Annotated in this window: 47 protein-coding genes and 1 pseudogene (2 of these 48 only partly in view); 27 read left to right on the plus strand and 21 right to left on the minus strand. The window is 57.9% G+C overall.

Annotated elements, in window-relative coordinates:
* Together trxA and FCS96_RS03195 are read left to right on the plus strand one after the other, a co-directional pair.
* On the plus strand, nt 1–501 hold the 3' portion of the coding sequence (gene trxA / locus FCS96_RS03190; protein ID WP_138438778.1) for a thioredoxin. It extends 363 nt beyond the left edge of the window; the window shows 501 of its 864 coding nt (coding positions 364–864); its start codon lies beyond the left edge, outside the window; it ends in the stop codon at nt 499–501.
* Between the two features lie 139 nt (nt 502–640).
* Nucleotides 641–2,119, plus strand: a complete 1,479-nt coding sequence (locus FCS96_RS03195) for a hypothetical protein (protein ID WP_138438779.1) — start codon at nt 641–643, stop codon at nt 2,117–2,119.
* Between the two features lie 41 nt (nt 2,120–2,160).
* Here FCS96_RS03195 and FCS96_RS03200 read toward each other — a convergent pair whose 3' ends face one another.
* Complete coding sequence (locus FCS96_RS03200; protein WP_138438780.1) at nt 2,161–3,528, minus strand: KamA family radical SAM protein; 1,368 nt, start codon at nt 3,526–3,528, stop codon at nt 2,161–2,163.
* Between the two features lie 661 nt (nt 3,529–4,189).
* On the opposite strand from FCS96_RS03200, the gene aceE reads away from it, so the two are divergent.
* Entirely contained in the window at nt 4,190–6,859 is a 2,670-nt protein-coding gene (gene aceE, locus FCS96_RS03205; RefSeq protein ID WP_138438781.1) for a pyruvate dehydrogenase (acetyl-transferring), homodimeric type, read from the plus strand.
* Between the two features lie 10 nt (nt 6,860–6,869).
* On the plus strand, nt 6,870–8,540 hold the full coding sequence (gene aceF, locus FCS96_RS03210) for a dihydrolipoyllysine-residue acetyltransferase (protein ID WP_138438782.1): 1,671 nt from the start codon (nt 6,870–6,872) through the stop codon (nt 8,538–8,540).
* A 472-nt stretch (nt 8,541–9,012) separates the two neighbouring features.
* Here aceF and FCS96_RS03215 read toward each other — a convergent pair whose 3' ends face one another.
* Entirely contained in the window at nt 9,013–10,167 is a 1,155-nt protein-coding gene (locus tag FCS96_RS03215) for a DcaP family trimeric outer membrane transporter (RefSeq protein WP_171040655.1), read from the minus strand.
* Between the two features lie 164 nt (nt 10,168–10,331).
* Between FCS96_RS03215 and FCS96_RS03220 the strand changes: the two are divergent.
* The 6 genes and pseudogenes from FCS96_RS03220 (at nt 10,332) to astB (ending at nt 18,222) form a co-directional block, all read left to right on the plus strand.
* Nucleotides 10,332–11,784 (plus strand): annotated as a pseudogene (locus FCS96_RS03220) (exonuclease domain-containing protein).
* Nucleotides 11,785–11,883: 99 nt separating this feature from the next.
* Nucleotides 11,884–13,098, plus strand: coding sequence for an aspartate aminotransferase family protein (locus FCS96_RS03225; protein ID WP_138438783.1), 1,215 nt, complete (start codon nt 11,884–11,886; stop codon nt 13,096–13,098).
* A gap of 9 nt (nt 13,099–13,107) precedes the next feature.
* Nucleotides 13,108–14,124: an arginine N-succinyltransferase gene (locus tag FCS96_RS03230; protein ID WP_138438784.1), complete on the plus strand. Its 1,017-nt coding sequence runs from the start codon at nt 13,108–13,110 to the stop codon at nt 14,122–14,124.
* A gap of 43 nt (nt 14,125–14,167) precedes the next feature.
* Nucleotides 14,168–15,280, plus strand: coding sequence for an arginine N-succinyltransferase (gene astA / locus FCS96_RS03235; RefSeq protein WP_138438785.1), 1,113 nt, complete (start codon nt 14,168–14,170; stop codon nt 15,278–15,280).
* A gap of 85 nt (nt 15,281–15,365) precedes the next feature.
* Nucleotides 15,366–16,844 (plus strand): succinylglutamate-semialdehyde dehydrogenase, encoded by a 1,479-nt coding sequence (gene astD, locus FCS96_RS03240; protein ID WP_138438786.1) that lies wholly within the window; start codon nt 15,366–15,368, stop codon nt 16,842–16,844.
* Between the two features lie 37 nt (nt 16,845–16,881).
* Nucleotides 16,882–18,222 (plus strand): N-succinylarginine dihydrolase, encoded by a 1,341-nt coding sequence (gene astB, locus FCS96_RS03245; protein ID WP_138438787.1) that lies wholly within the window; start codon nt 16,882–16,884, stop codon nt 18,220–18,222.
* Here astB and FCS96_RS03250 read toward each other — a convergent pair.
* A complete protein-coding gene (locus tag FCS96_RS03250; RefSeq protein WP_138438788.1) occupies nt 18,219–18,866 on the minus strand; it encodes a TetR/AcrR family transcriptional regulator in 648 nt (215 codons plus the stop codon). The genes astB and FCS96_RS03250 overlap by 4 nt on opposite strands.
* Nucleotides 18,867–19,032: 166 nt before the next feature.
* Here FCS96_RS03250 and FCS96_RS03255 point away from each other — a divergent pair, with 166 nt between their 5' ends.
* Both FCS96_RS03255 and FCS96_RS03260 read left to right on the plus strand, forming a co-directional pair.
* The gene (locus tag FCS96_RS03255; RefSeq protein ID WP_228264010.1) at nt 19,033–20,112 is read left to right on the plus strand and encodes an efflux RND transporter periplasmic adaptor subunit; all 1,080 of its coding nucleotides are present in this window, start codon (nt 19,033–19,035) and stop codon (nt 20,110–20,112) included.
* Complete coding sequence (locus FCS96_RS03260; RefSeq protein ID WP_138438790.1) at nt 20,112–23,138, plus strand: efflux RND transporter permease subunit; 3,027 nt, start codon at nt 20,112–20,114, stop codon at nt 23,136–23,138. The genes FCS96_RS03255 and FCS96_RS03260 overlap by 1 nt, the downstream gene beginning before the upstream one ends.
* A 24-nt stretch (nt 23,139–23,162) precedes the next feature.
* On the opposite strand, the gene astE is transcribed toward FCS96_RS03260, so the two are convergent.
* From astE to FCS96_RS03290, 6 genes are all read right to left on the minus strand, one after another.
* Entirely contained in the window at nt 23,163–24,212 is a 1,050-nt protein-coding gene (astE, locus tag FCS96_RS03265) for a succinylglutamate desuccinylase (RefSeq protein ID WP_138438791.1), read from the minus strand.
* Nucleotides 24,213–24,368: 156 nt separating this feature from the next.
* A complete protein-coding gene (locus tag FCS96_RS03270) occupies nt 24,369–25,091 on the minus strand; it encodes an ABC transporter permease (protein WP_138438792.1) in 723 nt (240 codons plus the stop codon).
* A gap of 3 nt (nt 25,092–25,094) precedes the next feature.
* Nucleotides 25,095–25,799: an ABC transporter permease gene (locus FCS96_RS03275; RefSeq protein WP_138438793.1), complete on the minus strand. Its 705-nt coding sequence runs from the start codon at nt 25,797–25,799 to the stop codon at nt 25,095–25,097.
* Nucleotides 25,800–25,846: 47 nt separating this feature from the next.
* Nucleotides 25,847–26,602: a transporter substrate-binding domain-containing protein gene (locus FCS96_RS03280; RefSeq protein WP_138438794.1), complete on the minus strand. Its 756-nt coding sequence runs from the start codon at nt 26,600–26,602 to the stop codon at nt 25,847–25,849.
* An 85-nt stretch (nt 26,603–26,687) separates the two neighbouring features.
* Complete coding sequence (locus tag FCS96_RS03285) at nt 26,688–27,458, minus strand: ABC transporter ATP-binding protein (protein WP_138438795.1); 771 nt, start codon at nt 27,456–27,458, stop codon at nt 26,688–26,690.
* A gap of 157 nt (nt 27,459–27,615) precedes the next feature.
* A complete protein-coding gene (locus FCS96_RS03290; RefSeq protein WP_138438796.1) occupies nt 27,616–28,374 on the minus strand; it encodes an FCD domain-containing protein in 759 nt (252 codons plus the stop codon).
* 384 nt (nt 28,375–28,758) lie between these two features.
* On the opposite strand from FCS96_RS03290, the gene dctP reads away from it, so the two are divergent.
* From dctP to FCS96_RS03335, 9 genes are all read left to right on the plus strand, one after another.
* Nucleotides 28,759–29,784 carry a TRAP transporter substrate-binding protein DctP gene (gene dctP, locus FCS96_RS03295; RefSeq protein WP_228264036.1) on the plus strand — a complete coding sequence of 342 codons (1,026 nt, stop codon included), beginning with the start codon at nt 28,759–28,761 and terminating at the stop codon, nt 29,782–29,784.
* Between the two features lie 100 nt (nt 29,785–29,884).
* Nucleotides 29,885–30,589 (plus strand): TRAP transporter small permease subunit, encoded by a 705-nt coding sequence (locus FCS96_RS03300; protein WP_138438798.1) that lies wholly within the window; start codon nt 29,885–29,887, stop codon nt 30,587–30,589.
* Nucleotides 30,586–32,121 (plus strand): TRAP transporter large permease, encoded by a 1,536-nt coding sequence (locus FCS96_RS03305; protein WP_138438799.1) that lies wholly within the window; start codon nt 30,586–30,588, stop codon nt 32,119–32,121. The genes FCS96_RS03300 and FCS96_RS03305 overlap by 4 nt, the downstream gene beginning before the upstream one ends.
* A 22-nt stretch (nt 32,122–32,143) precedes the next feature.
* Nucleotides 32,144–32,569, plus strand: coding sequence for a GlcG/HbpS family heme-binding protein (locus FCS96_RS03310; RefSeq protein ID WP_138438800.1), 426 nt, complete (start codon nt 32,144–32,146; stop codon nt 32,567–32,569).
* Between the two features lie 90 nt (nt 32,570–32,659).
* Complete coding sequence (locus FCS96_RS03315; RefSeq protein ID WP_138438801.1) at nt 32,660–34,132, plus strand: FAD-linked oxidase C-terminal domain-containing protein; 1,473 nt, start codon at nt 32,660–32,662, stop codon at nt 34,130–34,132.
* The gene (gene glcE, locus FCS96_RS03320; protein ID WP_138438802.1) at nt 34,125–35,192 is read left to right on the plus strand and encodes a glycolate oxidase subunit GlcE; all 1,068 of its coding nucleotides are present in this window, start codon (nt 34,125–34,127) and stop codon (nt 35,190–35,192) included. The genes FCS96_RS03315 and glcE overlap by 8 nt, the downstream gene beginning before the upstream one ends.
* A gap of 13 nt (nt 35,193–35,205) precedes the next feature.
* On the plus strand, nt 35,206–36,414 hold the full coding sequence (glcF, locus tag FCS96_RS03325) for a glycolate oxidase subunit GlcF (protein ID WP_138438803.1): 1,209 nt from the start codon (nt 35,206–35,208) through the stop codon (nt 36,412–36,414).
* 130 nt (nt 36,415–36,544) lie between these two features.
* The gene (locus FCS96_RS03330) at nt 36,545–36,979 is read left to right on the plus strand and encodes a DUF4124 domain-containing protein (protein WP_138438804.1); all 435 of its coding nucleotides are present in this window, start codon (nt 36,545–36,547) and stop codon (nt 36,977–36,979) included.
* A 48-nt stretch (nt 36,980–37,027) separates the two neighbouring features.
* Nucleotides 37,028–37,831, plus strand: a complete 804-nt coding sequence (locus FCS96_RS03335) for an enoyl-CoA hydratase-related protein (RefSeq protein WP_138438805.1) — start codon at nt 37,028–37,030, stop codon at nt 37,829–37,831.
* A 36-nt stretch (nt 37,832–37,867) separates the two neighbouring features.
* Here the strand turns inward: FCS96_RS03335 and FCS96_RS03340 are convergent, their stop codons facing one another.
* A complete protein-coding gene (locus FCS96_RS03340; RefSeq protein ID WP_138438806.1) occupies nt 37,868–39,451 on the minus strand; it encodes a hypothetical protein in 1,584 nt (527 codons plus the stop codon).
* A gap of 495 nt (nt 39,452–39,946) precedes the next feature.
* On the opposite strand from FCS96_RS03340, the gene FCS96_RS03350 reads away from it, so the two are divergent.
* The 4 genes from FCS96_RS03350 (at nt 39,947) to moaA (ending at nt 42,625) form a co-directional block, all read left to right on the plus strand.
* Nucleotides 39,947–40,696: a ParA family protein gene (locus FCS96_RS03350; protein ID WP_138438807.1), complete on the plus strand. Its 750-nt coding sequence runs from the start codon at nt 39,947–39,949 to the stop codon at nt 40,694–40,696.
* A gap of 203 nt (nt 40,697–40,899) precedes the next feature.
* Nucleotides 40,900–41,148 carry a hypothetical protein gene (locus FCS96_RS03355; protein WP_138438808.1) on the plus strand — a complete coding sequence of 83 codons (249 nt, stop codon included), beginning with the start codon at nt 40,900–40,902 and terminating at the stop codon, nt 41,146–41,148.
* Nucleotides 41,149–41,355: 207 nt separating this feature from the next.
* On the plus strand, nt 41,356–41,613 hold the full coding sequence (locus FCS96_RS03360) for a MoaD/ThiS family protein (protein ID WP_138438809.1): 258 nt from the start codon (nt 41,356–41,358) through the stop codon (nt 41,611–41,613).
* Nucleotides 41,614–41,623: 10 nt separating this feature from the next.
* On the plus strand, nt 41,624–42,625 hold the full coding sequence (moaA, locus tag FCS96_RS03365) for a GTP 3',8-cyclase MoaA (protein WP_138438810.1): 1,002 nt from the start codon (nt 41,624–41,626) through the stop codon (nt 42,623–42,625).
* Between the two features lie 23 nt (nt 42,626–42,648).
* Here moaA and FCS96_RS03370 read toward each other — a convergent pair whose 3' ends face one another.
* The 11 genes from FCS96_RS03370 to FCS96_RS03420 form a co-directional block, all read right to left on the minus strand.
* Nucleotides 42,649–43,050: a ribonucleotide reductase subunit alpha gene (locus tag FCS96_RS03370; protein WP_138438811.1), complete on the minus strand. Its 402-nt coding sequence runs from the start codon at nt 43,048–43,050 to the stop codon at nt 42,649–42,651.
* A 56-nt stretch (nt 43,051–43,106) separates the two neighbouring features.
* Nucleotides 43,107–43,472: a putative zinc-binding protein gene (locus FCS96_RS03375; protein WP_138438812.1), complete on the minus strand. Its 366-nt coding sequence runs from the start codon at nt 43,470–43,472 to the stop codon at nt 43,107–43,109.
* A 42-nt stretch (nt 43,473–43,514) separates the two neighbouring features.
* Nucleotides 43,515–44,264: a Crp/Fnr family transcriptional regulator gene (locus FCS96_RS03380; protein WP_138438813.1), complete on the minus strand. Its 750-nt coding sequence runs from the start codon at nt 44,262–44,264 to the stop codon at nt 43,515–43,517.
* Nucleotides 44,230–45,498 carry a molybdopterin molybdotransferase MoeA gene (locus tag FCS96_RS03385; RefSeq protein WP_138438814.1) on the minus strand — a complete coding sequence of 423 codons (1,269 nt, stop codon included), beginning with the start codon at nt 45,496–45,498 and terminating at the stop codon, nt 44,230–44,232. Before FCS96_RS03385 ends, FCS96_RS03380 begins: the two co-directional genes overlap by 35 nt.
* Nucleotides 45,498–46,061: a molybdenum cofactor biosynthesis protein B gene (gene moaB, locus FCS96_RS03390; RefSeq protein ID WP_138438815.1), complete on the minus strand. Its 564-nt coding sequence runs from the start codon at nt 46,059–46,061 to the stop codon at nt 45,498–45,500. Before moaB ends, FCS96_RS03385 begins: the two co-directional genes overlap by 1 nt.
* A gap of 120 nt (nt 46,062–46,181) precedes the next feature.
* A complete protein-coding gene (locus FCS96_RS03395) occupies nt 46,182–46,988 on the minus strand; it encodes a peptidylprolyl isomerase (RefSeq protein ID WP_138438816.1) in 807 nt (268 codons plus the stop codon).
* A gap of 65 nt (nt 46,989–47,053) precedes the next feature.
* Nucleotides 47,054–47,731 carry a respiratory nitrate reductase subunit gamma gene (gene narI / locus FCS96_RS03400; RefSeq protein ID WP_138438817.1) on the minus strand — a complete coding sequence of 226 codons (678 nt, stop codon included), beginning with the start codon at nt 47,729–47,731 and terminating at the stop codon, nt 47,054–47,056.
* A gap of 20 nt (nt 47,732–47,751) precedes the next feature.
* Complete coding sequence (narJ, locus tag FCS96_RS03405; protein WP_138438818.1) at nt 47,752–48,492, minus strand: nitrate reductase molybdenum cofactor assembly chaperone; 741 nt, start codon at nt 48,490–48,492, stop codon at nt 47,752–47,754.
* Between the two features lie 10 nt (nt 48,493–48,502).
* A complete protein-coding gene (narH, locus tag FCS96_RS03410; protein WP_138438819.1) occupies nt 48,503–50,080 on the minus strand; it encodes a nitrate reductase subunit beta in 1,578 nt (525 codons plus the stop codon).
* Nucleotides 50,077–53,820: a nitrate reductase subunit alpha gene (locus tag FCS96_RS03415; RefSeq protein WP_138438820.1), complete on the minus strand. Its 3,744-nt coding sequence runs from the start codon at nt 53,818–53,820 to the stop codon at nt 50,077–50,079. The genes narH and FCS96_RS03415 overlap by 4 nt, the downstream gene beginning before the upstream one ends.
* Before the next feature lie 121 nt (nt 53,821–53,941).
* A complete protein-coding gene (locus FCS96_RS03420) occupies nt 53,942–55,228 on the minus strand; it encodes an MFS transporter (protein WP_138438821.1) in 1,287 nt (428 codons plus the stop codon).
* 165 nt (nt 55,229–55,393) lie between these two features.
* Between FCS96_RS03420 and FCS96_RS03425 the strand changes: the two genes are divergently transcribed.
* Both FCS96_RS03425 and narL read left to right on the plus strand, forming a co-directional pair.
* Nucleotides 55,394–57,253, plus strand: a complete 1,860-nt coding sequence (locus FCS96_RS03425) for a histidine kinase (protein ID WP_138438822.1) — start codon at nt 55,394–55,396, stop codon at nt 57,251–57,253.
* A 66-nt stretch (nt 57,254–57,319) separates the two neighbouring features.
* Nucleotides 57,320–57,671, plus strand: the 5' portion of a protein-coding gene (gene narL, locus FCS96_RS03430; protein ID WP_138438823.1) for a two-component system response regulator NarL. It continues 308 nt past the right edge of the window; only the first 352 of its 660 coding nucleotides appear in the window; it begins with the start codon at nt 57,320–57,322; its stop codon lies beyond the right edge, outside the window.

Below are 57,671 nucleotides of genomic sequence, written 5' to 3' on the forward strand. Positions count from 1 at the left end.
AAGGCTCATCGGCTGTGGGAAGGCGGTGACGTGGACGGGGCAACCGCGATCCTGACCGAACTGAATCAGAAGGACCCGGACAACCTGAAGGTGTTGATCGATCTGGCTCAGTTGAAAGCGGAAGCTGGCGATCTGGAAACCGCCGAGCAGGTGCTGGAAAGCCTGCCTCCGGAAGAGAAAATGCAGCATCAGGCCAAGCAGCTGGCGGCCCGGGTGAAGTTCCTGAAACAGTCGGCTGAGCTGCCGCCGATCAAGGATCTGGAAATGGCGCTGGAGCAGGAACCGAAAGATCCCAATGCCCTGCACCAGTTGGCCCTGCACCACGTGCTGCTGGAAAATAATGCCGAGGCCATGGATTTGCTGATCCGGCTGATGCAGGTCGACAGCAAGTACAAAGACGAAGCCGCCAAGACCACCCTGATCGAGCTCTTCGACAAGCTGGGTAATAACAACCCTGACGTACGCACCTACCGGCGCAAGCTCTACACTCTGATGCACTGATTCCTATGCGCGGAGCCGCCGTGCTCCGCGCTCCGAAACCCGCAATCCGGCCGCTGGCTGGTGTAGGTGCCAGTGTCGGGGAACCTATTCGGTGTTTTCGCCTCCCACTGTGAAGGCAAACTGACGGTGGGGTGAGAGTGTGGCACGGCTGATTGGGTTCTCGGCTCTTGTCATTTTGTTGCTGGCAACCCTCGCCGGGTGTGCCGCCCGTCCAGCCTTTCACACGCCAGTAGTTGCACTGCCAATAACTTGCGAACAGCAATTCGAGCGCTGGCATTTCCAGGTCGCCACCGACGGGCGTTTTGATGCCCAGGACTGGTCGCCGCCCGGTTATCCCTATCTGCGCATTGATCGCTTGCTGGCAAGTTTCGAGTTGGCTGATTTGTCGCTGGCCCAGCGCCGGGACTGGTTGGCGCACGCCCATGATAAAGCGCAGCAAGGCTGGCACTACGAGATGCAGGGCGGCCCGGCTCAGGCGGCTCAATGGTTGGCCAAGCTCAGGAAATGCGCCGGTCTCGCTGTCGCGGCATTAGCTGACAACGATGCTCTCTGGCACCGACTTGCCTCTGTTGCGCAGGTGCCGGACAGCTACAGTACTGGTGCTCAAATATCCGGGCTCTACCCATTGATGGTGCCGATTGTTGACTGGCGAGCCGGCGTGACCATGGGGGCCCTGGCTCAGCGGTTTGACCACTACACCCCCCGGGGCAGGTGGCAGAGTTATCATCTGGCAGTGTCGGAGCCGAAAATTGCCAATACCCCTGGCGGCTGGACTCGGGACAGTCTCGGCATCCCGATCGTTGACGCTCACGAGCTTGAGAATTTGTTCCGCCACCACGCGCCGGTCTGGCGCCTCGACACCCTCGACCGCAATGACCGTCCGGGCCGGCCAGGGCGTGGCAAGGGTGGCCGATTGCGGTTTCAACTGGAGCCCGTGGTGTTTACCCATCTGGAGTTCAGTTACGTTCAGGGCACTATTCAGCCTCAACTGGTTTACCTGGTCTGGTTTGCCGCCCGGTCAGCGGAATCCTGGCCCGATATCTACGCTGGTGCGCTAGATGGCCTGGTTTGGCGGGTCACTCTCGACGACCAGGCGCGTGCGTTGGTGTACGACAGCATCCACCCCTGCGGCTGCTATCACCAATGGCTGCTGGTGAAAGACGGTCTGAGTCCACGGCCTACCGTGAACCTCAGGGCTGAGGATCTGTGGGTGCTTGATGAGTTGTCGGAAAACTCGGGGTCTCCGGTGCTGTCGCTCTCAGCGGGTGATCACCAGTTGGTTGGGGTTCAGTTTGTAGGGAGCGTGGCGGAACCGACCGACCGGACTGCCGGTCGCCCCTATCGCCGCTATCGCCTGGAACCCCTTGACCGGTTGCGGGGGCGCTCCTGGTCCGGTGGGCGCCTGTATGGCTTCGATGGTCTGATTGACGGTACGGAGCGGCTGGAGCGTTATTTGCTCTGGCCCACCGGCGTCGTCTCAGCCGGAGCAATGCGCCAGTGGGGGCATCACGCGGTATCTTTCGTCGGGCGCCGCCATTTTGATGATCCCGATCTGCTGGATCAGTATTTCTGGTTGCCCCCATCGTGGAAAGCCCGTCGCTCCTCGCGGGGGCAATAACCAGCAACCCCGGGCGGGGCCGCTGGCGGGCAGTTGGCTAGTTAGCCGTTGCCCTTCTTCATCTGCTCGAATTCATCTTCAAAGAAGAACTTCTCTTCTCCGAATGCCGGCTCCAGCTCATGCAACCAGGTTGCCGTGTCGCTGTACTTGGCAAAGAACGGGCGCTGAACCCAGTCCGGGTTGCGGCCCTGCAGGAAGCGCAGAACAAACACCTTCTCACCCTTGATCTCGGTGATGCCCTGGATTTCCACTTTGCCGGGGCCGGCGCTCATTGACGGGCCGCGCGCGGTGCGGGCCAGACCGCTGACCTTCTTCATGGCTTCCCGGTAGATATGGAAGGCCTCGGCCAGCGGCACTTCAAAGTAGTTCTTGGCGCCGGTGTCCCGCTCCACAAACATGTAGTAGGGGATGATGCCGAGCTGCACTTCCTTCTTCCAGAGCTTGGCCCAGGCGTCGGCGTCGTCGTTCACGTGTTTGATCAACGGGCCCTGGGCACGAATCTCGGCACCGGTGGCGCGAATGCGGCGGATGGCCTCTTCGGCGATGTCGGTGGTGATTTCCTGCCAGTGGTTGTAGTGCGCCATGATGGCAACGTGCTTGCCGGCATCTACCAGTTGCGCGAACAGGTCGATCAGTTCCTCGGCGTCCTTGTCGGTAACGAAACGGTACGGCCAGAAGGTCAGGGCCTTGGTGCCGATCCGAATGGTCTGGATGTGGTCGAACTCCGGCTGCAACAGCGGCTCCAGGTACTGCACCAGGTTCTTGGTCTTCATCACCATGGGGTCGCCGCCGGTCACCAGCAGGTCGGTCACCTCGGTGTGCTCCTGCAGGTAGCCGTGCAGCTTCTCGGCTTCGGTGCTGGCCATCTTCAGGTCTTTGTCACCGACAAACTGGGCCCAGCGGAAACAGAAGGTGCAGTAAGAGTGGCAAGTCTGACCCTGGGCTGGGAAGAACAGCACGGTTTCCCGATACTTGTGTTGTACGCCGTCCAGTACTTCGCCATCCAGTTCGGGCATGTTCATTTCCATCTGCCCGGCCGGGTGCGGATTCAGTTCGTCACGAATCTCTTTCGCGACCGCCTGGATCTCCTTTTTATCGGCACCGTCCCGGTGCATCTGCGCCATGCGCTCATAATGCTCGTCTTTCAGCATGCTTTTCTGAGGGAAGACCAGCTGATAGATCGGGTCGTTGGGTACTTTGTCCCAGTTGATCAGTTCGTTGATCACGTACTCGTTTACCCGGAAGGGCAGCACGCTGGCGACCACCTTCATTTCGAACAGGGTGGCCTCGGGCAGGGTGTCTTGAATGATGTCGATCTTGTCGAGCTGCTTGTCGGTGTAGACCTTGAAGCGCCGCTCCTCGAATTCGGTAGTCGGAATCCGGTTGGGAAAGCTGACGATGGAGTTCATAGATCGCCCTCTGTGTTGTAAGCCATAAGACAGGAGGGCGGAATCGCCGCCACTCCGCTGGTTAAAAAACGGGCAGGCGAGTATACATAACTTGCTGTTTATTTTCAGGTCTAATTAAAAAAGCCAGTCCTGAACGCACGTTAGAGATTTGGTAACGCCGAATTGGCGGGAAAATTCGGCTAATGTCATGGAAATGTCGTAAATAGCCTGGCGTGAAAAATTTAGCGTAAGAATGAATTGTGATGGATTGCCGCCCCTACGACCTTGGTCTGAATGAGGTTGTTTGATGGTCCAAAAGCGGTCATTCTTCCGTAACTAACCGCAAGTTATTCCTTTAAATGGGAGATAAGCCGTCATTTGGTTGAGCTTGCTAATGATAATGTAGTAATATTACTACTTTTCGGGCGTTGTGTTCCCTCTGTGTCCAGCTCGATCGGCGGCCCTGAGCCAAAAGCCGTTATCTTTCAGGGTGATCAGACAGGCAAAGTGGTGAGGCTGTTCTATGCTTGAGGAAGGTTTCAGGCACGGTCCGTCGGCGCCGCTGCCACGCTTAAACACCCATAACAATACTCTGCAATCCATCGCAGCTTATCTACACCGCACGCGCGTGACTGCTGATCGTGGCCAGCGCGGCACTCTTTGATGCCAAGGGGAGGGTTTGATGTACCAGGACGATGATCCCATTGAAACCAGTGAATGGCTGGACGCGCTTGAATCTCTGATCGAGCAGGAAGGCGTTGACCGGGCCAAGTATATTCTTGAGAGGCTGTCCGAGCGGGCAAGCCGAGACGGCACCGAGCTGCCGTATTCCATTACTACACCGTTCCGCAACAGCATCCCGGTTACGCAGGAAGCGCGTATGCCGGGTGATTTGTTTATGGAGCGTCGCATTCGCTCGCTTATCCGCTGGAACGCCATGGCAATGGTGCTTCGGGCGAATCAGCGTCCTGGTGAGCTGGGTGGGCACGTCTCTTCCTTCTCGTCTGCAGCAACCCTTTATGACGTTGGCTTCAACTACTTCTTCCACGGCGGTGACGAGAAGCGCGAATCCGACCTTGTCTACTTCCAGGGCCATTCATCGCCCGGCATCTATGCCCGCTCCTACCTTGAGGGCCGGTTTGAGGAAGCGCAGTTGGACAAGTACCGGGAAGAGGTTGATGGCGATGGCCTGTCGTCCTATCCCCACCCCTGGTTGATGCCGGATTACTGGCAGTTCCCGACTGTGTCGATGGGTCTGGGGCCGATTCAGGCCATTTACCAGGCACACGTCATGAAGTACCTGCACAGCCGCGAACTGATCGACATGGGCGATCGGAAGGTCTGGTGCTTTGTTGGTGACGGTGAGTGTGACGAGCCGGAAACCCTGGGCTCCATTTCCATGGCCGGCCGGGAAAACCTCAGTAACCTGATCTTCGTTGTTAACTGCAACCTGCAGCGCCTGGATGGCCCGGTACGGGGCAATGGCAAAATCATCCAGGAACTGGAAGGCATCTTCCGGGGTGCTGGTTGGAACGTCCTCAAAGTGGTCTGGGGTCGCATGTGGGATCCGCTGTTCGAGAAAGACAAGGATGGCCTGATGCAGCGCGTGATGGACGAAGCTGTCGATGGCGATCTGCAGAACTTCAAGAGCAACGGCCCGGCCTATACCCGCAAGAACTTCTTCGGCAAGTACCCGGAACTGTCCAAGCTGGTTGAGCATTTGTCTGACGAAGACATTAACAAGCTGAATCGTGGCGGCCACGACCCGTACAAGATCTACGCGGCCTACCACAAGGCCATGCATGATCACGGCAACCGTCCGACCGTTATCCTGGCGCACACCATCAAGGGTTACGGTTTCGGCACTGCCGGCGAAGCCCAGAACACCGCCCACTCGCTGAAGAAGCTGGATGTGGAACAGCTGAAGGCGTTCCGGGACCGGTTTGGCGTACCGCTGAAGGATGAGGAGCTGAAAGACGTTCCCTACTACCGTCCGGCGCCGGACAGCCCGGAAATGCTGTACATGAAAAAGCGTCGTCAGGAGCTTGGTGGTTTCTATCCGAAGCGTCGGAAAGACTGCCAGCGTCTGGAAACGCCGCCGCTGGATACCTTCAAGGCACTGCTGGAAGGCTCCAATGGTCGCGAGATCTCCACCACCATGGCGTTCGTTCGCCTGCTGACTGCGCTCACCAAAGACAAGCGCATCGGTAAGCGGGTAGTACCGATCGTGCCAGACGAGGCGCGGACCTTCGGCATGGAAGGCATGTTCCGCCAGCTGGGTATCTACACGTCCGAAGGCCAGAAGTACGTGCCGGAAGACCGTGAGCAGATCATGTACTACAAGGAAGACAAGAAAGGTCAGATCCTTGAGGAAGGCATCAACGAAGATGGCTCCATGGCAGCCTGGATCGCGGCGGCCACGTCGTACAGCACCAACAACTTCCCGCTGGTGCCGTTCTACATCTTCTACTCCATGTTTGGTTTCCAGCGTGTAGGCGATCTGGCCTGGGCTGCTGGCGATATCCAGGCGCGGGGCTTCCTGGTCGGTGGTACTGCCGGCCGTACCACGCTGAACGGTGAAGGCCTGCAGCACCAGGATGGCCACAGCCATATTCTGGCGCAGACCATCCCGAGCTGTAAGTCGTACGACCCGGCCTACGGTTACGAAATGGCCGTTATCGTGCAGTACGGTATCAAGGAGATGTTCGAGGACAACCAGAACGTCTACTACTACCTGACCATCGAGAACGAAAACTACGAGCAGCCGGCCATGCCGAAAGGCAAGAAGGTTGAAGACGGCATTATGAAGGGTATGTACCTTCTCGATTCCGTAGAGACCAAAGGCCGCAAGAAGTCGCCGCGGGTTCAGCTGCTGGGCGCTGGCGCAATCCTCAACGAGGTGCGTGCTGCTGCCGAATTGCTGAAAGAAGACTTCGAGATTGCCAGTGATGTCTGGAGTGTCACCAGCTTCAACGAGCTGGCCCGTGACGGTCAGCATGTCGACCGCTGGAACCGTCTGCACCCGGACGACTCCCCGAAGAAGGCGTACATTACCGAGTGCCTGGAGAAGCAGCAGGGGCCGGTGGTGTCTTCTACTGACTACATGAAGTTGTTCTCCGAGCAGGTTCGCGCCTTCATTCCGCAGACTTTCGTTACCCTGGGTACCGATGGTTACGGTCGCAGTGACACCCGCGAGAAGCTGCGCAGTCACTTCGAGGTTGACCGTTATCACGTGGCCGTGACCGCTCTGTCGGCACTGGCGCAGGACGGTGAAGTTAAGAAGGATGTGGTTCTCGAAGCCATGCGGAAGTACGGAATCGATCGCAACAAAACGAACCCGGTGCTGAGCTAAGGAGACCGCCATGAGTGAACAGGAAATCAAGGTTCCCGATCTCGGCGGTGCGGACGAGGTCGAGGTTATTGAAATCATCGTCAGCAAGGGGGATTCGGTTGAAGAAGAGGATCCGATTCTGACGGTTGAGTCTGACAAGGCATCGGTTGAGCTGCCTTCGCCAGGCACCGGCAAGATCACCAATATCAGTGTGAAGGTCGGTGACAAGGTTAAGGAAGGCGACGTCGTCGGCACCATGGAAATGGGTGATGCCGGTGGCGAAGACGACGCCAAAGAGCAAGCTGACGACAAGTCAGAGCAGGCATCCGAAGCCGCTTCTGAGGCTAAATCCGGTGACAGCTCTGCCGATAAGGCAGAGCCAAGCAAGCCGGCCGCGAAAAAAGGCGGTGGCTCGCGGAAGGAAACCGTTAAGGTTCCCGCACTGGATGGCTTCGACAATGTCCCGGTGATCGAGATCAACGTCGCCGAAGGCGATTCCATCGAGGCGGACGACGCCCTGGTGACGGTCGAGTCGGACAAGGCCACCATGGAGATTCCAGCGCCCTACGCGGGCAAGGTTGGCAAGATCCTGGTGTCTGAGGGCGACAAGCTGTCCGAAGGCGATGATCTGCTCGAGATGACCGTCGAGGAAGAAGGCGGCGAGTCAGACGATAAGGCCGAAGCTGAGCCCGCCACGGAAGCTAAGAAGCATGAGGGCAAGGCGCAACAGCCAAAGCAGGAGAAGGCTGCTCCTGAGCCTCAGGGCGCGACCTACGAGCCGCCAGCACCGGGCACCAAGGTCCATGCTGGCCCGGCTGTACGTAAGCTGGCCCGTGAATTGGGCGCCGATCTGACCCGCGTTAAGGGTTCAGGTCCCAAGAACCGGATCGTGAAAGACGATGTCCAGGCTTACGTGAAGAGTCAGTTGCAGCAGGCTCAGCAGGGCGCCTCCGTGGGTACCGGTTCCGGTATTCCCGGGGTCAAGCTGCCGGACTTCAGCCAGTTTGGTGAGATCGAAAAAGAAGCGATGTCACGCATGATGTCGGCCACGGCCACCAACATGCAGCGCAGCTGGCTGAACGTGCCTCACGTGACCCAGTTCGAAGACGCGGACATCACCGACATGGAAGCCTTCCGCAAGGCCCAGAAGGCCGCAGGCGAGAAGAAAGGTGTGAAGATGACACCGCTGCCCTTCATGTTGAAAGCCTGTGCCACGGCGTTGGCGGAGCTGCCTCAGTTCAATGTTTCACTGGACATGGATAAGAAGGAAGTTATCCGCAAGCAGTACATCCACATCGGCATCGCCGTGGATACGCCGCACGGGTTGATGGTTCCGGTGATTCGCAACGTGGATCAGAAGGGCTTGTGGGAACTGGCGGCGGAAAGTGCTGAGCTGGCCCAGAAGGCCCGGGACAAGCAGCTGAAGCCTGCCGAGATGCAGGGTGCCTGCTTTACCATCACCAGTCTGGGTGGTATCGGCGGCACTGCGTTCACGCCAATCGTGAACACACCGGAGGTGGCTATCCTGGGTATTTCCAAGGCGGCGATGAAGCCGGTTTGGGATGGCAAGGAGTTCCAGCCCCGGTTGATGCTGCCGCTGTCGCTGTCCTACGATCACCGAGCAGTGAACGGGGCAGACGCAGCGCGGTTCACCACGCTGTTGAGTCAGTTGTTGGGAGACATTCGGTCCCTGCTGCTGTAATCAGGCGCAGGTTCCGAAGTTTCTTCGGTCGAAAAAAAGCCGGAAGGGCATTATGCCTTTCCGGCTTTTTCGTTTTGGGCTCTCTTCCTTTGAGATCCTTTCCTTGGGCGTCTGTTAGTTGGCGAAGAACATCCAGTCGAAGTAATCGTGTAGGTCCTGCATGGTGGCGGCTTCGTACGGTTGGGTCAGTTCAAACAGCAGGTTCTGGTCTTTGGCTTTTTTCATGGTGTCACCTCGTGGGTTGCTATGCTGAACCGGGCGGAGTGCCTCTGTTGCACTTCGTTCAGAGTAAACAAAGCATCGAGTGTGCCAAGCGCGTAGTGTTGGCTAAGTGTTTGAATTAGCTGGTCAGGGAGAGTAATGCTTTAGGTGCTTGGCTAGGGCGTGCTGCAAGTTGGTGCCAGATGCACCGGGACGGAACGAAAAAACCCCGGCAGGGCCGGGGCTTTTCCGAGTTAACTTCTAGGGAAGATTAGAAGTTGTACTGCGAGGCAAACAGGAGGCGGCTTGCGTCGCCGTCTGTGCCATCGACGTTTTCACGGCTCAGGAACTGGTATTCAACGCCCATCATGACGTTTTTAACCGGGCTCCACTTGTAGTTGGCCATGATTGCCGAGTTGGTTTCGCTTTGGTCTGCAACTGCTGCTGCGCCCAAGTCATTCTCAGCGTCATCCCAGTCAACTTCGACCATGCCGTAGCCGATGTTGATGCTGCGGCCACCGCCCAGGTTAATGCCAGTGCCGATAGTGGCGCCGTAGCCAGAGATGGTTTCGACATCACCGTTAGGAGCTACGTAGGCGCTGGCGGCGCCAAAGTTTTCCCCGGACCGGTACAGGTAGCTGTTAGCACCGTCAGTGTAGGACACGTTACCTTGAATGGTGATCATGTCGGTCACTGACATCTTGGCAGACAGGAAGGTGGCGAAACCGAACGCGGAATCGTCGTTGGTTCCATCGTCATAGCCTACCTGGTGCGCCAGAACGGCTGCTGAATACCCCAGTCCACCAGAAGAGTCTTCCAGGCGCGCCGTCAGTGCCGGCATGGCATCCTTTTCTTCAATGTCAGTGACGAACGAGTCGTCGTCGACAAATGAACTACTTGGTTGCTCAAGAGAGAAAGACAGTGGTCCATTAGTGTACCGAAGCTGGGTAGACCGGGACTGCAGGCCTGCGTTACCCGGAAGGGAGTCGAAGTCCAGAGTTGAGGTGTTGCCGACGAAGCTGGTGAAGTTCGACCAGGTCTGACCAGCCAGGATGCCCATGTAAGAGCCATAAGCGTGACGCAGGCGCAGAACGCCGCCGCCGCTGCCGCGGAAGTCACCTTCTACGTTGACCATTACACCTTCAGGGCTAGTTGCTTTGATGCCAATACGGCTCTGGAAGGCGTCTGCACCGAAGTGACCTTCGGCTGCATTATCGTTGCCAGCAAGGCCGGCGTAGGAGCCGGAGCGGGTGCTCAGCGCCTGGTTGCTGTCAATATCGTAACTGGCGTTCAGGCGGCCATAACCGTAAACGGCCATGTCGTAATCGCCAGCAGTGAAGCTAACCGCGCCAGCCTGGCCTGCTACCCCTAGCACTGCCGCTGCTGCTGTCGCACGAATAGCCATTCTTAGTTTGTTGCTTTGCATTGTTGTTGTCTCCACACATTTATTGTTGTTGGACCCAGAATCAAGGTAGTTACCAAATTGTGACATTTCAACTTAATTCGCGCTTTATTTAGACGAAGGTCTATGGCCGCTTTTCGCTGCTAGGACAGGGATCTGCGCTCATCGAGATGGCGTATGATAATTGTATGACCAGTCAAACAACCTACCTTCAGGAAACAACTTTCGCCTTCCTTGATATCGAAACCACGGGGGGGCAATTCTGCCCGCGATCGGATTACCGAGATTGGTATACGTTTCTGGCGTGCCGGCGAAGTTGTGGGGGAATGGCAAACCCTGCTGAATCCGGAAACCCGGATATCTGCCTTCATTGAGAATTTTACCGGTATTTCCAATGAGATGGTGGCGGATGCGCCGCTGTTCGCAGACATGGCGGACGAGCTGGAAAAGCAACTGAAGGGCACGGTATTTGTGGCTCACAACGCCCGGTTTGACTATGGCTTTATCAAGTCAGAATTCCGCCGGCTTGGGCGCCTGTTTTCCGCCAAAGTTCTGTGCACGGTGAAGTTGTCGCGCCGGCTGTATCCGGAGTTTCGCCGCCACAACATGGACGCACTGATTGAGCGACACGGCTTGGCCCGGGTTCAGCGTCACCGGGCCATGGGCGATGTCGAGGCAATGCTGTCATTTTTCCTGCACGCACGCACTGATCGAGGCGATAAGGCGATGGAGGATGCCATCGCCACCTTGCTGCAGCGCCCCAGTATTCCCTCCCATTTGCCGCCGGACACGCTCCAGGATTTGCCGTCGAGCCCGGGTGTTTACCGGTTTTACGGCGAGAATGATGCGCTGTTGTATGTCGGCAAGAGCACCAATATTGCCCAGCGGGTCGCCTCGCATTTCTCTGGAGATCACAACTCCAGCCGCGGTGTGCGGATGTCGGAGAGCCTGCGCCGGGTGGACTGGACCCAAACCGCGGGGGAGCTTGGGGCATTGCTTCTGGAACTGAAACAGATCAAGACCTTGAAGCCACTCTTTAATCGTCGCTCCCGGGCCGCCAAGCACCTGGTGAGTATCGAGCTGAGTGAGACTGATGCGGGCTACCTGCAGGCGCGCCTGGTGCGGGAGATTGCACCACATCGGCTGGGCAACTACTTCGGTCTGTTTCGGAGCAAGCGTGATGCCGAGCGCGCCCTGAGTGGTATCGCCGCAAAAAATGAGCTTTGCAACCGGTTGCTGGGCCTGGAGCCGGAACACGAAGGCGCCTGCTTTCAGCGCACCCTTGGGCGTTGCAAGGGCGCGTGCGAGGGCTTGGAGGATGTCACCCGCTATAACCTGCGCACCCAGATCGCGTTCCACGCCTTGCGTCTGCAAACCTGGCCCTGGAAAGGTCCGGTGGGGGTAGTGGAGCATGACCGATTCACCGGGAGGACTGACATCCTGGTGGTGTACAACTGGATGCACGTAACCACCGTGCATGACGAAGCCGATCTGCACGGGCTGTCCCTGTGCGGCCAGGTGGTCACTTTCGATCTGGATTCCTACAAGCTGTTGATCAAGGCGCTGCTGGGTAGGGATGGGCAAAACCGCAAAATCCTCGAGCTTCCTGCGGTTGGTGCGCCGGATGTGCTTATGCCCTGAGTGGCGTATCATGAGATTAGGTCCGCACACGTACTTACTTGCCCGGTGCGGTGACTTTACTATTGTTATGCGTTCATCCGCGTTTCCCGAGAGAGATATATGAACAAAGAACCCGTCACTCGCGAACTTTTTGATCAAGTCATGGTACCCAACTACGCACCCGGTTCGATCATTCCGGTCCGAGGTGAAGGTTCCCGCATTTGGGATCAGGAAGGGCGGGAGTTTGTCGATCTCCAGGGCGGCATTGCAGTGACCTGCCTGGGGCATTCTCACCCTGGCCTTTTGAGTGCGCTGCATGATCAGGCGGAAAAAATCTGGCACCTGTCCAATGTGATGACCAATGAGCCAGCACTCCGGTTGGCCAAGAGCCTGTGCGATCTGACCTTTGCCGAGCGGGTGTTCTTCGCCAACTCCGGCGGCGAAGCCAACGAGGCCGCATTCAAGCTTGTGCGTCGTTATGCCTGGGAGCACCACGGTCCAGAGAAAAACGAGATTATTTCCTTCAAGAATGCCTTCCACGGCCGAACCCTGTTCACCGTCAGTGTCGGCGGGCAGCCCAAGTACCTGGAAGGCTTCGAGCCCGCGCCGGGTGGTATCCACCACGCCGAGTTCAACGATCTGGAATCGGTGAAGAAGCTGATTTCGAAAGAAAAGACCTGCGCCATCGTGGTCGAGCCGATTCAGGGCGAGGGCGGTGTAATGCCGGGTGATCCTGAATTTCTGAAAGGACTGCGCGAGCTGTGCGACGAGCATGATGCCCTGCTGGTATTTGATGAAGTTCAGTCCGGTGCAGGCCGAACCGGCCACATGTACGCTTACCAGATGTACGGGGTGACTCCGGATATCCTGACCAGCGCCAAGGGCCTGGGTGGCGGTTTCCCGGTTGCGGCCATGCTGACCACCGCCGAAGTGGCCAAGAGTCTGGGTGTTGGTACCCACGGCAGCACCTACGGCGGCAATGCGCTGGCTTGTGCGGTGGCACAGAAGGTTGTCGATACCATCAGCCAGCCTGACATTCTGAAGGGCGTGAAGGCGCGCTCCGACCGTTTGCGTAAGGGCATGATGGACATCGGCGAGCGCTACGGGGTGTTCAGCGAAGTGCGTGGCGCCGGGCTATTGCTCGGTTGCGTCCTGACCGAGAAATGGCAGGGTAAGGCCAAGGATTTCCTGAACGCTGGTCTGGATGAGGGTGTGATGGTGCTGGTTGCCGGCGCCAACGTTGTGCGGCTTGCGCCGTCGCTGATTATTCCGGAATCCGACCTCGATGACGCGCTCGAACGGTTTGAAAAAGCGGTCAAGAAGCTGACGGCGTAAGGAGTCGATATGTGGCTTGTACGTCCGGCCCAACCGGATGATTTGGAGCAGATCCTTGAAATAGCGGGCACCCAGAGTGCCCGCCTTTCCTCAACTCTGCCCAAACATTCCGAAGCCCTTGCGAGCAAGATTGAACATTCCCTGGCATCGTTCGCTGGCACTGTGCCAGCCAGCGAAGCGCCAAGGTTTCTGTTTGTTCTGGAAGATACCAATACCGGCCAAGTGGCCGGCACTGCCGGCATTGATGCCCGCGCCGGTAATGGTCAGCCGTTCTATAACTATCGCCGCGATGCGCTGGTACATGCATCCCACGAATTGGGCGTGTCGCGCCGGGTGGAGGTGCTGTACCCGTCCCATTCCCTTACCGACCAGACCTTACTGTGCTCGTTTTCTATTAGACCCGAGCTACGCGAAACCGAGGCGTTTGAGCTGCTGTCCCGTGCCAGAATGCTGTTTATTGCCGAGCACCGGCAGTGGTTCTCGTCGCGGCTGGTTGTCGAAATCCAGGGCGTGCAGGACGAAGACGGCAGCGTGCCATTCTGGGACAGCCTGGCTCGGCACTTTTTTAACATGGATTTTGAAACCGCCGACCAGTATTCCTCAATGCTCAGTAAAACCTTCATCGCTGAGCTGATGCCGCCCAACCCAGTCTACGTCACGCTGCTGACGGAACGGGCCCAGGCGGCATTGGGGCAATGCCATCCTCTGACCAAACCGAATCTGGAACTGTTGCTGCGCGAGGGTTTTCACGCCGGCTGCTATCTGGATATCTTTGATGCCGGCCCGGTGCTGGAAGCTCGTACCGATACCGTTCATACCCTGGTGACCAGTCACCGCAAGAGTCTCCATGGCCGGCAGGACGAGGCCGGTGATCTGTGCCTGATCTCCGCAGGGGAAGGCCAGGCCTTCCGATGCACGCTGGCCCGGGCGGAAGAGACCCTGGACGACGAATTGAAGTTGTCAGTGTCAGCCTGGAAAGTGCTGGGTAAGAGCGCGGGCGATGCGGTAAGGATGGCGCCGTTATGAGTAGAATTATTTCTGTCGTACTAATCCCGAGGGAGGGCGTGACATGTTGGTGATTCGCCCGCTTCAGGAAAACGATCTCGACGATCTCTATGCCATGGCACAAAACGCCGGCAAGGGGCTCACCACTCTGCCAGCGGACCGGGAGCTGTTGCAGAAGAAAATTGCTCATGCCCGTGAGACCTTCAACCAGCGTTGTGCCCCGGAAGCCGGCTTGTACCTGTTTGCCCTGGAAGACACCGAACTGCGCAAAACCGTTGGTATCAGTGGCATTCAGGCCCGGGTTGGGTTGGATGAGGTGTTTTACAATTATCGCCTCAGCATAACTGTGAACGCCTCCAAGGAGCTTGGCGTGCATGTGCGCACGCCCACGCTCCACCTGTCCAATGACATGACCGACACGAGCGAGATCTGCTCATTGCTGTTATCGGATGACTACAAGGGCGGTGGAAGTGGCTTGCTGCTTTCACGCTGCCGGTTCATGTATCTGGACGAGTTCCGTAAGCACTTCTCGGAGAAAGTCTTTGCCGAAATGCGGGGCGTGTCTGACCGGGACGGCCGCAGTCCGCTCTGGGATGCGCTGGGCAGCAAGTTTTTCGACATGGAATTCAGCGAGGCGGATATGCTGTCTGGCCTCGGCAATAAGGCCTTTATTGCAGAACTAATGCCCAAGTACCCGATTTACCTGCCGATGCTGCCGGATCCCGCCCGGGCCGTTATTGGCCGGGTGCACGAGAACACCGCGCCGGCGCTCAAGATGCTTCAGGCCGAGGGGTTCAACTTCAACGGACTAGTGGATATTTTTGACGGCGGCCCGGTGGTGGAAGCCTTCGTGCACAACATCCGAACGGTTCGGGAATCGGTCAATCGCTACGCGATGGTGACACAGACCCCGATTGACCTCGATGTGCCGGCCGGCGAACGGGTGATGGTCTCCAACCGGTCGTTCCGGGATTTCCGGGTGACCACCATCCCGACCAGTTGCATAGGACCGGATACGGTCAAGATGCCGCCCGAGGTGGCCGAAGCGCTGAACCTGGAGTCAGGTGATCCGGTTCGTCTCGCCCCGTTAAAGGATAACGGCCCCCAGTTTCTGCATAGCCACCGGAGTCATGACAAAGCGGATGATCGCGTTCGCGAGTCGCGAAGCCGTTTCTGAATAATTTGAGAACCTGAACCCATTGAACAGTGGCGCTTTGCCGCCATCAAACCTATATAAGTCCAGTACCGGGAGGTGCTCTGATATGGCAAACCTGACAGGTGAACTATTCATTGATGGCCTGTGGCTCCAGGGTCACGGCGAGTACTTTGAGTCAATTCAGCCAGTTACCGGAGAAGCCGTCTGGGAAGGCAATGCCGCTAACCTGGAAGACGTCGACGCCGCGATCCGTGAGGCTCGCAGCGCGTTTGTGACATGGCGCCGCAAGAGCTTCGCGGAACGTCTGGCGGTGGTTGAAGCCTTCCGCGATCAGCTTGAGGAAAACAAGGAAGCGCTGGCGCACCAGATAGGATTGGAAACCGGTAAGCCACTATGGGAATCCCGCACTGAAGTCGCGGCCATGATTGGCAAAGTCGCTATTTCCGTGCAGGGCTACAACGATCGCACCGGGCATTCCGAGTCCGAGGTGGCGGGCGGTCACGCTGTGCTTCGGCATCGCCCCCACGGCGTTGTGGCGGTGTTTGGTCCTTACAACTTCCCAGGCCACCTGCCTAATGGCCACATTGTCCCGGCGTTGCTGGCGGGTAACACCGTGGTGTTCAAGCCCAGCGAGCTGACTCCCGGTGTCGCCGAGATGACCGTCAAGTTTTGGGAGAAAGCCGGCATTCCAGATGGCGTGATCAACCTGGTTCAGGGCGCGTCGGCGACCGGTAAATCTCTGGCCGGACATCCGATGATCGATGGCCTGTTCTTTACCGGCAGCTCCACCGTGGGCCACCTGCTGCACGAGCAGTTTGGCGGGCAACCGGAGAAAATCCTGGCGCTGGAAATGGGCGGCAACAACCCGCTGATCGTGCAGGATGTAGCTGATGTTGACGGTGCCGTGCACCATGCCCTGCAATCGGCGTTTCTGTCAGCCGGGCAGCGTTGCACCTGTGCCCGTCGCCTGCTGGTACCCAGGGGCAAGAAAGGCGATGAGTTCCTGGATCGTCTGGTGGAGTTGTCGGGCCGCATTCAGGTTGGCGAATTCGATGCTGATCCACAGCCGTTCATGGGCTCGGTGATTTCCGCGGAAGCCGCTGACAAGCTGCTGGGCGCCCAGGCCAGCATGCTTGAGAAAGGCGCCAAGTCTCTGCTGGAAATGAAGCAGGTCAAGCCGGGCACCGGCTTGTTGTCGCCGGGCATCGTTGATGTCACCGGGCTGGATGTAGTCGACGAGGAGTTCTTCGGGCCACTGTTGACCGTGTACCGATACAAGAGCTTCGATGACGCGTTGGAATTGGCCAACAATACTCGTTATGGCTTGTCTGCCGGTATCCTCACGGACGATCGCAAACTCTACGATCGGCTGGTTGAAGAAGTGCGGGCCGGCATCGTGAACTGGAACCGTCCGTTGACCGGTGCCAGCAGTGCCGCGCCGTTCGGCGGTGTGGGTGCCAGTGGTAACCATCGCGCCAGTGCCTATTACGCGGCGGATTACTGCGCTTGGCCGATGGCCTCGTTGGAAGCGCGCCGCAGTGAGGTGCCGGAAAGTCTGGCTCCCGGCCTGAATTTCGACAAGTAACCCTTAATTGCGACCAACAAAAACGGAACGAACAGCGATGGTGAAGCACGCGGTAGAAGCGAATTTCGACGGTCTGGTCGGACCCACCCACAATTACGCCGGGCTGTCCTGGGGTAACGTGGCTTCGAAGTCGAATGTGCGCGCGGAATCCAATCCCCAGGAAGCAGCGCTGCAGGGACTGGCGAAAATGAAGCGGCTGGCGGACCGCGGCTACGTCCAGGGCATCCTGCCGCCGCACGAACGGCCCCATATCCCAACGCTTAGGGCGCTAGGCTTTGAAGGCTCGGACCGCCAGATTCTGGAGCAGGCCGCAAAAACCAGCCCGTCGATTCTGGCGGCGGTGTCTTCTGCGTCCACCATGTGGACCGCCAATGCCGCGACGGTATCGCCCAGCGCGGATACTGCGGATCACCGTGTGCATTTCACCCCGGCCAACCTGAGCGCCAAGTTCCATCGCTCCATTGAGCATCGGGTGACCGGACGGGCGCTGAAGGCGATCTTCGCTGACGAGGGCTATTTTGCCCATCATCCGGCCCTGCCGTCGGTGAGCCAGTTCGGTGACGAAGGCGCTGCCAACCATACCCGGTTGTGTGGCGGCTACGGCGAACCGGGTGTCGAGCTGTTCGTTTATGGGCAGGTGGCGTTCAATGATCAGGCACCGGCTCCGAAAAAATACCCGGCCCGGCAAACCCTCGAGGCCTCCCAGGCCATTGCCCGCCTGCATGGGCTTAACGATCAGCACACGGTGTTTGCCCAGCAGAACCCGAGTGCCATCGACGCGGGCGTGTTCCACAACGATGTCATCGCGGTGGGTAATGGCAACACCCTGTTCTATCACGACATGGCGTTTCTGGAAGAGGAGCGGGTGCTGGCGGATATCCGTTCGCGCCTGACCGGCGCCGAGCTCGAAACGGTGCGCGTCAGCAGTGCCGAAGTACCGATTGAGGATGCTGTGGCATCGTACCTGTTCAACAGCCAGTTGCTGAACACCCCCGATGGCATGATGCTGGCGGTGCCTGGTGAGTGTCGGGAAGTGGCTTCTGTCAGTCGCTACCTGGATTCCCTGGTGCAGTCCGGCGGACCCATCACCTCGGTCGAGGTGTTTGACGTCAAGCAGTCGATGAGAAACGGCGGCGGCCCCGCCTGTTTGCGCTTGCGGGTGGTGCTCAGTGATGAGGAGCTCAAGGCCATGCACCGGGGCGTGCTGCTGACCGATGATTTGTACGAGCGTCTGACGGTCTGGGTCAAAGCGCACTACCGGGATCGCCTGTCACAGGCGGACCTGGCCGATCCGATGCTGCTTCAGGAGGTTCGCAAGGCCCTTGATGAGCTGACCGGAATCTTGGGGCTCGGCTCGATTTACGACTTCCAGCTCTAGGATGCGATCGACGACGTCAGCATTTCCATGGTGTGCCGGATAAGCGCATCGGGCGATACGTTATCCCCCGGTTTGCCGGATCCAGTGCCCAGTTCCGACTGACAGAGCAAGATGACGCCATGGAGGGCGCCACGAAGATACAGTGCGGTCTGCACTGGATCTGCAATCCGGTCGCGGCTCATGGTGCCGTCTTCCAATCCAAGGCGGATGGCACCAATCATCAGCTCCATCAGATCAGACTTCGAACACAACATCTCTTCCGTCTGACTCTCATCCGCCTCAGCCATGGCGGTAGAGGCCGTGGTTAACGCCGAGAAGTAGTCCGGCTCATCCTGGTAAAAGCGATAGTAGGCCTCACCCATGGCTGCAATCTGCGCCAACCCGGTATCGGCCCGATCCCGGGCCTCCTGAAATCGGGTTGCCAGGCTTTGTCCGGCCCGCAGCATGATGCCCCGCTGAATGGCGGCCTTATCTTTGAAATACACATACAGCAGCGCCCGACTCAAGCTCGCGGTGCGTGCGATGTCATCCATGGACGTGCGCTCGTAGCCTTTTTCCGAAAAGGCCAGTTCGGCCGCATCCAGAATGGCATCGTAGCGAGCCTGTCGCTCTCGTTCGCGGCGTGTTTTCAGCGGTTCACTCATCGGACTTTCCATATTGCTACAACGGCATTGGCATCATACCTCAAAGTGAATAAGGCCTGATTATTGACAAAATGTCAAAGAGTGACATTATGTCGTAATTATAGTCTCGGGATTCCGATGGAGCGGGCGCCCGTCACCGACCAGAGCAAGGATGAAAGGACAAACCATGAAGCCACTTCTTCCATCATTCGCCGTTGTTATCGCCATTGCCGTCGTGGTGTCGCTGTCCGGCTGTAGAGCTGGTGATGTCTCGGCCGAAACGTCAGAACCCACGGTATCGGTGCGGGTTGCCGATGTGACCGGTGGCCAGACTGAAGGCCTGGCCCTGCGCTTCTCCGGTATCGTGCGGGCGACCCAGCGGGCAACCTTGACCTTTCAGGTCAGCGGTACTCTGAAAGAACGTGCCGTGGAACTGGGACAGACGGTCAGTTCCGGTGACGTGCTGGCACGGGTCTATAACCCGGCCCTGGCGCCTGCGCGGGATTCTGCCCGGGCCAAGCTGGATGAACTGAAAACCCAGTTCGAGCAGGCCAAGCGGGAATGGGATCGCTCTAGCCACTTGCACGAACGGGGTGTGGTGTCGGAGCAAAGCCTTGAACAGCTTGCCGCTCGCCGGGATTCGCTCCGGGCCAGTGTGGCGACTGCCCAGGCGGCGTTGGCCGAGGCCACCCAGTTGTTGGACGAAAGCACCCTGCGGGCCCCCTTTTCAGGCCGGGTTGAAGCCGTGCTGGTGGAACCGGATGAGTTTGTCGCCGCCGGCCAGCCGGTGATGCGGCTGTCGTCGCCCCAGGGCCGGGAAGTTGAAGTTCGGGTACCGGCTTACCTGCTGGAGCATGTGACCCTGCAACAAGAACTGCCGATCTGGTCGGTGCAGGACCGGACCCGTCCGCCCCAGACTGGGTCGGTGGTGGAAATCGCCCAGGCCGGTGCGGTTCGGGGTGAACTGCATCCGATTCTGGTGAGCCTGCCGGTGGATTCCCTGGAGCCCGGTGCGCCGGTGGAAGTCGGCATCACGCCGGTGCGGGTGTCGGCGACCACCGTGCCCCTGCTGTCGGTTGTGCGCACCGGTGAGGGCACGGGCGTGTTCCGGGTGCGGGACGGTCAGGCCAGACGTGTTCCGGTCACTGTCGAACGTATCGTGGGTGAGCGTGTGGTGGTTCGTGCCGAGCAGCTTTCCCCCGGTGACCAGGTGGTATACGCGGGCATGACCCGGCTCACCGATGGTGACGCCGTGGAGGTGCGGTGATGACTCGCCGACTGCTGAATTGCCGCCGGCTACTGGGCATGGTGGTCACCATGCTGTGCCTGCTGGGTATTGCCGCCTATAGCACCATGCCGCGCCAGGAAGACCCCTCGTTTCCCTACCGGGCCGGAATGGTCTCGGTGAACTATCCCGGTGCCAGCGCTGATGCGGTGGAGCGGCTGGTGCTCCAGCCTCTCGTTGATGAACTGCGCCAAGTGGAGGAGGTGGATTACAGCGAAGGCACGGCCCGAACCGGGGTAGCCCTGGTCAAGCTGCGCCTGAACGATGCCATTTACGATACTGATCCCGCCTGGGATCGGGTCCGGCTCGCCATGGAGCGGGCCAGGAATGACTTCCCGGACGATGTCGGCCAGATGGAGCTGGACGACCGGCTGATCGATATTCCCGCCATAGTGTTGGCGGTGTCCGGCGGCCCCTCCGTAACTGAGTTGACCGACGTAGCCGAGCGTCTTAAGCGCAACCTGGCTGACATCTCAGGGGTATCGCGCATTGATCTGGAAGGCGACGCCGATGAGCAGATTACCCTGGCACTGGATGACGCCGCCCTGTTTCGTCTGGGCATTTCGCCGGCCCGGGTAATGGACACCCTGGCTCGACGCAACCAGACCATTCCCGGCGGTTTTGTGGTGTCAGACGGCCGACGGCTTTCGATCCTGCCGAACAGTGAATTTGCCGACATTGAGGCCATACGGGCTACGCCCCTCGAACTCCCGGACGGCTCCCAGGTGCCCCTGGCGGCTGCGGCCGATGTCTGGCGTGGGCCGGTGGAGCCTCGGCAACCTGAGACCTGGTACGACGGCGAACGGGTGGTGCTGGTCTCGATCATCATGGAGGAGGGGACCACCGATGCCATCCGGTTCGGTCAGCGGGTGCGGGAACGGGTAGAGGCCATCCGCGGGGAGTTCCAGCCCTACGAGATCCGGGAGATGTTCTTCCAGCCCGACAAGGTTGAGCAGCGCCTGGATAACCTGGCCTGGAGTCTGGTGCTGTCGGTGCTGATCATTGTCGCCGTGGTGTTCACTGGCATGGGCATCCGCATGGGGCTGTTGGTGGCCTCCATCCTGCCGATGGTGGCGCTGATCAGTATTGGTCTGTACGACTTGGGCGGTGGGGTACTGCACCAGATTGCGGTGATCGGCATAGTCATCTCCCTGGGTATTCTCATCGATAACGCCATCGTTATTGTTGAGAACATCCAGGGCCACCTGGACCACGGCATGCGACGACTGGATGCCCTGCGCACTGCCGTTGGCGAGCTGGCGGGGCCACTCGGCGCCTCTACCGGAACTACGCTGGCGGCCTTTGCCCCCCTGTTGTTATCCAAGGGTGGTGCCGCCGACTTTACCCGGGGCGTGCCGGTAATGATCATGCTGACTCTCTCCGTCAGCTACCTGCTTGCTATCTCGGCGGTGCCTTTGCTGGCTGCCCGATTTCTCAAACCCCGTCACAACGTTAGTAGTGATCGACTGGTGGGTCTGGCCCGGTTCCTCGGTGGCCTGGTGTCCCGTTATCCCGGTCGCTTGATCGCTGCCGGTGCCCTGCTGGTTTCAATCAGTGTGGCAATGACGCCGTTCATGGCCCAGCAATTCTTCCCGAATGCCGACCGCCCTCGGGTGATTGTTGAACTGTACATGCCGGAAGGTACCGATCAGGAGCGCACGGCGGAGGCAGCATCGGACCTGGAGCGGATGATCCGAACCCAGCCCAAGGCGGTGGAGGTTCACCGGTTTGTTGGCTTCACCGGTCCCAGCTTCTACTACAACCTGCAGCGTGCCCCACAGGCACCTAACAGAGCCCGGCTGGTTATCCGAACGCCAACCCTGGCTGACACCACCGAAATGATTCGCTGGGTCCGTGCCCATGTGAACGATGAAATGCCAGAGCTGGATGTCAGCGTCGGCATTCTGGGCCAAGGGCCACCCCGGGCTGCCCCGGTTGCTGTCCGTGTCTATCACGCCAGCGATGTCACCCGGACCGAGGCGGTGGAACAGATCTTTGCCATCCTGCGCCAGGTTGAGGGCACAGTGGATGTCCGACACGACCTCGATATCGGCGTACCGAGCATTGCCATCAATGTTGATGACGCCACCGCGGCCCGTTATGGACTGACCCGGGCTGACGTTGCCCAGAGTCTCTACGGCCAGAGTTTTGGTGTAATCGCTGAGCGTTATCGGCAGGAAGAAGATCCGATTCCGTTGGTGCTGAGATCTCGAGAGGGCACCGCGTTGTCGCTGTCACGACTGCTGTCGGTGAATATCTACAATGATCGCGGTGATGCGGTTCCGCTGTCGGCAGTAGCCACTGTCGAGACTACCTGGGAACCGGCGGTACGCTATCTGCGGGACGGCGTCCGGATGAACACGGTGACTGCCAACCTGCAGACCGGTTACGGCTTCAATGTTGCCCTTGAGCGCCTGAATGAGGCGTTGGAACAAAACCCGCTGCCGGAGGGCACTCGCATAGCCCTGGGTGGCGATGCTGAAGGCTCCGGTGACGCCAACAGCGCACTGCTCACGGCCGCGCCCATCGGTGTGCTGTTACTGCTGTTCTTCCTGCTGTTGCAGTTCAATTCCTTCCGTCGGGTTGGCATCATCCTGTTGACGGTGCCGCTGGCGACGGTGGGTATCTTCCCGGGGCTGGTGCTGTCGAACTCACCGTTTGGCTTCCAGTCGTTGCTGGGGGTGATTGCGCTGGTGGGGATTGTAGTGAACAACGCCATCGTGCTGCTGGATGTCATGGATCGGCAACTGGCGGCAGGTGAGGGCATCCGGGATGCGGTGCGCAAAGCCGTCGAACAGCGTACCCGGCCGATTTTGTTGACTACGGCCACCACTGTGGCCGGGTTGCTGCCGCTGGCGTTTTCCAGTTCAACCCTGTGGCCACCCATGGCCTGGGCCATTATCTCGGGGCTGCTGGCTTCCACGGTATTGACCCTGCTGGTGATACCCGCGGTGTGCACGCAACTGATCAAGGCCCCGGTCCCTGAGCCTGAAAACGCGCCAGCCTGAGCCTGCGCTGAATCCGGTTTCTGGTCAGGCCCCGGTAGTGTGCCGGGGCCTGATCAACAGGCCCGCCCGCTGGCCCACAGGCACGTCCCTGTTGGGAAATACAATCGACTCGGCCTGATCGCCAACCCGGTAAGTGGTCGACTCGTCTTCCCAGATCACGGTGCCCGGCGCGTACTCGGTAAAGTTCGCCACGTCATCCGGCACATGAAACACAAAGTTCGGGCCGGTATTCAGAATCTCCTGCACCACTTCAAACACCGTTAGCCGCTCGAACGTCGGCTTTGCCGGTTGCGGCGCAGGCTCGCCCCGAAACCGACGTCGCAGCGCATCACGAATGCCGGTAAACCGGCTCAGATCGTTCTGCCCGAACGGCCGCACCTTGCCCAGCTCCACAGTAAAACTCTCCGCACCCAGCTGCGACGACGAGAACGACGAAAACGTGGTGCCCGATTTGTGCTGAAGCAACAGCGTCTCGACCTCGGCCTCCAACAGGAACTCACACTGCTGTGGGGGCACCTCGCGACCTTCCACAAATGGGTACAGGGCAAACTTTTCCCGCTGGGACGGCCGGATCGCCGTGTGCAGGTCGTAGTGAGAGAGCTGGCCGGAATGGCTAGCCTGAAAGTCCCGGCACAGGGACTCAATTTGCCGTGCTCTCGTGGCTTCCGGCAGGCCCTGATACTCGGGCTTTTGGTGGGCACCATGGAACAGCCGATTCATGTTCGCATCGAGAAACCGATCACCCGCCACCATGGCAGGCGGGTTGCCCAGGATCAGCAACATCGGACAGGCCAGTTGCCAGTCGCCGTGCAGCAGTTCGTTGACCAGACCATTCAAAACCTCAATGGGCGCGGTCTCGTTGCCGTGCACGCCGGCGGAGACAATTAGAGCTTCGTTGTTGGGGTTTGATCGGCCGGGGGCTGGCGTCAGCTCCAGAACTCCCAGAGCCTTACGGACAATGACTGTGCCATCCGGCAGTTCGGTACAGGCTTCGGCCACATCGGCAGTGGCGTTGCTGAGGGTGTGACTGAGCCAATCAGCTGAATCAGAAAAAAGATCCGAATACACAGTCATTAGAATCCCCGAAATAAATCTGGGGGCGGGCAGGGTGTTGCCTCCCGGGAGTGTGTGAAGCCATGGACGGCTTCACTCAAACGCCCCATGGATGGGCTCGAGCGGCTCCCGGGAGGCAACACCCTGCCTGCCCGGGCACCAAAGTCTGAGGAGATGTCAGTTGCTAACCGGACGCTGATGTCGCAACAGATGGTTTTCCAGCTTGCGGAACGCAAACACCAGAATAAAAGTCAGTACCATGTAGATCAGCGCCACAAAGATGAACGCATCGAATGGCGCGTAGAACCGGGAATAGATATTCCGGGCCGCGCCGGTCAGATCAACAATGGTCACCACACTGGCAATCGCGCTTGAGTGCAGCATGAAGATGACCTCGTTGGAGTAGGCCTGAACCGCACGCCGGGCAGCACTCGGCAGGATAATCCGACGCATGCGCATGAACCAGTTCATGCCATAGGCCTTGGCTGCCTCAATCTCACCATGGGGCGTAGACATAATCGCACCGCGGATGATTTCGGTGGTGTAGGCCGCTGTGTTCAAGGTGAACGCCAGCAGCGCGGGATAGAACGGCTCCCGGAAAATCTCCCACCAGAAAGTTTCCTGGATACCCGGAATTTGCGCGATGCCGTAATAGATGATGTACAACTGGATTAGCAGCGGCGTGCCACGAAACAGGTAGGTGTAAAGCCACACCGGCGTTGACACCAGTGGGTTCCGGCTGGTGCGCAGGATCGCCAGCGGGACGGCGCAAACCAGGCCAATCACCAGCGACAGGAAGACCAACTGAACCGTGCTAACCAGACCATTCCAGTATTCCACCATGGTCATGGCGGTAAAGATTTCGTTCTGGTTCAGCCATTGGGCGATAAAATCAGGCATCTCTTATCCCCCCTGAACCACGCCAACATTGGCGCGCTTGTTGAGCCATTTGATGAACAGCTCAGACCCGGCCGTCAGCGTCAGGTACACGAACGCCACCGGAATGAAAAAGTGAAACGGCATGCGTTCGGCCTTGGCGGCTTCCTCGGCCACCCGAACCATATCGGTCAGGCCGATGATAGACACCAGCGCGGTGGTTTTCAGCAATACCTGCCAGTTGTTGCCAAGGCCAGGCAGGGCGTGGCGAAGCATCTGCGGGAAAATAATGCGCCGGAAGGTGTGCCAGCGGGTAAAGCCGTAGGCGCGTGCGGCCTCAATCTGACCGGTTTCGACGGCTAGGAAGGCGCCGCGAAAAGTTTCGGTCATGTAGGCACCAAAAATCAGTCCGATGGTGACAACGCCTGAAATAAACGGATCGAACTGAAAGAAAACGTCGATTTCGTAAGCCTCCCAGAGCAGATCTGAGAGATTGTTCACAGCCACCTGACCGCCGTAGTAAAACAGCAGCATCATGACCAGATCAGGCACACCGCGAATCAGCGTGGTGTAGGCCGTAGCCGTGCCTTTGGCTAAACGGTTGCTGGACAGCTTGGAGGAGGCACCAATCAGTCCGAGAGTGACAGCCAGGGCCAGTGAGAGGAAGGCCAGTTCAATGGTGACAACTGCCCCGTCCAGTAGTGCCGGGCCATAGCCTTTCAGATCGAGCATGGAAACGTCCGGTAGTCAGGGGTGGCCGGTGCGGCCACCCCCGCGGTTTACATCTTGATGTCGTAGTTGAAGTACTTCTTCATGATGGTGTCGTAGGTGCCATCATTCTTCAGTTTCTTCAGGGTGGCGTTGACCTTGCCGGCCAGGTCCTTGTCACGCTGGCGCATGGCAACGCCTACGCCTTCTCCCAGCTTGACCGGCTCACCGACTTCCTTGAAGCCATCTTTGCTCAGGACAGTCTGCTCACCCACCGGGTAATCAACAAAAACCACATCCAGGCGCTGGCCTTCAAGGTCCAGAACCATGTCATCAGCGGTGGTGTAACGCTTGATGGTTACAATGCCGCCCATCTTGTCAGTCACAAAGGTGTCCATGGTGGTGCCACGCTGTACGCCGACCACTTTGCCTTTCATGGCGTCCATGTCAGTAACGTCAGTGTTAAAGCTCTCAGGGGCGAACCAGCCACCCGGTGTATTGTAGTACGGCTCGGAGAACAGGACGCGCTCGGCGCGCTCAGGAGTGATGGACATGGAAGACATGATGGCGTCGAATTTACGCGCCAGCAGGCCAGGGATCATGCCGTCCCATGCCTGGATAACGAACTCGCAGTCCGCTTTCATTTCGGCGCACATGGCTTCGGCCAGCTCAACTTCGAAGCCGGTCAGCTCGCCGTTCTCGTCTTTGTACTCAAACGGCTCGTAAGGCACGTCAAAGGCGATACGGATTTCTTTCCAATCTTTGGCCTGGACCGTTCCGGCCGCCATGGCCAGCGCGCAACTCGCTGCAACAATCAGTTTTTTCATCTGTTACTTCTCCAGTAATTTGCCTTTTCAGCTTATTTTTGATGGAAGCACTGCATCCAGTACGAACTCAAGATAGCACCGAGTGTCAGAAGTTGGGAGCGAGGAACTGCTTCATGCGTTCCGAGTCCGGATTATCAAACACTTTTTCAGGCGTACCCTGTTCTTCAATCACGCCCTGATGCAAGAACAGGACCTGACTGGAAACATCCCTTGCGAATGCCATTTCGTGGGTAACCACGATCATGGTCCTGCCTTCCTCGGCCAGACTCTGCATTACCTTCAGAACTTCACCCACCAGTTCCGGATCCAGGGCCGAGGTGGGCTCATCGAACAGCATTACCTCAGGTTCCATGGCCAGGGCGCGGGCGATGGCAGCACGCTGCTGCTGGCCTCCGGACATCTGGGCCGGGTAGTAATCCTTGCGCTCGTAGATACCGACTTTCTGGAGGTAGGCCTCGGCCCGTTCAATGGCTTCTTTCTTCGGCACCTTCAACACATTCACCGGGGCTTCGATGATGTTTTCCAGCACGGTCATGTGAGACCACAGATTGAAACTCTGGAACACCATGGAAAGCTTCGAGCGGATCTGTTCAACCTGCTTATTATCAGCGGGAATGCGCTCGCCCTTGCGGTTATTGGTGAACCGAATCGGGTCGCCGTGCACAATTATGTCGCCCGAGGTGGGCGTTTCCAACAGGTTGATGCAACGCAGGAAAGTGCTCTTGCCGGAGCCGGAACTGCCGATCAGGGAAACCACATCGCCTTTGCGGGTTTCCAGAGAAATGCCCTTCAGCACTTCAAGCTTATCGAAAGTCTTGTGAATATCCCTGCAGATCAAAGGCGATTCGTCCGCCATTGGTAGCTCCTGAGGCTGTCAGTCAAAGGCGCATGTTTTACGGACTGTGGCTTCGGAAATCAATACCTCTTACAGAGGGTTTTGCCGCTTTATCAGTCGAGATCCAACATGCTGCTGTGGTTGAATGTTGTTGCAGTCCCCACACGGTGTGCCCGAGTTATAGGCTCTGAAATGAGTGTTGCGCTGAGCCATCCGGTGGAACCGGCATCCGAATCACCTGGGCGCCGTCCTTTTCCATTTCACGGAGCGAGTCGCTGACAAATCGGACGTGAGCCATGGCAGCCTTCTGGGCGACCCCAGGTTTGCTCGAGATTACAGATTCATAGAGCTGCCGATGCTGGCGGATAATTTTTTTCCGCATTTCCTGTCTGGGGTTCAGGTTAGCCACGGAGGCCTGAACCGTCATCAGCATCATATTCTTCAGGCTGCTGAGCACGTGGACGAGTACCGGGTTATGGGATGCCTCAACAATCGCCAGGTGAAAGCTGTGATCCGACCGGGCGTTGCTTAGCGGATCGGTATCTTCCAGCGCCCTGAATGCCTTGGTAATCCGGTGCCGGTCTGCGCCGGTGGCGCGCTGGGCCGCCAGGAACGCTGCCTGGCCCTCAAGCTGCTCGCGTACTTCCAGCAAATCATAGAGCGTGCGGGGGTGGCCTTCGAACAGGTGCATGAGCGGGCTGTGGTCGTCTACGGTATCCGTTTGTGGAACCATGCTGGCCACAAATGAACCCTTGCCGTGTTGTGTTTCAATAACACCCCGGCCTTGCAGCTCGTGCAGTGCCTCCCGGATAACGGCCCGGGACACGCCCAGGCGAGCAGCCAACTGGCGTTCCGAGGGAATTTTCTGCTCCGGTGCCAGCCCACCATCCAGAATGAGCCGCTCGAGTCGGTACGAAATTTCCTGGGAAATAGCCATTCAGGTGCCTGTCTTTGCTTGCTGGTCTGACCAGTGGCGGTTGCCGGTGTCTGTGGTTCGGGGCTTGGTGGATGCTCCGTCAAGCCCTGTAAATATGGACGATTGCAGCCGATTCGTCCATTTATGTCGTTGGAAAAACTGGTCTGACCAGTGGGTTAATTGCTGGACTAAACCCATGTTGGCTACGAGTATCTGTCTAATGTCGGTCGGTAAACTGCATCGCACCGGCGTTGATCACACGCTTATAACAACAAAGTTAACGGAGATGTGTCGATGAACTTGTACGAAAACATCTGGAATCACGATGACACTGCCGAGGCCCCACCTCGCAGAAGTTTTTTAAAATCGGTGACGGTCGGTGCGGCCTTTGCCGGTGCCATGCTGATGGGCGCGGGCCAGGCCCAGGCGGCAACCACCTGGAAAATCCAGTCGGTATGGGACGCGGGCACGGTCGGCTACGACCTGTTTGAGGACTGGTGTAATGGCATGGAAGAGAAGTCCGGCGGTGAACTGATCTTCAAGTGCTTTCCTGCCAAGGCTGTCGCAGCCGACAGCAACTCACTGTTCGATTCGGTTCGCAGTGGCGTTCTTCAAGGCATGAACCCTTTCACTCTGTACTGGTCCGGAAAGATTCCCGCTTCGGTTTTCCTGTCATCCTATCCCGGCGGCCCAGATCAGCCTCACCAGTGGGACACCATGTTCTACTCACTGGGCATGCTGGAGAAGACCCGGGAAATCTATAAGAAGTTCGGGCTGTTCTACGTGGGTCCGATCCAGCACGACGCAAATATCATTCACTCCAAGACTCCGGTAAACAGCCTCGACGATCTTAAAGGCATGAAGCTCCGGGTTCCTGGCGGTATGGTCGCCGAGGTGTTTCAGGCGTTCGGTGCTTCTACCGTGAGCCTGCCGGGTTCTGACATCTTCCCGGCCCTGGAAAAGGGCACCATCGACGCGGCCGATTACGTGGGCCCGGCGGTGAACTGGGAACTGGGCTTTTCCCAGGTGACAGATTACATCGTGTTCGGACCTCCGGGCGTCATGTCGATCTACCAGCCGGTGGACCTGATGGATCTGACCGTCAACCTGCGTGCCTGGAATGCTCTCGATCCGAAACTCCAGGAATTGGTTGAGGATGAAGTGCGCATCTACTCGCAGAAGCACTATCTGACCATTCAGAAGCGCAACGTTGAGGCCATGAAGAAGTTCAAGGATGCGGGTGACACCGTGAGCCGCCTGAGCCAGGAAGATTTGAATGAATGGCGCCGGAAAGCCATCCCGATTTGGTATAAGTGGGCGAATAAAGACGATAACGCCCGTGCCATCTTCGATATGCAGGTCGAGTATATGATGAACGATACCGTCGGCTATCTAAACGAGTCTGATCTTGAAGGCGTGCCGGGCCGGTAACACCTTCCTGGATTAACAAATAAGAAACAAGGGGAAGGTCAGGGACGACTCCGAACGAGGAGTTCCGCCTTCCCTGTTTTGTGGCTGAGGAAGTAACAACATGTCTGATCTTGAAGGTTTCGGATTCGTAATGCCGCACTGGTTCTACTGGGGCTGGCTTGCGGTCATGCCGCTGATCATGATGGCCTGGGACAAGTGGAGTAGTGGTCACGGAGGCGAGAGCGCCGAGCCGGAATTGACACCGGGGGAATTGCAGGCGGAAGAGGATGATCCACTTATCTACCTCCAGTTCGAAGGGAACTGGTTCACCAAGGTAGTGGACTGGATGTGCGATAAATCCGGTCTGTTCGTGTCGTTCTGGACAATCAATGCCGTTGTGTTTTATTTCTTTGGGGTGATCATGCGCTACGTCTTCAACATGCCCACCATCTGGGTCCATGAAGCCAGCTTCCTGCTGCTAGGTATGCAGTATATGCTGGCGGGCGCATTTGCCATGCTTCATGGCGCCCATGTGCGTGTGGATGTGATGTACAACATGCTGCCCGCGCGTGGAAGAATTGGCCTGGACATCTTTACGTCCATGTTCTTCTACATTTTTGCCCTGATTCTTCTGGTTACCTCCTGGACCTTCTTCCAGGATTCTTACGCCATGAACGAAACCACGGTTGAGACCTGGGGTATCCAGCATTGGCCGGCCAAAGGCATGATGGTGCTGGGTTCATTACTTCTTTTGCTCGCAGGCACATCCAAACTGATCAAGGATATTGTCCTGTTTGTCCGTCTTGGCCGGGAGCGCACCGCATGACTACAAATACAACAACTGCGCCGGGTAGTAACCTTGTCGGGAAGCTGAGTACCTGGCTGATGATTATCGCCACAGTGGCATTGGCGTTTGTCATCTGTGTCGAAATGATCAACATTCTTTTCTACGATCCGTGGAGCGATGAGCAATTCCTGTTCAAGCTTTCCGGTAGCCTTTCCGACGTCAAGGTCGGGCCTTTGACCTATCTGATGTTCGGTTCCCTTGCCGTGGCTCTAATGATGGGTCTGCCGCTGGCTTTCGTGACCGGTGGTCTCGGGGTGATGTTCATCTACCTGGTGGGCGACGCAATGATGCTGAACCTCGTGCCGGGACGCATTTTCCCAATGATGACCAACTCCGACCTGGCGGCGATACCGCTCTTTATCTTCATGGCCTCCATGCTCGAACGAGCTGGTCTGATTGAGGAAATGTTCAGTGTGGTCTACAAGTGGATGGGTGGCCTGAGCGGCGGCCTAGCGACAGCAACCATCCTGGCCTCTACCCTGCTTGCAGCCATGGTGGGTGTCATTGGTGCTGCCGTTGTCACCATGGGCATCATCGCTCTCCCGGCGATGCTCAAGCGCGGTTACGACCAGAAGATCGCGCTGGGCTCGATCATGGCTGGTGGTACTCTGGGTATACTGATTCCTCCCTCAATCCTGGCGATTCTCTATGCGGTTGTTGCGCAGCAATCTGTCGGTGAGTTGTATCTCGGCTCTGTGATCCCAGGCCTGATGCTGTCTTCCCTGTACATTGCCTATGTGCTGATCCGTAGCTGGATTAATCCAAAGCTGGGACCGCCGGTACCGGAGGAAGAGCGGATTAGCCTGAAGGAAAAACTCCTTCTCACGAAAAACCTGATTGCTCCATTGATTTTGGTGTTTCTGGTGCTCGGCCTGCTGTTCGGCGGCATCGCTACGCCCGTGGAAGCAGCCGGTATCGGCTCCTTTGGCGCCATCGTAGTGGCCATGATGCACGGTAAGTTCTCCATTGCCGGATTGCGGGAAGCCTCCGTAACCACCACCAAGGCATCCGCCATGGTGTTGTGGATCATGTTCGGCGCCTCGGTCTTTGTTGGCTTCTATATCCTTCAGGGCGGGCAGCAATTTGTGACGGATGCCATCCTGGGTACTGGCATGTCGCCTTACGGCATTTTGTTCTTGCTGATGTTCCTGCTGGTGGTTCTGGGTATGTTTCTGGACTGGGTGGGTATTCTGCTGCTGGCAGTTCCTATCTTTATTCCCATTGTAAAAGCTCTGGAATTCCCGGGCCTGCTGGGTTTCCCGCCGGTGGCAGGTGATGACGTTGTGCTCTGGTTTGGTGTGCTCTATCTGGTCAATATGCAGATGTCGTTCCTCAGTCCACCATTCGGTTACGCATTGTTCTACCTCCGCGGCGTATGCCCGCCAGAAATATCCATGGCCACGATTTTCAAGTCGTCGCTGGTCTTCCTGGCCATTCAGGCTTTCGGACTATTTATGTGCATCCTGATTCCGGGCATTGTGACCTGGTTGCCGGGACTGGTTTACGGCTAATTCAATCAAGGAGTAATTCGTTATGTTGACAATTAACAGACTGGACTTGGCGGATGCGCGCATCCTGATCGAGGGCGCGGCGGAAAAAGCGCGGGAGATCGGGGTGCCCATGTGCATTGCGATTGTGGATGAGTCCGGAAATCTGGTGGCCTTTGAACGCATGGACGGTGGCAAGATCACCAGTGTCACCATTGCCCAAGATAAGGCTTTCACCGCGGCTGCCGCCAAGAAGGCGACCCACGACTACAACAAGGCCAACGTGCCTGGCAGTCTCGCCTTCGGTATCCACACCGAGGTGGGTGGACGCCTGAGCTCTGTGGGCGGTGGTCTCCCGGTGATTGTAAACGGTGAGGTGGTTGGCGGTATCGGCCTGAGTTCCGGTACGCCCCAGCAGGACATGGATTGTGCCCAGGCTGGTCTCGACCACTTTGAAACCAAACGCAGTTAATTGCTGTCACACCTGAAACGGTGGGCCTGAGGGCCTGCCGGTATCCTCCGCTCGCGGGCGGGCCGATGTGGCAAGAATCCAGAGAATGTTATGACTACCAAGCCGAAAGTCAGCAAAGCCGAACTGGCGGAGCAGTTCCGGTCGTTTATTGACCCGGACTACGTCATCACCGACAGCGAAACCATGAAGCCCTACGAGTGCGACGGTTTGTCGATGTACTGCGAGATGCCCTTGCTCGTAGTGCTTCCGGAAACCGTAGAGCAGGTGCAGCGGGTGATGCGCATCTGCAACGAACACAAGGTGCCTGTGGTCGCCCGCGGTGCAGGCACCGGGCTCAGCGCCGGTGCCATGCCCCATAAAGAGGGCGTGGTGTTGTCGCTGGCCAAGTTCAATCGCATCCTCGAGATCGATCCTCTGGCGCGCACCGCCCGGTTGCAACCCGGCGTTCGCAACCTCGCAATCAGCGAGGAAGCGGCTCAGTACGGCCTCTACTATGGCCCGGATCCGTCATCCCAGATCGCCTGCACCATTGGCGGCAACGTGGCCGAGAACTCCGGCGGTGTGCACTGCCTGAAGTACGGCTTGACCGTGCATAACCTGCACAGCGTGGAGATGGTGACGGCCGAGGGTGATGTGGTCACCGTTGGCAGCGATGCCCTGGATGTTTGCGGCATGGATCTGCTGGCGTTGATGACCGGCTCGGAAGGCCTGCTTGGCGTAGTTACCGAAGTGAAGGTGAAGCTGCTGCCCAAGCCTGAAGTGGCTCGAGTGGTCATGGCTGGCTTCGACAGTGTCCAGAACGGCGGTGACGCCGTTGGTGGCGTGATCTCCCATGGCATTATCCCGGGCGGGCTGGAAATGATGGACAGCCATGCCATTGTTGCGGCGGACGATTTCGCCAAGGCCGGTTACCCGCGTGAAGCCAAGGCGCTGTTGCTGTGCGAAGTAGACGGTACGGTTGAGGAAGTGGACGAGCACATCGCCCAGGCCGAGGAAGTATTCCGCAAGTTCGGTGCTACCTCGGTACGTACCTCCGAGAGCGAGGAAGAGCGGGCGCTGCTGTGGAAAGGTCGGAAGTCGGCGTTCCCGGCGGTGGGCCGGATCTCGCCGGATTACTACTGCATGGACGGCACTATTCCGCGCCGCGAGTTGGCCAATGTGCTACTGCGGATGGAAGAAATGTCGGAAGAGTTTGGCCTGCGAGTGGCCAACGTGTTCCACGCCGGCGACGGTAACCTGCACCCGCTGATCCTGTTTGATTCCAATGTCCCGGGTGAGTTTGAGCGCACCGAGGCCTTTGGCAGCAGCATTCTCCGGCTCTGTGTTGAGGTCGGTGGCTGCATCACTGGCGAGCACGGGGTGGGGGTCGAGAAAATCCGGCAGATGGCTGTGCAGTTCAATGACGACGAATTGCAGCAGTTCCACGATGTCAAAGCCGCCTTCGATCCGGCCGGGATTTTGAACCCGGGCAAGGGCGTGCCGGCTCTGAAATTCTGCCAGGAATACCGGTCCCTCGAGCACAAACAACACAAGCACGAACCTACGGAAGCCGCCCATGGCTGATATTTCCAAACAACTGACAGAACAGGTCATCGCTGCCCGCGATGGCGGGCACAAACTCAACATCGTTGGTGGCGGCACCAAGGCCTTTATGGGCCGGGCTGCCGACCCGGACGCCGGCACCCTGAGCGTGGGCGAGCACAGCGGTATCGTTGAATATCACCCGGTTGAGCTGGTACTGACCGTGCGCGCCGGCACACCGCTGAGCGAAGTCGAGGCAGCACTGGCCGAACATGGTCAGGCGCTGCACTTCGAGCCGCCGCGGCTGGGCCCGAACGCCACAATGGGTGGCACGCTGGCGACCAACCTGTCCGGCCCGGCTCGGCCGTGGACAGGCTCGGTGCGTGACCAGGTGCTGGGTGTTCGTTTGCTTAACGGCAAAGGTGAACACCTGCGCTTTGGTGGCCAGGTGATGAAAAACGTCGCGGGCTACGATGTCTCGCGGCTGCAGGCCGGCGCCATGGGAACCCTGGGCGTGATGACTGAGATCAGCCTCAAGGTGATGCCGAAGCCGGCCGCGTCCATGACCCTGGTGCAGGATATGGCCATGGATGAAGTCATCCACTATATGAACAGCCGTTCGGCCGAACCCAAGCCGATCACCGGCGCTTGTTGGGTGGACGGTAAGGTGTACCTGCGCCTGTCCGGTGCCAAGTCAGCCGTGGAAGCCACGGCCCAGAAATGGTCCGGCGAGGTACTGGAGCAGGGCGATGAGTTCTGGCAACAGGTTCAGGATTTGAAGCACGAATTCTTTGCAGGGAACGATGTTCCACTCTGGCGCTTTTCAGTCGGCTCAACCGCGGCCACACCGCAGCTTGATGGCCACTGGTTCATCGACTGGGCCGGCGCCCAGCGCTGGTATCGCGGTGCCGGCGAACTCAGTGACATGGAGCCTCTGGCCCGTGCCGCTGGCGGACAGGTCAGCCTGTTCCGGGGCGGCGACCGCCACGGCGAAGTCATGCACCACCAACCTGAGGCTCTGAAGGCGATTCAGCGTCGGGTAAAGAATTCGTTCGATCCGGATAATATTTTCAATCCCGGACGTTTATACAGCTGGTTGTAAGAGCAGGAATACGATGCAAACAAATCTGGTTCAACAATTTGCCAATACAGCGGAAGGGCAGGAGGCCGAATCCATTCTCAGGGCCTGTGTCCACTGCGGCTTCTGCACCGCAACCTGCCCGACGTATCAGGAACTGAACGATGAGCGTGATGGGCCCCGGGGCCGCATCTATCTGATGAAGATGTTCCTGGAAGGTCAGGAAGCCACGGAAAAGACCCGTGAACACCTGGACCGCTGCCTGACCTGTCGCAGCTGTGAAACCACCTGTCCATCGGGGGTTCAGTATGGCCGCCTGGTGGACATCAGTCGGGGCCTTATCGAGAAAGAGCTGCCAAGGGCTCCCAAGGACAAGTGGCTGCGCTGGGCGCTGGCCCGGGTGATCCCGAATCGCCAGCTTTTTGGCCTGCTGTTGCGGATGGGCCAGATATTCCGTCCGGTACTGCCGGCACCGCTGCGCACCAAGGTGCCGCCGAGAAAGCAGGCCAGCCCCTGGCCCGCGGCCAGTCACAACCGCATCGTTCTGGCCCTGGCCGGCTGCGTGCAGCCGTCGGCTACTCCGAACACCAATGCGGCCGCGGCCCGGGTAATGGATAAGCTGGGTATCACCATGGTCGAGGCGCCTGAGGCGGGTTGCTGTGGCGCGGTGAACTACCACCTGTCCGAGCACGAAAAAGGGCTGGAGCGGATGCGCCAGAACATCGATGCCTGGTGGCCAGCCATCGAGGCCGGAGCCGAAGCCATCATCATGACCGCTTCTGGCTGCGGCGCCATGGTTCAGGATTACGGCCACCTGCTCAAGGACGACCCGGTCTACGCTGCCAAGGCCCAGAAGGTCAGCGAGCTGTGCACTGATATCGGCGCCTTCCTGCTGAAGCAGGATCTGGACAAGCTGAAGCTGAGCCAGAGCCCGGGCAAGGTGGCGTTCCATTGTCCGTGTACCCTGCAGCACGCCATGCAGCAGAGCGGCGTAGTCGAGCAGGTGCTGACCAAGGCCGGCGTGAATCTGGCGGCCACCAAGGACAAGCATCTGTGCTGCGGCTCTGCCGGTACCTACTCGGTAACGCAGCCGGAGATGAGTCAGAAGCTGCTGGGCAACAAGCTCAAGGCACTGACGGTAGATAACCCTGACCGCATCGTCACTGCCAACATTGGCTGTCAGATGCACCTGGAAACCAAGGCGCAGGTGCCGGTTCAGCACTGGATCGAGCTGTTGGATCAGTAACTGGTTGGGGAGCTGATTCGGTAACGGATTCGATACTGGATTTGGTAAACCGGGGCCAGGTTCCGTTCATTTCCTGATAGGTTCGTTATACTGCCGCAGCAGCTAACGAACCCACAGGGAGTGGATCTTTATGCCATGGATATTGGCGATTTTTGTTGTCATTGGATGCTTCAGTTCACCGCTTTACGCCGGAGTCTACACCTGGATTGACTCGAACGGCGTCGCCCACTTTTCGGATTACCCACCGGGCGAATTGCCCCACCGAGAGATAGTCGTCTCTGAGCCATCGACGGTACCCATGTCTGAGAATCTTGATCAGGGCAGGCGCGTGTCTGGAATTCGCGATGACGTTCGCGGCCTGTTGTCGGCACCGGATCGCGGAGCGGGGGAGGGGGCAGATAGGGCTAGAGTCGAACGCGAAAAGACTTGTGGCGCCTACCGGAAAAAGCTTGAAAGGATTCAGTCAAAACTTCGGGCCGGCTACGGCAATGACAAGGGCAATACCCTCCGGCGCCAGCGTCGTGAAACCAGCCAGAAGCTCAGTCGTGAATGCCTGTTGCAGTAGTTTGAGGTGTTATATTGCCTGAAAGCCGAATGCAATCAGGAGTCCACAATGACAACTTTGCCCCAACTGACCGACGCGCTGCTGACCCTTGATGAACGGGTCGCCGTTCTGACCCTCAACCGTAATGACCTCCGTAACGCGCTGACTGGTTCGGCCCTGATCGATGACATCGTGGCCACAGCCGAATGGGTGAATCAGTGTGACGAGGTGTCGGTACTGGTGATCACCGGTGCCGGCTCGGCCTTCAGTGCCGGTGGCAACATCCGCGACATGGCCGAACGTGGTGGCGATTTTGCCGGCGACGTAGCCGAGTGTGCTGACCGTTACCGCAAGGGCATCCAGCGAATTCCGCTGGCGCTGCAGGCAGTCGAAGTGCCGGTAATTGCGGCAGTGAACGGCGCGGCCATTGGCGCCGGTTTCGACCTTGCCAACATGGCCGATATCCGGATTGCCTCCGAACGGGCCAAGTTCGGCGAGACCTTTCTGAACCTCGGCATCATTCCCGGCGACGGCGGTGCCTGGCTGATGCAGCGCCTGATTGGTTATCAGCGCGCGTTTGAACTGACCATGACTGGCCGGGTGATTGATGCTGATGAGGCCAAGGAGCTTGGTATTGTCCTGACAGTGGTGCCGGACGACCAGTTGATGCCGGAGGCGATGAAGCTGGCAACCCGGATGGCCAGCCAGCCGCCGAAGGCAACGCGCCTGACCAAGCGCCTGATGAAGATGGCTCAGCGCATGGAATTAAAGGACTTCCTGGATTTGTGCGCGGTGTTCCAGGGCATGAGCCACAATGAGCCGGAGCACCTGGAGGCGGTCAATCGAATGCTTGCTTCGATGGGGCGGGGCTGAAGGCGCCGTCCATGGCGCATCAGTGATGCAGGGGGCTCAGGACTCTGGGAAACTGGTCCATCCGTCCAGCCAACTGCTGGCGGACACCGGGCTCACTGCACCGACGAAATTGGCTGATTCGTCGAAGAACTCGCTCTGGGGTGGTCGAGTTGCGTTCATCTGCCGCAACTGAATCCTCGGCATGAACTTGGGGTTCACCAGATTCCGGGCATTCGGGAACAGGGCTGTATCCACTCGGAAGCTATTGCTGTTGGCCTGCGCCTGCATCCAGCTCTGTTCATCAAAACCGAAGTCGTCATCCCCATCCCCTGAGCGACCTTCCTGATCAACCTGCCCCAAGTGCCCCAGGTTGGCCATCAGGCTGTGTTGGAATGTCAGCAGGTTGCGGTTGGTGAGTGACAGGGCGCCGTCTCGGGTGTCCAGGGCCTCGATGCCATAGCTGTCGATCAGCATGTTGTGAAAATGGCCACCGGACCCTTCCCGCACAATGATGCCCCGGTGTTTTTTCTGGGAGTTGCCGGTGCCGACCAGGGTTACGTTGTAAAAGGTGGGTTCCGATCGAGGCATCGCTTCATGATCGCCGCCGTTGTTGTCGCCTTCGAAGGCGTTGTCGCCGACATCAGGGTGTTGCTGGATGACGGCAAACTGGACGTTGCCGGTCCAGCCCCAGTCCCAGTCGATGCTGTCGTCGGCGGCACCGGACACCACGATGTTTTTCAGATCCACATTGCCACCGAACATCTCGATGCCGTCGTCCAGGGAACGATGTACCTGCACATTGCGGACGATAGTATTCTTGCCACAGCCACCGAGCGTCAGGCCGTTCAGCTCGTTGTCCTTGTAAACCTCAAAGCCGGCAAATTCGATGCGGGTGTACTCCAGAACGCCACAGGAGTGGCTGGCGTCGGTGCCGCCAAAGGAGCCGCGGGTTTCGCCGGCAGGCAGGCCTTCAATGGCGGCACCGGCTTCGTTCACCGGCGCCAGGCCCAGCAGGACCACACCGCCCCAGTCACCTCGGGCGCGCTTGCCCTCGGGCCGGGCGCTGGTGAAGACCACCGGGTTATTGGCCTTGCCTCGTGAAAACAGTTTGGCGGAAGGCGTGACCACCAGGGCCGAGCCGTTCTCGCCTTCAACGGTTACGCCGGGCTCGATGGTCAGGCTCGCATTTTCGACGTAAATGGTTTCCTCAAGAATATAGCGGGAGCCGGTCTTCCAGGTGGCGTCGGTAGTGATATCGGTATCGATACGCACGGCCCGGTTTTCAAACGCGGTAAAGCCCACGGTGATGGAGCTGATAGCCAGTGCCGGAATCCAGATCAGGCTGTTGCGGCGCAACCAGCCTGATTTCTTGCGCGCTTTCGTAGGCGATTCCTCAATACGGCTGGTCTGCTCCCGAACCATTAGCGGCTGACCGTTGTCGTTGGCCTGAATTTCTCGGGCCAGGGCCTGAAGTTCCGGTGTGCCCGAATGCTCCACGCGCCGTAAAACGTCGGCTCTGTAACCGGGTTCCTGCAGCAGGGTATTCAGGTGGACGAATTCGACGCCGGGACAGGCGCCTTTATCAATGCGGCGTTTGAGCCGCCAGAGTTTTTCGACGAGGAGGGAGGAATCTCCAGACATGGGGTACAGCTCTCCTTTTGATTGAGAGCAACAGGCTAAACCTGCGACATGACCATTTCGTGAACGGAGCTGACTGGGCTCTGGTGATTCATAAAAACGCAACGTTGCGCTGATTCAATGTGTCTCTATCGAGACGGACCCTCTCCCGCAGCTCCATGGAACTGCGCTGCTCAGGATGAGCCCCTTGTAGCCACTTTGCCAACAGCTTGTTTTCGGGGGCAACTTTGTCAGTACTGATGAAATCGATTCAGGGCATGAGTGCCCGGGTGCTATGGTCTGGGAATTGTCTGGAACTTCTCGAGCTTGGTGTGCAGGAAACCTGTGGTTATTTCCGGCCGGTGCGTTATGAAGTCCATGTTCCGGGGGAGGCTGCGCTGTACAAATCTGAGAGCCGGTATTCGGCTCAGCATTACATCAGAATGCTGTTAGGCTAAAGAGCCTGTTCACCATAAGGGGGCTACGGATTCGTCCCGTGTCCCTGGGAGCCACACAAGCATGAGGATCATCGCGTTTTACAGTCCTAAAGGCGGTGTCGGAAAAACCGCTGCGGCTGTGAACATCGCCTATCTCGCAAGCCAGAGCCAATGCAAAACCCTGCTTTGGGATCTCGACCCACAAGGGGCTGCCAGCTTCTATCTGGCTGGCGCTGAGATCGTGAAGGGCAAGAAGCTGTCGAAGCTTCTGGATGGAAAATCACCCGTTGCCAAATTTATCCACGACGACGTTTACCCCAATCTGGATTTCATTCCTGCTCACAGTAGCTTTCGCAATTTCGACATTAAGCTGGATCAGGATGCCGGAAACAATGTGCTCCGGCAGATGCTGGCGCCGTTGTCAGAGGAAACCAGTCTGGTGGTCCTGGATTGTCCACCGACTCTGTCGCGCCTGACCGAACAGGTATTGGCATTGGCTGACGCAGTCTATGTCCCCCTGGTGCCGACCTGGTTGTCTCTGAACAGCTGGACTCAGTTGCGGGACTTCGCCAAGGGTAAAAAATTTGGAGCGAAGAAGCTGAAGCCGTTCTTCTCCATGGCGGATCGACGCAAACGTTTGCACCGAGAATTGATCGCAAGTCCCGAGGACTATCTTGAGCAGCCACTGGACATCATTATCCCCTACGCCAGTGCCGTTGAGCGAATGGGGGAAGAGGGACAGCCATTGGAAGTATTGGCGCCCAACTCGGTGGCAGCGGCCGGTTTCCGGAAGATGTGGGCGGGGATCCAGCGCGATCTTTGGAAGCGTTGACGGAGATCAACGGCAGTTGAATTTGTCGATGAATTGGCCATGTTTTGCCTGGCGAATCTGACAAGTTGTAATACACTTGCCGGGTGATCAAAATTTGCTCACGCCGATCATCAATCGGCGCATCATGGTTTTTGTGTCAGCTAATACTCGCAAGTGCGCGCTAGCCAAGCAGTGCGTGCACCATGAAACTGGAGTGCTTCTCAATGAATCCCGATCTTCTCGCACTGGCGCTTTCGAACAACCCGTCTTTCACCCTTCAGCAAGACAACAGTGAATACGATACGGAACACGAAACCAGTAAGGCATCCTTTGAGATGGTTTCTGATGACGGAGAGGTCATCGGCTATATCAAGACCTGGCAGGACGACGACAGCTTTGCCGGCTTCGTGCAGTTTGATCCGGATGGCCGCATCCGGGACTGGAAGATTATCAAGGCGACGCTGCCTCACTGAGATTTGGAATCTGACAGTAATGAAACAGCCCGCGCCAAGCGGGCTTTTTTGTGGAATTCGTGGGCCCGGCTCCGAGCACCACACCATGCATACTCACCTCTGCAATTAAACCACCAGTGCTCTCCTGAGTTACCCCGAGAGGGGTATCGTTTGGCGTTGGTCCTGCTGCCAGAATAGCCCTTTTGATTATTGAGGATTCCGCTATTTATGAGCCATTCCATAACGGTCCGATTGTTCGCCCAGATTCGCGAAGTGGCCGGCTTTGACTCAATGAGCTACGACATACCCCCTGAGGGCGTTGTGCTGTCAGATTTGCTTGCCTGTCTTCAACAGCTTCCCCAGCTTGCCGTGTCATTACGGGGTGTGCGCCTTATGACGGCCGTTAATCAAACAATGGTGCAGGGAGGTCATTCTGTTATGCCGGGCGACGAACTGGCATTGTTCCCGCCGGTGACCGGCGGCTAAGGGAGCGTTCATGTCTCTGAAGTCTATTCAGCCGTTGAAAGATCGATTTGGTCGGTCCATCAATTATGTACGTTTGTCGGTCACCGATCGTTGTGATTTTCGCTGCGTTTACTGCATGTCAGAGGACATGACGTTTCTGCCACGCCAACAGGTGCTTACCCTGGAAGAAATCGCGCGGCTGGCCAGAACGTTTCAAAGTCTGGGAACCCAGAAGATTCGTCTGACCGGAGGCGAGCCCCTGGTTCGCAGCGACATTCTCGATCTGGTCAACGACATCGGGCGTTTGGGGTTGCGGGACTTTGCCATGACCACGAATGGAAGTCAGCTGCCGAAATTGGCTGAGCCGTTACGTAAGGCCGGGCTGCATCGCCTGAACATCAGCCTGGACACGCTGGACAGTACACGCTTCGCCCAGATCACCCGAACAGGGCGCCTGGCCCAGATATTGGACGGCATTGACGCGGCCCGCGAGGCCGGGTTCCGCGGCATTAAGTTGAACGCCGTGATTATGAAAGGACGCAACGACGACGAGATTCTCGACCTGGTTGAATTTGCCCGTCGCAAGCAAGTGGACATCAGCTTTATTGAAGAAATGCCGCTGGGCAATATTACTGAGCACGACCGTTCAGAAAGTCTGTGCAGTAGCGATGAGGTTCGTACGCGTATCACCGCACACCACGACCTGCACCCTACAACTGATGACAGCGGTGGCCCCGCCCGATACTACCGAATGTCCGATAGCCCGATTCGCGTTGGTTTCATATCCCCTCACTCCCACAACTTCTGCGCAACCTGTAACCGAGTTCGGGTAACCGTTGAGGGCCGGCTATTGCTGTGCCTGGGTAATGAGCATTCTGTCGATCTGAGGCGAGTATTGCGAGGCTATCCGGAAGGCGACGGAAAGCTCAGAGAAACCATCATCAAGGCCATGGATCTGAAGCCGGAGCGACATCATTTTTCGACCGGTGGGGGTGTTCAGATTCTGCGTTTCATGAACATGACCGGCGGTTAAGCCGGTCTTGCAGATGTCACTGTTCAGCCGAGGCTGACAGCATTTCCATTGGAATCCAGAGGAAGATAATGACCGATGTGACCAAGGCGGATGGACTCCACCATCATGGTCAGCGGTTGCTGTGCCTCGTCGGAGGAGGGTGCCACACCGCCGCGGCCAGACATTGCGGCGATGAATACAACGTCCCATGGCTGGCCTGTGGACTTTGATTCTTCGGCAAGGGCTGCGAAGTCCGGAGCCTCATCCGGCGTCTTGTCGACGCAGATAACCGGCGTCAAAGCACCACCCTCTCCGCGTTCAAAGGCTGCTTTTTCCTCGGCAGTGGCATCGTCGGACAGCTCAGCCCGGCAAAACACGAATAATAGGCGCTGAGCCTCATGCTGGCTGCGGGTAGCTTGAATCAGGTCACTGTAACAGCTGATCATTCTTAAAATCCTTGTCGTTATCGAGCCGCGGCGATCTAAGCCTGGCGGGCAATTAGTTAGGCGGACAGGCTGAGCCTGCGAACTTTTTCACAGACTTCCTCTACGGCGTCCGCACCGTAACTCTGCCCATAGTGTTTCTTGAAACCGAACTCATAGAGTCTTACGTGCTCATCGGGTTCGACTCCGATGTTCTTGAGGCAGGCCTGGGCGCAATGCAGCGGACAGCCATCAATAACGGTGATCGGGCGACCGGAGCTGGCGGTTTTGACCAGGGCGGGAACTTTGCCGCCGACACCTGAAATGCAGGACATTTCGAAGTCGCCAGCATGATCCAGCCTTATGGCCACGTTGTTAGCCAGCTGCGCCACATCAGAGCAGCCGGAGCATGAATAGATCAGCGGTCGTTGCTTTCTTGCGGTCACGTGCCCTCCTTTTGCAAAAGACGGAAGCTTGAATATGGTCGGCTACTGGCTCATTTGAATCAGCCGCTGGGGATCTGATATGACCAGTCGACTTCGTTTAACCCTTACCAGACCGCTGGATTTCAGATCGGCCAGAATCCGGGAGAAGGTTTCTGGTTGCATTGCCAGTCTGGAGGCAACAAGACACTTGGGTAAGGGCAGTTCAATTTCGGTGCCCTTTTCTGTGCCATTGGGCAGCAAGTCGATCAGGTAGCGGACAAGCCGGTCACGGGCGTTCTGAACAGTCATGATCTCCAGATCGTGGAACCGAGAAACAGCCCGTTTGGCGTAATGACGAAGGGCGGCCTGCGCATATACCGGATTGCTCTCAAGCATGTCCTGGAACGCCTTGATCGGAATCATCAGTATTTGGCTGGATGTCAGGGCTTCGGCGTAACAGGCGTATCGGGGCGGATTGGCGTAGACCATCAGTTCGGCAAAGCAGTCGCCGGCACCAATGCTGTCGAGTGTGCGCTCAAGGCCGGAGCAATCAAGCCGGTAAAGTCGCAGCTTGCCAGACACCATGAAATAGAAATGCCGGGCATCGGAGTCCTGGCGATAGACGAGCTCATGGCGATTCAGGTGGACCAGGCGAGCACGGGCCGCCAGGCTGTCAAAGTCATCATTCGTGAGTTGATCGAAAAGCGCGTGCTCGCGAAGTGCGTCGAGAGCTACCCGAGCATCATCAATGACCAGGGGCGACGCTTGCAGGGCGTTGTCAGCGGTAAAAGTGATCGCGGTCGACAAAGTCATAGTGCGTTCCCTCAGTGACGGGTGTCTGTGGTGGAATTATCAGGTAGCCGTCTGATGCGCTGGCCACTGACAATACGCCGGAGCTTTGAGAGCCAGCCAGGACGGCGCGCAGCCTCCCTGTGGTGTCGTCCAATCGAACGCGCACGTATTCCTCGCGATGTGTTGTCTTACTGCGGCTGAAGCCGGCGGGCAGGGACAGGGTACGGCCCGGCAATGGCCGTGTGCCCATCAGTACCCGAATGAAATCAATGGCTAGTATTTCGAAGGTCACCAACGTAGCCATGGGGTTACCGGGCAATCCCAGGAATGGAGTTTCGCCAATCTGACCGAAAGCAAACGGTTTACCGGGTTTCATTGCAACGCCCCAAAACTCAAGCTGGCCAAGTTGTTCGACGGCAGGCCGGATGTGGTCTTCGTCGCCGACAGAGACGCCGCCGGTGGTGATGACCAGATCGTGGTCGCGAGCGGCGTTCTTCAGCGCATCCCGGGTGGCGCTGGCGTTATCAGCGATGGTGTGTACGTCGGTGACGTCGCACCCAAGGCATTGCAGGGCGGCCCGCAGCGTGTAGCTGTTGCTGTTGTAGATCTGGCCCGGCTCTAATCGCTGGCCGGGCATAACAAGTTCATCGCCGGTGGTCACAATTGCTACCCGCAATGGTTTGAATACGGGGATGTCGGCAATGCCCTGGCTGGCCAGTAAACCGATTTCCGCGGCTTCCAGGCGTGTGCCTGCCGCCAATAAGGCCCTGCCGGCCTGCATATCTTCGCCGGCGCGACGAATGTTCTGACCTTTGACGGGCGAGGCCTGAATCTCAATGCGCGCAGGGTCGAGCACATTAACCTGTTCCTGGGGCACTACGGTGTCGACGCCCTCTGGAATGGGCGCGCCGGTAAAAATACGGATGGCGGTTCCGGGCTGTAGTGGCGTGGGCGATTGGCCGGCTGGTACCCGTTGGCTCACAGTGATTTGTTGGTCACGGGCGAGCTCTGCCAGACACAGGCCATAGCCGTCCATGGCGCTGTTGTCGTGAGGTGGTACAGTGATAATCGCACGCAGTGTCTCAGCGAGGATGCGCCCTCGGGCGTTTTCCAGTGTGACTTGTTCCGTTGCAACCCGACACTGCGCCATAGCGGTAAGGGTGGCCTTGGCGGCAGCAACCGGTACCAAGGCTTTGGTCTGAACGCCTTGGTGCTGTTGTTGCTCTTGAACTCGATCGCACAGACATTCGGTCATCAGGCAACTCCAGACAACGACCGTGACGCACAGGGTGTGCGTGGCTTTTGGCTCAGTTGATCCACGAAATTGCAGGGGCGGTGACGAACGTCGAGTTGGGGGGCAATAATTTCATCCCAGGCCAGCGCACAGGCTCTGGGTGCACCGGGCATAGCGCAGATCAGGGTGCGATTAGCCAGCCCGGCTACCGCCCGGGACTGAATGGTCGAAGTGCCAATGCTGGCCAGCGATAGATGGCGAAAGAGCTCGCCGTAGCCTTCAACGGTTTTATCGAACAATGGTGTCAGGGCTTCGGGCGTGCTGTCACGGCTGGAAAAACCGGTGCCGCCGGTCACCAGGATGACGGGTACCTGGTCACTGGCGATCCACTGCGACACCACCGCTCGAATTGCGTAGATATCGTCTTTCACCAGCGCCCGCTCGCGTAGCTGGTGCCCGGCATCAACCAGTCGTTGTTGCAAGGTGTCCCCCGACTGGTCATTGTCCAGGGTGCGGGTATCCGACACGGTCAACACTGCAATGTCCAAAGGCTGAAAGTGCGCGTTCGCAGAGGCGTGTGACATGTTTGAATCCTTCCGTAAAACAGATTGTTACTGATACAGATTTTACGGGCTGGGGGAGCGCTGATCGCTCCCCCAGAGGGGGTAGAACGGTGGTTGTAAAGGGGTAGTTCGGGCCGGTCGCTATTGCATCAATGGGGACTCGGGCAAGTCCAGATCGACGCCTTCGACGCCGTAGTTGATGGCCAGTACCTGCAGATACTGACGAACAGCCCTCCGAGTGACACTTTCACTCAGTAGCTGCCGGATTTGGGGTTTTACATGCTCGTAGGGCAATTGCTCACCCTCGATACGCTGGTCAACCCGCACGATGTGGTAGCCGTAGCGGCTTTCAATCAGCTCCGGATGGAAGCCCTCTTTTAAGCTCAGAACCGGACGCTCGAACTCCTCAACCGTCTGGCCTCGGGAGATCTGGCCGAGGCTGCCATTCTGATGTCGTGATTCGCAGGCGGAATAGTCTCTGGCCAGATCATTGAAAGCCGTGCGTCCGGTCAGCAGGAAGCCAATCAGCTGTTTGCCAACATCCTCCTGACGCATACGCTCGTCCAGGTCGTCGGGCGCTGCGGCCAAAAGAATGTGGCTCACCGCCATCAGCGTGGGGCTGCTGAAACGCTCCCGGTTGCCGTCGAAGAAACGTTTGCAATCGTCTTCGGTGGGGGCTGGCACATCGAGCTCCAGTTCCAGAACCTTTGCAATCCGTTCCTCCTCGCCCATGGATCTGGGCAGTTGCAGATGGTCCGCCTGCTGCATGAGCAGTTCCCGCAGCACCAGACTCTTGGCGGCTTCGTGCCAGGCCTCCGCTACTTCCTCGGCCGGGTGGTGCTGAAGTTCGCGGGCAATGTCCTCTTCTGAAATCAGGGTGTTGCCGACGTAAACCGGGGGAAACTGATTTCTCGGTTTCTCTGCGTCACCGGTCGGGATCAGTTGCATGGTGTTACCTCCGTATCAATCAGGCTGCTGGTCGGGCTGAGTGCAATACAGCCCGATCTCAGAGGTCAGGCGCGCTTGCGCACCACCTGGTATTTGCGTCCGAAGTACTCCACCGGCACGCTCAGCATGTGCACCAGGCGGGTAAACGGGAAGAGTGCAAAGATCGTCAGGCCCAGGAAGATATGAGTCTTGTAGATCCAGTGTACGTCGGCGATATAGTCGGCAACTCCGCCTTGCAGTGTGAAGATACCCTGTGCCCAGGCGGAGAATTTCAACATGGTGCTGCCATCCAGGTGGCCCAGGGTTGGCAGTATGGTGGCCATGCCCAGCCCCAGTTGAGCCACCAGAATCAGGATCACCAGATTGTCCGCAACGGTGCTGCTGGCTTTTACTCGTGGGTCGGTCAGGCGTCTCCAGGCCAGCATGATGCCACCAATCAGTGCCATCGCACCGGCAATACCACCCACCACAATCGCCATCACCTGTTTCTGGCCTGGAGTGATTAGCCATTCATAGGCCCAGTGCGGGGTCAGCAGACCCACCAGGTGACCAAAGAAGATCACCAGCACGCCGACGTGGAATAGCACGCTGGCCATCACCATGTTTTTCTTGCGAAGCATCTGGCTGGAGTGAGCCTTCCAGGTGAATTGGCCATGGTCATAGCGGGCCCATGTGCCAAGTACCAGGATGGCCAGTGCGATGTAGGGATAAACCCCGAATAAAAGCGTATTGAGATAAGCCATTGTCATGTCCTCCAACGCCCTCAGGCGTTCCCTGACGGACGTGGGGTCGCGTCCGTCATCAGTTGATCGCTCAGGTGAATGGTCTGGGTCTGTTCCAGCTCACGGCGGCGCTGGCCGACAACACCACCGGTATTGCAGGAACTGCCCTGGTCATCCACGAATTTCACCATTTCCTCTTCCCAGACCTTGTCGAGTGCGTCGGGCGTGTCGTCGCGCTCCTCAGAGGCAACCAGTTTTGCCAGTGCCTGACGGTCTGACTGGCGTCCCGAAAGCACCAGCAGCGAATCCATGACCACGTGGTAGAGGCTGTCGCGCTGATACAGTCGTTCGGCCAGCAGTCCGAGGATGTGGTGAATGTCTTCCAGCCAGTTTCGGATCTCGTCCCAGGGCCGGGTTGAGAGGTATTCCAGGAACAGCGGCAGATAATCCGGAAGCTCGCGGGCGTCGATCTCCAATCCGTTCCGGCGGTATTCTTCCATCAGATCCACCATGGCCTGACCGCGGTCCCGTGATTCGCCGTGCACATGCTCGAACAGCAGCAGGGAAGTGGCTCGACCCTTATCGAAGGTGCCCACATAACTTTCCTGTAAATCCAGGAGGTCGCCTTCACAGAGCAGGTCCAGACAGCGCAGGACCTGCTCCTTTTTCTGTCGTGGCAGCCGGCTGTCTTCGAGGACGGCGGCATTCAGAGCGTCTTTGGAGGCCTGAAGTTCTTCGGTTGGGTATTCCAGAACCCGAGCCATTACTTTCAGAAGTTGCATGCTGACCTCCTCATTCCTGCAGTTGCTTCGGGTCCACCTGCTTCACGGTGGCCAGTTTGCTCACCATGCTGGTGGTTTGTTTCTTGCCGCCGAAGAGGCTGAAGTCGCTGTCGCCGCCGTTGCAGCCATCGCCAAAGCTGAAGCCGCATCCGCCGCGCTCGCCATAGGCAGTGGCATCCGGGAAGGATTCCTTCGCCAGTTCACGGTGGCTGGTGGGAATCACGAAACGGTCCTCGTAATTCGCGATGGCCAGGTAGCGGTACATTTCGTCCGCCTGGGCTTTGGACAGACCGGCTTCTTCCAGTGCTCGCAGGTCCTCCTTGCCTTCCACGGTTTCTGCGCGCTTGTAGAGGCGCATGGCCATGATCCGCTTGAGGGCTCGAACAATCGGCTTTTCGTCTCCGGCGGTTAGCAGGTTGGCCAGGTATTTCACCGGAATCCGCAGGCTTTCGATCTTCGGCAGTACGCCGTCGAACTCAACCTTACCGGCTTCCGCTGCGGACTGGATCGGGCTCAGCGGCGGCACGTACCAGACCATCGGCAGAGTGCGGTATTCCGGATGCAGCGGCAGGGCCAGTTTCCAGTCGACCGCCATCTTGTAGACCGGGCTCTGCTGGGCGGCTTCAATCACGTTCGTCGGGATGCCGTCTTTCTTCGCCTGCTCAATGATTTTCGGGTCGAACGGGTCGAGAAAAATTTCCAGCTGCTTTTCGTAGAGCTCATTCTCACCCGGAGCGCTGGCCACTTCCTCAATGCGGTCTGCGTCGTAAAGCAGCACGCCCAGGTAGCGGATGCGGCCAACGCAGGTTTCGGAGCAGACGGTGGGCAGTCCGGCTTCGATCCTCGGGTAGCAGAAGATGCACTTCTCGGATTTGCCGGTTTTCCAGTTGAAGTAGATTTTCTTGTACGGGCAGCCTGATACGCACATGCGCCAGCCGCGGCACTTGTCCTGATCTATCAGCACGATGCCGTCTTCTTCCCGCTTGTAGATGGCGCCGCTTGGGCAGCTGGCCACACACGCGGGATTTAGACAGTGCTCGCACAGGCGTGGCAGGTACATCATGAAGGTGTTTTCGAACTGGCCGTAGATGTCGGCCTGAACCTGGTCGAAGTTCTTGTCCTTGCGGCGCTTGGCAAACTCGGTGCCCAGAATTTCTTCCCAGTTCGGACCCCATTCGATCTTTTGCATCCGCTGGCCGGAAATCAGCGAACGCGGCCGGGCGACTGGTTGATGTTTGCTGTCGCCGGCGGTGTGCAAATGCTGGTAATCGAAGTCGAACGGCTCGTAGTAATCGTCGATTTCGGGCAGGTCCGGATTGGCAAAAATGTTTGCCAATACCCGGAAACGACCTCCGATTTTCGGACGTATTTTGCCGGAGCTGTCGCGCATCCAGCCGCCCTTCCATTTGTCCTGGTTTTCCCACTCTTTCGGATAGCCGATACCCGGCTTGGTTTCGACGTTGTTAAACCAGGCGTACTCCATGCCTTCACGGCTGGTCCATACGTTTTTGCAGGTGACGGAACAGGTATGGCAACCGATGCACTTGTCCAGGTTCAGTACCATGCCGACTTGGGAACGGATTTTCATTTTACAGCCTCCTGAACAGTGTCATTGCCTTCGCCGTCGAGCCAGTCAACGTTGTGCATCTTGCGCACCACGACAAACTCGTCTCGGTTTGAACCCACGGTTCCGTAGTAATTGAATCCGTAAGAGTACTGGGCGTAGCCACCGATCATGTGGGTCGGTTTCGGGCACACCCGGGTGACAGAGTTGTGAATGCCGCCACGGGTGCCGGTAATCTCGGAACCCGGAATGTTCACGATTCGCTCTTGGGCGTGGTACATCATCACCATGCCGGGCATCACTCGCTGGCTGACCACCGCCCGGGCCGCGATGGCGCCATTGGCGTTGAACAGTTCGATCCAGTCGTTGTCTTCAATACTCAGCTCTTTTGCATCGTCCTCACTCAACCAGACAATGGGCCCGCCACGGGACAGGGTCAGCATCAGCAGGTTGTCGCTGTATGTGCTGTGGATACCCCATTTCTGGTGTGGCGTTATCCAGTTCAGCGCCTTCTCTGGGTTACCGTTGCTGCGCTGGTTCAGCATGCTGCCAACAGCCTTGGTATTGATCGGCGGGCGGTAGACCAACAGGCTTTCACCGAAGGCGCGCATCCACTGATGATCCTGATAGAACTGCTGGCGACCGGTCAGCGTGCGCCAGGGGATTAGCTCGTGGACGTTGGTATAACCGGCGTTGTAGGACACATGCTCATCTTCCAGGCCAGACCAGGTCGGGCTGGAAATGATCTTGCGCGGCTGTGCCACGACGTCGCGGAAGCGGATTTTTTCCTCTTCTTTGTTCTTTGCCAGATGGGTGTGGTCCAGTCCGGTCATCTCGGACAGCGCCGCCCAGGCTTTGACTGCTACCTGGCCGTTGGTTTCTGGAGCCAGAGTCAGAATCACCTCAGCGGCATCGATGGCGCTTTCAATCTTCGGACGGCCGGCATTGGCACCTTCGATATGGGTGTAGTTCAGCTCCTTGAGGAAATTCACTTCCTTTTCGCTGTTCCAACTGATGCCCTTGCCGCCATTACCCAGCTTGTCGAGCAAAGGGCCCAGTGATGTAAAGCGGGCGTAGGTGTTGGGGTAGTCGCGCTCAACGGTGATGAAGTTGGGGGCGGTCTTACCCGGAATCAGGTCGCACTCACCTTTTTTCCAGTCCTTGACGTCGAACGGCTGGCCCAGCTCGGCGGGAGCGTCGTGCAGCAGTGGCAGAGTGACTACGTCCTTTTCGACACCCAGATGCCCTTCGGCAGCTTTCGAGAAGGACTTGGCGATGCCTTTGTAGATCTCCCAGTCACTGCGCGCTTCCCAGGCCGGATCGGTGGCCGCGGTCAACGGGTGAATGAAAGGATGCATGTCCGAGGTGTTAAGGTCGTTTTTCTCGTACCAAGTCGCCGTCGGCAGAACAATGTCGGAATACAGGCAGGTGGTGGACATGCGGAAGTCCAGAGTCACCAACAGGTCCAGCTTGCCTTCCGGCGCCTCGTCATGCCATTTCACCTCCTCGGGTTTGGCACCGCCTTCGTGTCCCAGGTCTTTGCCCTGCAAACCGCTCTTGGTACCTAGCAGATACTTCAGCATGTACTCGTGGCCCTTGCCGGAGGAACCGAGCAGGTTCGAGCGCCAGATAAACAGGTTGCGCGGGCGGTTCTGGGGCGCTTCCGGGTCTTCACTGGCAAAGGCCAGGGAACCGTCTTTCATGGATTGCGCAACGTAGTCCGCCACGTCCATGCCGGCTTTCTCGGCTTCGGCGGCAATACCCAGGGGGTTGCGGTTCAGCTGCGGGGCGGATGGTAGCCAGCCCATGCGCTCGGCACGCACGTTGTAATCAATCAGGCTGCCACCGAACTTGGATTTGTCAGCCAGCGGCGACAGGATTTCGTCCACGCCCAGCTTCTCGTAACGCCACTGGCCGGAGTGGGCGTAGAAGAACGAAGTGGAGTTCATGTGCCGTGGCGGACGCTGCCAGTCCAGACCAAAGGCCAACGGCTGCCAGCCGGTTTGCGGGCGCAGTTTTTCCTGGCCAACGTAGTGGGCCCAACCACCTCCGCTCTGGCCGATACAACCGCACAGGATGAGCATGTTGATCAGGCCACGGTAGTTCATGTCCATGTGGTACCAGTGGTTCATGCCGGCACCAACGATGACCATGGAACGACCCTTGGTCTTGTCGGCATTGTCGGCGAACTCACGGGCGATACGGATGACTTTCTCGGCCGGGACGCCGGTGATCTTTTCCTGCCAGGCTGGGGTGTACGGCTTCACTTCGTCGTAGGAGGTAGCACCATCATCGTCGCCCAGACCACGACTGATGCCGTAGTTGGCGATCATCAGATCATAGACGGTGACCACGCGGCCTTCGCTGCCGTCAGCTAGCTGGACTTTGCGGCTGCCAAGCTTATGGGTCAGGGTGTCGGAGATTTCCACGCTCTTGAAATGATCATGCTCGATACCGCCGAAGTAAGGGAAGGCCACATCCACGATGTCGTCGTGCTTTTCAACCATGGACAGCTGCAGATTCACCTCGGCGCTCTTTGCGGTCTGCTTCAGGTTCCACTTACCCTTCTCACCCCAGCGGTAACCGATGGAGCCATTCGGTGCGGTCAGTTCGCCTGAGGCTTCATCAATGGCAATGGTTTTCCATTCGGGGTTGTTTTCTTCACCCAGGCCGTCAACCAGATCGCTGGCACGCAGGAAGCGCCCCGGCACGAAACGGCCGTCGTCCTTCTGTTCCAACATGACCAGATACGGCATGTCGGTGTACCGACGCACATAGTCGGTGAAGTATTCGCTGGGCTTGTCGACGTGGAACTCTTTCAGGATCACGTGGCCCATGGCCATGCCCAGTGCCGCATCGGTGCCCTGCTTCGGGTTCATCCATTCATCGGACAGCTTGGAGACTTCGGCGTAGTCCGGCGTGATGGCGACGGTCTTGGTACCCTTGTAGCGCACCTCGGTGAAGAAGTGGGCGTCCGGTGTCCGGGTCTGTGGCACGTTGGAGCCCCAGGCGATGATGTAACCGGAGTTGTACCAGTCGGCAGATTCGGGCACGTCGGTCTGCTCACCCCAGGTTTGTGGTGAGGCCGGTGGCAAGTCGCAGTACCAATCGTAGAAACTCATGCAGACGCCGCCGATCAGCGACAGGTAGCGGCTGCCAGCCGCATAGGAAACCATCGACATGGCCGGAATGGGTGAAAAACCGATGATCCGGTCTGGGCCATGCTGTTTGGCGGTGTAAACGTTGGAAGCGCCAATCAGCTCGTTCACTTCGTCCCAGCTTGAACGCACGAAACCACCCATGCCGCGGCGTGGCTTGTATTCCGCGGTTTTTTTGGGATCCTCCACGATGGACGCCCAGGCCTCGACCGGGTCATTGAACTGAAGACGGGCCGCGCGCCAGAGTTTCATCAGGTGCTTGCGCATCAGCGGGTATTTCAGGCGGTTGGCGCTGTACATATACCAGGAATAACTGGCGCCACGGGGGCAGCCACGAGGCTCATGATTGGGCAGATCCGGGCGGGTGCGCGGGTAGTCGGTCTGTTGGGTTTCCCAGGTAACCAGGCCATTCTTGACGTAGATCTTCCAGCTGCAGGAGCCAGTGCAGTTAACGCCGTGGGTGGAACGTACGACCTTGTCGTGCTGCCAGCGCTGGCGGTAGCTGTTTTCCCAGTCGCGGTTAACGTCGTGGGTTTCGCCGTGGCCGTTCGCAAAGGGTTCGCGCTTCTTCCGGAAATAATTCAGTTTGTCGATCAGGTGACTCATGGTCTCTCTCCATCTGCCCGTTTACCGGCTCGCTGTTCTGACGCGGCTCCGATTTGAGACCATTGTGTGTGAGAAAAACCTCGAAATCTGCGTGGTTACTACCACATAACCCGGCTCTACCTCACTGGTGGTAGGTGGGGCTTACGCCTTGGTGGAGAAGTGTTGTGCGCTCGTGTTGGCGCCGCGCTTTGACGAATAGCCACAAACAGGCTGCAAGCAGCACGAAGAGGATCATGAATGCGGCGCTGGGGATCTGTAGTCCGTCGTTCACAGCACTAAAAAGCACGGGTAGCAGAAAGGCGATCGTGCAGGCACTGACCAGCAATAAACCGGCAAAAAACGCAGCCGCTTGAGGGTTGTCCAGAATAACCAGGCGTTGCAGGCTTCCCATGGCGCATCCGAGGGTAAGGCCCAGGGTTACTACGAAAAAAACGACCAGGAGCAAGGGCAGGGCAAATTCCAGTTGGAGCGTGGCATCTATGCCACGGATAAAGAGGGTCATGGGTGGGTAAGACAGAACAAACAGTGGCAGTAAACCAATGGCCAATGCCCGGCTCGTTACCCGGGTACTGCCGAAGCGATCGGATAGGACGCCGCCGAGAATTTGTGCCAGCGCGCCGGGAATAACAAACCATTGGGCCAGCTGAGCACCTCCTTGAACCGTCAGGTGGAACTGGGAGATCAAGTAATCTGGCAGCCAGAGTGCAAGGGCGAAGAAACTGCCTGCAACCACGCCAAAGAATGCGCAAAGTTGCCAGCGATGGTTCAGCCACGCTTGGCGAATGAGGGTGCCCGCACGGGTCGATTTTTTCGATTCCGGTTCAGTATCTTGTGCGGATGTCAGCATAAGCATCAGGAAAAGAACCAGAAGCAGCACCACGAGGTAAGCCAGAGCCACGCCTTTCCAGGCATAAGCTTCATGAATAAGGGGGATCAGGTAGTAGTTGAGCCCGGTTCCGGTAACACCGCTTCCGAGAACGCCCAGTACGAGGCCGAGCCTTTCGGGTCGGCAATGGCTGGTTACAAATTGAAGCCCGGCGCAGTAGAATCCTCCGGCAAGGCCGAACCCTCCGGCGGCAAGAAGGTATTCTGGGTAACTCGTCGCCACCGACAGGACGCTCATGAACACCGCTAAACCGGCCAGACAGGCAAGCATGACGGTTCGAGCGCCAATACGTTGTGCCGCCAGGCCGGCCGGAATCGCAAGCAGCGCACTCACGGCCATGGGCATCGCCAGCAAGAGACCGAATTCCAGGCTGCTCAGCGATAACTCTGCGCGCACGTGCGCGCCGGCAACGGCAAACAACGTCCAGCAGCCGGATGCAATGACAAAACCGACCAATACCAGCGGGAGAACAATTACCAGAGAGGTTAGCTGGTCTTCTCCTTGTGCTGAGTCACTCACCATGGTGATTCTTCCCTTGGAACCTGCGCTCCAGTGTCATCTTTTGCCGTGGAAATGGTCAAAGACTATGATGGGAGACTACCTTTGGTGGTAAGTGCTTAACCTACTGGGGATAGCTTGACCTCAAAGGCGATGGACGAAAGTCCGCAACTGATAAGATTCCTATTGATGAAATCCAGAACCTCGCTCGTAAATCGGCTAACCGTTGTAGTTGGCGCTATCGTGCTAACCGCGCTGGTGAGTATGGCGGCCACGTTTTCAGTGTCGAAAAGCATTGAGGGGAATGCCACCGCGATTAATCAGTCTGGGGCCCTTCGAATGGGCGCCTTTCAGTTGTTATCACAAGCGGCGAGTGCGTCAGACAGCGAGCGTGATGCTGTTGCGCTTGATGAACTGGTTGCCTCTTACACCGAACGCCTGGCCAGCGACGGTATCACTCAGGCGATTCCCGACACTCAGGACCACCCATTGTCGGATCAGCACCAGGCCATCCTGAGCCTATGGAATGGTAGCGTAAGGCCCTCCATGGAGAACCATGAACCGGGGGAGCCGCTGAGCAGTGACCTGATCCTCGCTATCAACGACTATGTCCGGGAAGTGGACCGGTTTGTTGCCATGCTGGAGGAAAGGACTGAAGCGCGGATTGATCTCTTGCACCTGATCCAGTTGTTCAGTCTTGCCTTTACGATAGTGATCGTCGTTGCTTTGTTTTTCGACCTGCAGAGGCGGGTACTGCGTCCGCTTCGAAAGCTGGTTGAGATCGCCGGAGCCATCCAGCAACAGGATTTTTCGCGTCGAGCTAACTTGAAGGGAGGCGATGAACTCGCTCAACTTGGCGACGCGTTTGATAGCATGGCCCGTGAGCTGGCGCACTCCTACGGTGACCTGGAAGAACGTGTCCTAAGCAAGACGGAAGAGCTGGAAAAAAGCCATGCGGCGTTGCAGCTTCTTCATCTTTCCAGCAGGAGCCTATTCACCAATCATGACCTTTGCGACGGCGCGGTGCCTATGCTCCAGCAACTGGAACAACTGCTTGGCATTGGCCCGATCCAGATTTTCCTGCACGACAAAACGTCTCCTGAACCCGTGAGAGCAGTGACCACGGCGACCCGGGAACGTCCGTTCTACTGCCGGGATCATCATTGCAACGCGTGCCTGGTGCAGCCGGAGCAGTACGACGAGCTTCCGACTGAAGGTAACGATGGCCGACGCTTGCTACTGCCAATACGCACCCCGGGCCAGCTGCTAGGCACGCTTGAGGTCTGGTACCCCGCTGAAAAAGCGCTATCCGAAACCTCGCGTCGCCTGCTGGAGACGCTGAGCGATCAGTTGGCAACGGCGATTTTTCTTGAACAGCAGAATAATGAAGAGCAGCAATTGACTCTGGCTGAGGAGCGAATGGTCATCGCACGTGAGCTGCACGATTCGTTGGCTCAGTCGCTTTCCTACCTGAAAATGCAGGTGGCTCGATTGCGCAGGCTCAACATTGATGGGGAGAAACAGGTGACTCATGGCGCGATTCTGGACGAGCTCAGTACTGGGCTGAATAGCGCCTACAGGCAACTCCGTGAACTCCTGACAACCTTCCGTCTGAAGTTGGATACCCCGGATCTCTTCACAGCGCTCGGGCACACGGTCAGAGAGTTTTCAGAACGGTTGGGTAAGCCGGTGTCGCTGACTTACAACCTGCCTCCCAATATGCTGTCGCCGAATGAGGAAATCCATACGCTCCAGATTGTCCGCGAAGGATTGGCCAACGCGGTCAAACATGCTGATGCGAGTGAGGTTGCTGTGGATGTTGTCTTTGAATCACCGAGAGTGAGAGCTCTTGTGCGGGATAATGGCAAAGGCTTGCCAGAAAAGGGCCAGCCTGTCAGCCATTATGGCCTCATTATCATGCAGGACCGTGCGAGAACGTTGGGTGGACAGATCAAGGTACGGAATCGTGAGGAGGGCGGTGTTGAGGTGTCGTTGTCTTTCGTGCCCAAAAGCCGCAATCTTATCTCCACAGAAACCACAGGCGTTTGAGCCGGACATCACTAACGGGCCGCCATCGAGCGCGCCGAAACGCAGAATAAGGAAGGCAGAGTCATCATGTCTGAAACACCCGCAAGCATTCTGCTGATTGATGATCACCCACTATTGCGTCAGGGCATCAAGCAGTTAATCGAAATGGAAGATGATATGGAGGTGGCGGGCGAAGCCAGCAACGCGGCCGATGGCATTCGTCTGGCGCAGGACATTGAACCTGATCTGATCCTGATGGACCTCAACATGCCGGAGATGAACGGTATTGAGGCGCTCGAATCGCTTCGACAACAGAACATTAGCTCACGGATCATCATGTTCACCGTGTCGGATTACGAAGACGACGTTGTTGCTGCCTTGCGGGCAGGTGCTGACGGCTACCTTCTCAAGGACATGGAGCCGGAGGATATGATTCGCC

The sequence above is a fragment of the Marinobacter alexandrii genome (assembly GCF_005871205.1).
Lineage (GTDB): Bacteria > Pseudomonadota > Gammaproteobacteria > Pseudomonadales > Oleiphilaceae > Marinobacter > Marinobacter alexandrii.

Coding starts and splice junctions, on each gene's coding strand:
- FCS96_RS03200 (WP_138438780.1), bottom strand. CDS start 3,528: ATGAACTCCATCGTCAGCTTTCCCAACCGGATTCCGACTACCGAATTC.
- aceE (WP_138438781.1), top strand. CDS start 4,190: ATGTACCAGGACGATGATCCCATTGAAACCAGTGAATGGCTGGACGCG.
- aceF (WP_138438782.1), top strand. CDS start 6,870: ATGAGTGAACAGGAAATCAAGGTTCCCGATCTCGGCGGTGCGGACGAG.
- FCS96_RS03215 (WP_171040655.1), bottom strand. CDS start 10,167: ATGCAAAGCAACAAACTAAGAATGGCTATTCGTGCGACAGCAGCAGCG.
- FCS96_RS03225 (WP_138438783.1), top strand. CDS start 11,884: ATGAACAAAGAACCCGTCACTCGCGAACTTTTTGATCAAGTCATGGTA.
- FCS96_RS03230 (WP_138438784.1), top strand. CDS start 13,108: ATGTGGCTTGTACGTCCGGCCCAACCGGATGATTTGGAGCAGATCCTT.
- astA (WP_138438785.1), top strand. CDS start 14,168: ATGTTGGTGATTCGCCCGCTTCAGGAAAACGATCTCGACGATCTCTAT.
- astD (WP_138438786.1), top strand. CDS start 15,366: ATGGCAAACCTGACAGGTGAACTATTCATTGATGGCCTGTGGCTCCAG.
- astB (WP_138438787.1), top strand. CDS start 16,882: ATGGTGAAGCACGCGGTAGAAGCGAATTTCGACGGTCTGGTCGGACCC.
- FCS96_RS03250 (WP_138438788.1), bottom strand. CDS start 18,866: ATGAGTGAACCGCTGAAAACACGCCGCGAACGAGAGCGACAGGCTCGC.
- FCS96_RS03255 (WP_228264010.1), top strand. CDS start 19,033: ATGAAGCCACTTCTTCCATCATTCGCCGTTGTTATCGCCATTGCCGTC.
- FCS96_RS03260 (WP_138438790.1), top strand. CDS start 20,112: ATGACTCGCCGACTGCTGAATTGCCGCCGGCTACTGGGCATGGTGGTC.
- astE (WP_138438791.1), bottom strand. CDS start 24,212: ATGACTGTGTATTCGGATCTTTTTTCTGATTCAGCTGATTGGCTCAGT.
- FCS96_RS03270 (WP_138438792.1), bottom strand. CDS start 25,091: ATGCCTGATTTTATCGCCCAATGGCTGAACCAGAACGAAATCTTTACC.
- FCS96_RS03275 (WP_138438793.1), bottom strand. CDS start 25,799: ATGCTCGATCTGAAAGGCTATGGCCCGGCACTACTGGACGGGGCAGTT.
- FCS96_RS03280 (WP_138438794.1), bottom strand. CDS start 26,602: ATGAAAAAACTGATTGTTGCAGCGAGTTGCGCGCTGGCCATGGCGGCC.
- FCS96_RS03285 (WP_138438795.1), bottom strand. CDS start 27,458: ATGGCGGACGAATCGCCTTTGATCTGCAGGGATATTCACAAGACTTTC.
- FCS96_RS03290 (WP_138438796.1), bottom strand. CDS start 28,374: ATGGCTATTTCCCAGGAAATTTCGTACCGACTCGAGCGGCTCATTCTG.
- dctP (WP_228264036.1), top strand. CDS start 28,759: ATGGGCGCGGGCCAGGCCCAGGCGGCAACCACCTGGAAAATCCAGTCG.
- FCS96_RS03300 (WP_138438798.1), top strand. CDS start 29,885: ATGTCTGATCTTGAAGGTTTCGGATTCGTAATGCCGCACTGGTTCTAC.
- FCS96_RS03305 (WP_138438799.1), top strand. CDS start 30,586: ATGACTACAAATACAACAACTGCGCCGGGTAGTAACCTTGTCGGGAAG.
- FCS96_RS03310 (WP_138438800.1), top strand. CDS start 32,144: ATGTTGACAATTAACAGACTGGACTTGGCGGATGCGCGCATCCTGATC.
- FCS96_RS03315 (WP_138438801.1), top strand. CDS start 32,660: ATGACTACCAAGCCGAAAGTCAGCAAAGCCGAACTGGCGGAGCAGTTC.
- glcE (WP_138438802.1), top strand. CDS start 34,125: ATGGCTGATATTTCCAAACAACTGACAGAACAGGTCATCGCTGCCCGC.
- glcF (WP_138438803.1), top strand. CDS start 35,206: ATGCAAACAAATCTGGTTCAACAATTTGCCAATACAGCGGAAGGGCAG.
- FCS96_RS03330 (WP_138438804.1), top strand. CDS start 36,545: ATGCCATGGATATTGGCGATTTTTGTTGTCATTGGATGCTTCAGTTCA.
- FCS96_RS03335 (WP_138438805.1), top strand. CDS start 37,028: ATGACAACTTTGCCCCAACTGACCGACGCGCTGCTGACCCTTGATGAA.
- FCS96_RS03340 (WP_138438806.1), bottom strand. CDS start 39,451: ATGTCTGGAGATTCCTCCCTCCTCGTCGAAAAACTCTGGCGGCTCAAA.
- FCS96_RS03350 (WP_138438807.1), top strand. CDS start 39,947: ATGAGGATCATCGCGTTTTACAGTCCTAAAGGCGGTGTCGGAAAAACC.
- FCS96_RS03355 (WP_138438808.1), top strand. CDS start 40,900: ATGAATCCCGATCTTCTCGCACTGGCGCTTTCGAACAACCCGTCTTTC.
- FCS96_RS03360 (WP_138438809.1), top strand. CDS start 41,356: ATGAGCCATTCCATAACGGTCCGATTGTTCGCCCAGATTCGCGAAGTG.
- moaA (WP_138438810.1), top strand. CDS start 41,624: ATGTCTCTGAAGTCTATTCAGCCGTTGAAAGATCGATTTGGTCGGTCC.
- FCS96_RS03370 (WP_138438811.1), bottom strand. CDS start 43,050: ATGATCAGCTGTTACAGTGACCTGATTCAAGCTACCCGCAGCCAGCAT.
- FCS96_RS03380 (WP_138438813.1), bottom strand. CDS start 44,264: ATGACTTTGTCGACCGCGATCACTTTTACCGCTGACAACGCCCTGCAA.
- FCS96_RS03385 (WP_138438814.1), bottom strand. CDS start 45,498: ATGACCGAATGTCTGTGCGATCGAGTTCAAGAGCAACAACAGCACCAA.
- moaB (WP_138438815.1), bottom strand. CDS start 46,061: ATGTCACACGCCTCTGCGAACGCGCACTTTCAGCCTTTGGACATTGCA.
- FCS96_RS03395 (WP_138438816.1), bottom strand. CDS start 46,988: ATGCAACTGATCCCGACCGGTGACGCAGAGAAACCGAGAAATCAGTTT.
- narI (WP_138438817.1), bottom strand. CDS start 47,731: ATGGCTTATCTCAATACGCTTTTATTCGGGGTTTATCCCTACATCGCA.
- narJ (WP_138438818.1), bottom strand. CDS start 48,492: ATGCAACTTCTGAAAGTAATGGCTCGGGTTCTGGAATACCCAACCGAA.
- narH (WP_138438819.1), bottom strand. CDS start 50,080: ATGAAAATCCGTTCCCAAGTCGGCATGGTACTGAACCTGGACAAGTGC.
- FCS96_RS03415 (WP_138438820.1), bottom strand. CDS start 53,820: ATGAGTCACCTGATCGACAAACTGAATTATTTCCGGAAGAAGCGCGAA.
- FCS96_RS03420 (WP_138438821.1), bottom strand. CDS start 55,228: ATGGTGAGTGACTCAGCACAAGGAGAAGACCAGCTAACCTCTCTGGTA.
- FCS96_RS03425 (WP_138438822.1), top strand. CDS start 55,394: ATGAAATCCAGAACCTCGCTCGTAAATCGGCTAACCGTTGTAGTTGGC.